We start from the raw sequence: 55,743 nt of genomic DNA, 5'->3' as shown, positions 1-55,743 counted from the left end.
ACACACCGCCCGTCACACCATGGGAGTGGGTTGCTCCAGAAGTAGTTAGTCTAACCCCTTTTCTTTCGGGATAGGGGAGGACGATTACCACGGAGTGATTCATGACTGGGGTGAAGTCGTAACAAGGTAGCCCTAGGGGAACCTGGGGCTGGATCACCTCCTTAATTGATACTAACCAACCGCCGTCCATAAGCGTTCACACGAATTGTTTGATAATAAAACTGCATTCGCAGTTTTATAAGTCATTGTTCTTTAAAAATGTGGAATCCAAATTAAGCTGAATTGATTTAAAAGACGTGCGTCTTTTAAAGAAAATTCTTGCTGAGACACTCTCAAGTTAATTACCGAAAGGTAATAGCTAATGTGTATGGCGTTCAGTTGTCAGTGGTCAGTTAACAGTGACCAGTTGATGACTGAAGATCGTTAAGGTAGTTATTTACCATTGCTTTTACGGGCCGCAGGTAGCGGGTGGCGGGAAGCGGACCTGAAACAGATTGCTTCGGGTTATATGGTCAAGTGACTAAGCGTGCACGGTGGATGCCTTGGCAGTCAGAGGCGATGAAGGACGTGGTAATCTGCGATAAGTCTTGGGGAGCTGATAAACAAGCTGTGATCCAGGAATTTCCGAATGGGGAAACCCAACGGCATAAGCCGTTATTCCTTAGCTGAATACATAGGCTTTGGAAGGCGAACCCGGGGAACTGAAACATCTAAGTACCCGGAGGAAAAGAAATCAATTGAGATTCCCCCAGTAGCGGCGAGCGAACGGGGACCAGCCCTTAAGCAATTTTTGGTTTAGTGGAAGACTCTGGAAAGTGTCGCCATAGTGGGTGATAGCCCCGTACACGAAAGGCCAATCATTGTGAAATCGAGTAGGACGGGACACGTGAAATCCTGTTTGAACATGGGGGGACCATCCTCCAAGGCTAAATACTCCTGACTGACCGATAGTGAACCAGTACCGTGAGGGAAAGGCGAAAAGAACCCCGTTGAGGGGAGTGAAATAGAACCTGAATCCGTGTACGTACAAGCAGTGGGAGTCGGTGGACAGTTGACAGTGGACAGTAGACAGTTAATGTGCAAAAGCACGGTTGACTGCAAGGCTGAAACACCGTCGCTGGATGATAGAACGTCGGAATGGAACAGGGAGCCAGAAACAGGCACTTCCTGAACCGTTCACCGTCTACTGTCTACTGTCAACTGTCCACTGATGACTGCGTACCTTTTGTATAATGGGTCAGCGACTTACTTTCAGTGGCAAGGTTAACCGCATAGGGGAGCCGTAGGGAAACCGAGTCTTAATAGGGCGTGTTCTTCGGAACAACAGTCGCTGGGAGTAGACCCGAAACCGGGCGATCTATCCATGGGCAGGTTGAAGGTTGAGTAACATCAACTGGAGGACCGAACCGACTATCGTTGAAAAGCTAGCGGATGACCTGTGGATAGGAGTGAAAGGCTAATCAAGCCCGGAGATAGCTGGTTCTCCTCGAAAGCTATTTAGGTAGCGCCTCGTGTCTCACCATCGGGGGTAGAGCACTGTTTGGGCTAGGGGGTCATCCCGACTTACCAACCCCATGCAAACTCCGAATACCGATGAGTGCAATCACGGGAGACACACGGCGGGTGCTAACGTCCGTCGTGGAAAGGGAAACAACCCAGACCGTCAGCTAAGGTCCCAAAGTAACAGTTAAGTGGGAAACGATGTGAGAAGGCCCAGACAGCCAGGCTGTCTCTTGATCACAAATAGCTACCTTGTTCTATCATTTCTCACTGATAAAACAGGTCATGCTTCCACTTTCTCCTAAACCATGGTCAGAACTAACTTTTGGATGTGCTGATTTGGGCGATACTCGACGTACAAAACGACTTGTCAAAGTTGCTGCCGAGCTTTCAGCTCATACCGGTAATTCTTTGTCATCTTCATGCGAAGGTTATACCGCACTGGTAACTGGAGCTTACCGGCTGATTGAGAATGAGGCCGTAAAGCCTGAAGCAATAGCTGAGGCAGGCTTTCAGGCAACTGCCAAAATAGCGAGACAGTCTCGCCTACTTCTGGCTCTCGAAGATACAACAACCCTGGGTTATAAACATGCTGTCAGATCCGAGCTTGGTGATCTTGGAGGTCCTGAAGGCTCTAAAACCAGAGGATTCCACGTCCACTCTGTCTTCTTGGTTGATGCGGATACAGAGCGAAGCATTGGGCTTATTGATCAAGAACGATGGGTTAGAGAGGACGTTCAGCGGGGGAAAAAGAACCAACGTCGTCAGCTACCTTACGAGGGAAAGGAAAGCTTTAAGTGGCAAAGAGCCTCTGAAAACACAGAACAAAGGATGGGGGGTAAAATGCCTGACATCATCAGTGTTTGCGACCGGGAGGCGGATATATACGAATATATGCACTACAAACTGGATAACCGACAGCGGTTTGTTGTAAGAGCTACACAAAACAGAATCCTGGTGGATGGCGAACTCTTATTATTTGATTCCTTAGCTCAGACTGAAGTGTTGGGGAAATATACGATAGTGGTTCCTCAAAAAGGAGGTAGAAAGAAGCGAAAGGCAACGCTGCAGGTCAAAAGAAAGAAGATGACAATACAGGCGCCGCAAAGGCCAGGCGGCAGGCCGGAACCGGTAACTATGAATATTGTGTCGGCTGAAGAGATTGGCAATGACTCCGAAGACCGTTTGCACTGGGTACTATTGACAACTGAAGATATTGAAACATTCGAAGACTGTCGCTCTATCATTCGATTTTACGAGCTCCGATGGCGAATAGAAGAGTTCCATAAGGCTTGGAAATCGGGAGCAGGAGTAGAAAGGCTTCGTCTGCAATCTCCGGATAACATTGAACGACTTGCGGTCATATTAATGTTTGTCGCTGTCAGACTAATGCAAATCCGTGAAGCATTAATGTTACCGAATGACAGGCAGCACAAAGACAGAAAGCTTTGGAGTGAAAAAACACTCGCGAATGAGGTGGTCAGTGATGATGAATGGCAGGTTCTCTGGCTAACCTATGAAAAAAAAGCGTTGCCCGATAAGCCGCCAACAGTCACTTGGCTGCTTCAAACGATTGCTCGGCTTGGTGGTTGGGGTGATTCAAAGCATACAGGGCAGCCCGGCTGGTTAGTGGTATGGGAAGGCTGGGCGAAATTGCAGGATCGGGTAAAAACCTGGCAGATAGCCCGGCAGTTCAGCGCTGGAGAGATGTGATCAAGAGTCAGGACAGCCAGGAGGTTGGCTTAGAAGCAGCCACCCTTTAAAGAAAGCGTAATAGCTCACTGGTCGAGTCGGCTCGCGCGGAAGATTTAACGGGGCTCAAACTGTTCACCGAAGCTACGGGGTTCAGTGGGCAGTTGACAGTGGACAGTACACAGTTTGTTGAGTAAGTCATGCAAGGTTTTGAGCAATTGGAAGTTTTCAAAAAAGCGTATCGGACTTCACTTGAAGTTCATAAGCTAACATTTGACTTTCCAAAGCATGAACAAGTGCGTGGGCTTGCTGATCAAATGCGCAGAGCCAGTAAAGGCATATGCGCAAATGTTGCTGAAGGCTATGGCAAAATGAGTATTTCAAAAGCTGAATTTCGAAGGTTCTTATTAATGGCCATCGGATCAGCCGACGAAATGCGAGTATGGATCAGATACTCACTGGATCTCGGATACATCGAGAAAAATCAGTGGGAACACCTGAAAACTGAATACCAGACAATTGCCAAAATGCTAACGAATTTGCACAAAAGTCACCAATGACTCAAGGCAAAACCGTCCACCGTCTACTGTCAACTGTCTACTGAACCGGTAGAGGAGCGTTCTGTAAGCCGTTGAAGGTGCATCGGGAGGTGTGCTGGAGGTATCAGAAGTGCGAATGCTGACATGAGTAACGACAAGGGGAGTGAGAAGCTCCCCCGCCGGAAGACCAAGGGTTCCTGCGCAACGCTAATCGGCGCAGGGTGAGTCGGCCCCTAAGGTGAGGTCGAAAGACGTAATCGATGGGAAACAGGTCAATATTCCTGTACCCCTTCTGACTGCGACGGAGTGACGGAGAAGGCTAGGTCAGCGCAGCGTTGGTTGTCTGCGTTTAAGATAGTAGGCAAGGGATCCAGGCAAATCCGGATCGCTCTCTTAATTGAGAATGCCGAGAATTGATGACGAGGTTCTACGGAACTGAAGTGATTGATGCCATGCTTCCAGGAAAAACTTCTAAGCATCAGGTCAGAAGGGACCGTACCCCAAACCGACACAGGTGGTCAGGTAGAGAATACCAAGGCGCTTGAGAGAACTCGGGTGAAGGAACTAGGCAAAATGGCACCGTAACTTCGGGAGAAGGTGCGCCGGCTTTGGTGATCGGACTTGCTCCGTAAGCTGAGGCTGGTCGAAGATACCAGGTGGCTGCGACTGTTTATTAAAAACACAGCACTGTGCCAACACGAAAGTGGACGTATACGGTGTGACGCCTGCCCGGTGCCGGAAGGTTAATTGATGGGGTTACCTGACCACTTAATCGCTTTATGTATTATGTATATGTTTTAAAGGCTAAAGATAATGGCGACTATTATGTTGGCTATTCGTCTGATTTGCGCCGTCGTCTGGCGGAACATAAATCAGGACAGAGCCGATTCGGTATACAGCATAAAGATATAGAGTTGGTTTACTACGAGGCTTATCAGAGTGAAGCAATCGCAAGAAAGCGAGAAGCCAAGCTGAAAAGTCATAGGCGAGTGAAGCAACTGCTGATAGAGCGATTAAGTGGTCAGGGAAGCTCTTGATCGAAGCCCCGGTAAACGGCGGCCGTAACTATAACGGTCCTAAGGTAGCGAAATTCCTTGTCGGGTAAGTTCCGACCTGCACGAATGGCGTAACGATGGCCACGCTGTCTCCACCCGAGACTCAGTGAAATTGAAATCGCTGTTAAGATGCAGCGTATCCGCGGCTAGACGGAAAGACCCCGTGAACCTTTACTACAGCTTCACAGTGGATCTTGATGTTGCTTGTGTAGGATAGGTGGGAGGCTTTGAAGCGGTGACGCCAGTCATCGTGGAGCCAACCTTGAAATACCACCCTGGCAATATTGAGGTTCTAACCCAGGTCCTGAAACGGGATCGGGGACATTGTGTGGTGGGTAGTTTGACTGGGGCGGTCTCCTCCCAAAGAGTAACGGAGGAGCACGAAGGTTGGCTAAGTACGGTCGGACATCGTACGGTTAGTGTAATGGCACAAGCCAGCTTGACTGCGAGAGGTACATCTCGAGCAGGTACGAAAGTAGGTCATAGTGATCCGGTGGTTCTGCATGGAAGGACCATCGCTCAACGGATAAAAGGTACTCCGGGGATAACAGGCTGATACCGCCCAAGAGTTCACATCGACGGCGGTGTTTGGCACCTCGATGTCGGCTCATCACATCCTGGGGCTGAAGCCGGTCCCAAGGGTATGGCTGTTCGCCATTTAAAGTGGTACGCGAGCTGGGTTTAGAACGTCGTGAGACAGTTCGGTCCCTATCTGCCGTGGACGTTGGAAGTTTGAGAAGAGCTGCTCCTAGTACGAGAGGACCGGAGTGGACGGACCACTGGTGTTCGGGTTGTGTCGCCAGACGCATTGCCCGGTAGCTATGTTCGGACGGGATAACCGCTGAAAGCATCTAAGCGGGAAGCCCCCTTCAAGATGAGACTTCCCTGGAGACATGATCTCCCTGAAGAGCCGTTAAAGACTATGACGTTGATAGGTTGGGTGTGTAAGTGCTGTGAGGCATTGAGCTAACCAATACTAATGACTCGTGCGGCTTGACCATATAACGCCAAAGCGATCTCCAGTAGACAGTAGACAGTAGACAGTAGACAGTTTACTGTGAACAGTTAGAGCCATACATGTAGAGTGTTATGCAAGAATATAAAGCTTAAATAGTGGATTCCTAGTTAATAGTGATAACTGATAACAGTCAACTGTTCACCGTTCACTGTTCACTGTTAACCGACAACCAGATAAGCCTGGCGACCATAGAAAGTTAGAACCACCTGATCCCATCCCGAACTCAGCAGTGAAATGACTTATCGCCGATGGTAGTGTGGGGTTTCCCCATGTGAGAGTAGGTCATCGCCAGGCACCCAATTTAAAGTGTAGAAAAAACAAAGGCTTCCCTACGGAAGCCTTTTGTGCGTTTGGTCAGGTTCGGAATCAGTTCGGATAGTCGCCGAAATTTTTATCCGACTCAGCCTGTGCCAGGGTTTCATAGGATTGCTGCTGGTCCAGCCACGCTTTCAGGTCTTCGACCCGGTAGCGGATGGAACGTCCGAGTTTGAGAAATGGGGGCGGGGTCTGGCCAAACAGCACGCCCGATACTCTTGATTTATCCAGAGCACTTTTACAGACCCCGATGTACAACGCGGCTTCGCGGGTTGAGTAATTGATGCATTCGATGGGGGATTTCACGTCCATGCCATGGTCTCCTTTCCTGGCGATCGGATAACAGGGTTCTGTTATCCCGTAAGATGCTTCAACTGCCATGAAGCGTGTTCTTCTGCTTCCTGAATCATCTCCGGTTTTAATGGAAAAATTTCAGGATGTCATAACCCAGTACCGGCTGTGCGTTACTGGTGGTCAGTCGCTTGCTCTGTCGGTTATGAAATAGGGTTTCGGTGGGGTCGTACATCAGGCCGTACTGCCAGCCCCTATCGGTGAGCAGGTATTTCCCTTTTTTCCCCTGTCCGGTCCATTTGATGATACGGTGTTTCTCCAGCACCTCGACCACATGCTGACGGCTTCTGCCAATAAATTCCCCCAGTTCCACCAGTGAGAAGTAATCGTCCAACTCGTAGCGGTTCCGTTTGCGCTTTGGTTTTCTTGGCACGGGCTCGCAGTCTTCGTCTGACCCATACAGTGGTGGGTCAGCATCGTGGCTATTCCGATCCATTGGCACCGTTTCGGGGCCGGCATCGGTCCTGGGAACTAAACGATCCAGCACGGTCTGATACCACTTCACCTGCTTTACCGGAGTACCGCTGTGGTGGGACTTCCCGGTGTCGAGGATTTCACAGAACGGCGTTCCAAGGTCGGTCGGTATCCACTGCCGGTCGATCTTGGTTTGCAGTCTTGCTGCTTCCAGCCGTCGGTTTACCTCTCGGGCGTCCTGGGGTGATGTCATCATCTGCCCGAGCTGGGTTGGGGTAAATGTCATTTGCTGAACGGGTGCGATCAGTTGTCTCTGACCCATGGCTTCCAGCGGGGAGAAACCGATCTGGCTTTTCAGCAGCCGGTCAGCGGAGAGCAGTTTCTGGTTGCCGGTAAAGCCCAGTGCTTCGGCAAAGGCGATGGCTTTCAGGGAAGTGGCCATGTTGATTTCGAGCAACACCTGCGGTGTGTCGTTCTCCCGTTGATCCAGCGCTGGCTTTTCGGATGACGGATGTATATTGAGCGCATCCGTGAGTTGCTGTTTCCGCTTTTCATCAATGGCCTCTTGTCTGGCCTGTTTGCCTTCCTGGGTCATGGCGGACAGCAGAACATGGTTCGCGGCATTCACCGAAAAGTGATAAACCCGTCTGGGACGGCCTCCAGAACTTTGCAACATCGATGTTGTAAAGTCCTTTCCTTCGCAAAACTCATGCTTTGCGATCTGTCGTTTAATCGCCTGAGCCACGGTTTTGGATTCCAGGTTAAAGCCACAGACGGTTTGCAGCAGCTCCTCACCTTCTACCTGCTCATGCCCTTCAGGGTTGAGTCGAATGATACCGGCGCGTCGGATTTTCAGTTCAGCCTGATCTAGGCTGGTGATGGTGCTGTTTTTATTAAGCACTGTGTTGTCCATAGTCAACGTCCTCTCGCTTCCTTGCTCTTCAGCGTTGTGTGACTGCTCTGGTGTCTATCAGTGAATGCGTTCCGTTGAATGATGGTTAGGGTACGGGTCATTTTCCTGCAGGCGTTGCAGGATCAGTCCGGTGACCAGCATGGATTGATCCCTCGCTAGAGGGCTGTGAATACCCACGGTAATGGCCACGATCAGGGCGGTCATTTCGATCATCACGGTTTCAGCATCCAGTGGCAGTCCTCCCATTCGATCGCCGATCCGATCTGCAATGCGGATTTTTTCCGAGAGTTCCGCTTCCTCTTTGCGGGTGTTGATGCCCGCTGCGCGTTTATGTTTGATCTCCAGGGCCAGAGCCAGGTCATCGGCCGTTAATCCATCCATGGGCTGCCATTCTCCGTTGGGTTAGAAAGGAATCGAGTCATCGTAGTCGTCATACCCCTCAGCGGGTGGCGATGACGGCGGGTTCGTCTTGGTTGGGTAGCGGGTGTTCTGTGGCTGGTGATGGTTGCCGTGGTGAGCGGCGTGTTGTGGTGGCTGATGCTGTTGTTGTTGCTGGGCAGGCTGCTCATTCAGCTTGTCCAGGATCTGAATCTGTCCGTTGAAGCCGGTGACCACGACTTCCGTGGTGTATCGGTCCTGGCCGTGATTGTCCTGCCACTTGCGGGTCTGGAGTTTGCCTTCGATGTAGAGCTTGCTGCCCTTGCGCACCAGCTGCTGGGCAATGTCTGCCAGCTTGCCGAAGGTGACGATGCGGTGCCACTCGGTTCTTTCCTGTGGCTGTCCGTTCCGGTCCTTCCATTTCTCCGAGGTAGCAAGACTGATGTTGGCCACCGCTTCGCCACCGGGGGTATAGCGCACGACGGGGTCCTGCCCGACATGCCCAACCAGGATGACTTTATTAACGCCTCTGCTCATTAAGGTTCTCCTTTAGTTCAGGGGTTTTACTGTCCAGACCGTGGCCGGTTTGCCTTTGTATTTCTCCAGGTCTTTCATGGGGACTTCCGGCAGCATGGCTTTGAAGGCGTCCTGCCATTTCACGTTGCCTTTGCGGTAGGTGGGGTAGAGCTGGAATTGGCTGCCTTTGGTTTTGGCACCTCCGGTCAGGTCGATCAGGTCCTGTTTGGTCTTCTCTGCCAGGGCTTTGGCGGCATTCAGTGTCTGCAGGGCTAGGTGGTAGCTCTGTTCTGCTTTTTGGAAGGTGTCATCGTGTCGAACGACGGCTTCAGCGTACGGGTTGGGGAGTTTCCCTTTATCGTGCAGTCTCTCCGCTTGCTCCAGATCGGCCTTGAATTGATGCCAGCCTTCGATCAGGGTATGACGTCGATCGTCGTGAGCGTCGTAATAGACCCAGCGAAGGTTTTCACGGGTGCCATCGGAGCAGACAAAGATGACCCGACCCCCTTTCTGGTTACTGACCAGCAGCTGTTGCTCCAGTTGCCAGTAGTAACCGGGTTCAATACCTTCCCCTTCGATCTGGGCGACGACTTTTGGGTTCCAGAGTTTGTGTTCGAAGATCAGTTTTCGATCCAGATCAAGGCCGTCAAAGCTGGCCAGCAGGGGCAGGCCTTCCACGGTCCGGGTGCCAGTCACCGGGAAGAGGGTTTTCATCTCCTGTACTTCAATGATGGGGCGAGCCTCAGCTTCTGCTGCGTGCCCCATATCAAAACGATGTTGCTGCTGGGGCGTAACCGGTGGCGTATAGCCGGTGACTTTCTGATAGATCAGTTGGTCACGGCTGATGAAGGGGCTGTCGCCCATCATGGCGGGTGCTTCACTGGCGGTGAAGTGTGCCCGCCGCAAAGCCAGCCATTCAGGACTGCCCTGTTTGACATTGATCAGTTTCATTTATTGGCCTCCTGGGTGGAGTGTGGTTGGATGGAACGTGGCTGGATAGCCTGGATGTGCTGAACCTGTTGGGGGGAAAGGGGGGCTCTGCTTTCGGCATTGATGATGATGTCTTCCACGGTGTTGCGGCCGGACTCGATACGGGCAGTCCAGTCCGGCAGGTTGCGCTGGAAGTCGTCGTCCGGGTAAACCGATGGCTTTTCCGTCGGTACGTCCGGTGCATGGCCGTCCACATCGTCATCGGTGCAGGCCACGCCAAGGATACCGACCAGTGCGATCCGCTTCAGATAGGTGACCGCAGAGGACATTTGCTGGATCTGGTTTTTGTTGCCGCTGGCGTCCACCGGACCAGAGACGGTATTGTGGATGGCGTGACCGGATACATGCCCCAGGTGGCAGGTGATGGTGATCATGCTAACGGTCACCGGTCGTATTTCTGTGAGGCCTTGTTGTCGTTCAACCTCCTTTTGTACCGCTACCTGTTCCTGAGATTGTTCAAACCAGTAGCTGAGACCCACTGTGTGCAGCACCGGTTGAACTGCCTGCACCACATCATCCATGGAGGCATAACTGTATTTCATGGTGTAGCCTTTGGTGGTGGTGAAGCTGGCAGTCTTGCTCTTTTTGACCGCAGGCAGTTCTTTTTGAAAAGCGGCAAAGGCGTGGTTGAACTGCTGCTCTGCCAGCTTTTCCTGCCGATGTTCGTAGAGTTTCATGACCCGTTCCAGGGTTTCGATATTGGCGCCGTTCTCCAGAACGCGGTTGAGCAGCTGACCCATTTCAGTAACGGGGGTGGTGTCCGGCACCGTAATTGGGTGGGTTTCCTGGGTGATACACTCCTGCACTTTCTTTTTAGCGGGCATGGCGGCGGGCCTCATCGGTGAGAATTCGGTGTCTGACGGCGAGCACCTGGTCGGCAATTTCCATGCGGAAACTTTTTTCCAGTGCTTTGGATAACGTGTCGTGCAGTTCACACCAGGCGCGGAAATCGACGATTACCGCATCACAGGTTTTGGGGTCTTTGCGCCACGCGGCGATTTCGTCCCGGATGACCCGGTAGATCTGAAGGACCGTCATGCTCGGTGAGACCTTTTTGGCAATACGGTCTTTCAGCTGGCAGACCTTGCTGTAGTCATAGGTGTATTGATTGATGTTCAGCCAGTCGCTGATGCCGGTGATTACCGGTTCTGCCAGCCGGTTTTCATGAACCGCATGTTGGTTAGCCACGGCAATAACCTCGCTTGCTCGCATAGTTAATGATGTCCCAGCTGGAAAGGCGGGAGTGTTCGTCACTGCAGTCATGGGCCAGCTGTTTGACAGCCAGCCAGCGAAAGCCCTGCATGGGGTGAAATTCTTCTAAGATGAGAAACTGGATCAGGGAGATGGCCGTGATGAGACCAATACCTCTAACCAGGAAGGTGCCGTTGGTTTCCAGGCTCTGCTGAAAGTCGGTTTCGATTCGTTCCAGTTCGGTCTCGATACACTCTTCCAGGGTTTCTCTGGCATCGAGGGCATGAAGATGCTGGTTGAGATCACGGGTGACAGCATCCATTAATATTCCACAGAGGCTCTATTTTGATTACGAACTGCTCTACAGTGAAAACTGACTGTAGGTCACGAAAAACAAGGATTGAGCAACATTACCGGACAATATGCTGACAACCTTTGTAGATAAAGGGCTTCAGCAATGTTCAACCCAGTAGCAGTCTGAAATCCTACAAGAGCCTCCCACAGATTTATTATTTGATTATCTAATCTACACGCAAGGAATAGTAATTTACAAATAGGGAATAGATAATATTTATCTATAATGAGAATGCCTTTGATAGATGTTGACTAAATAATGTAAATGGTCACTGAATTTAGTGGCTATAGGAGGGCTGAAGGACTGGATGGGGGATTTCGTTAGTTAATTATTGGCTTTTCGTGTGATTGAGCGGTTTATGTTTCGGAAATTTGTTGTTTACATATCGGGATTCGAGACGGGTTAATCACGGTCAAACAGTTTAAAGGAAACCACGGCACTTCTGGCCGTGGAGGTTATCTGGAAACCTGGTGTCATTAACGAAGTGACAGGCTATAGCCTACCGCTGTTCCTTTAAAAATCTCCATGATGTCTCCCTCATGGGTGAAATCCAGGTTGCTGTAGAGCCGGTTGATGACCCTGAGGTAGTGCTCGGTCGCGCTGAGGCGTTTCCACTCCCGCAGAACCATTCGGTTGTTATGCTGAACCAGAAGAATATCGCCGGATTGAGGCATGGTATCGACATCAATTTGTACAGAACTGCCTTCCGGAATATGCTTCTTCTCGGCATTGGTCAGATCAATCATCGTATCGTTGTCCATAATGACCAGAAAGCTGTTCTCGCTGCAGGACTCGATAATGCGGATACCGGAAGTCTCCTGGTATACCTTCCCCTTCTCCTCAATTTCTGCCCAGAATTTTTCGATGTCATCCATGGTGATCACTGGCAGTTTGTGATCTTCCAGGGCTTCTTCGCCAGTATCCAGCCAGTGAACGCTCACGCCCAATACTTCGGCCACGGCCATTTTCTGTTCCAGCTTGGGCTCGCGCTGACCATTCATCCACAGACTGACACTGGACTTACTCCAGCCTGATCGTGATGCAATCTCCAGATCCCGGATGCCGAGTTCGCTTGCCTTCTGTCGGGCTCGTTCTGACCAGTGAATCGTCACATGCATTTCCGTAGTGGTTGTTTATGGATGTAAAAAAATTTAACACGACATAACCGATGAATGTATGGGCAGGCCTCGAGGATAGTGTGACTAATCATTGCTTAAGTCTACATAGGTGAAATTATTTGCGATTAAAGTTTATGTGAGTAAATATAATTCGGGTAATTATATTTAAAAATGGAATTTAACGTGAGTCATAACGATTGAATGGAGGCACACCATGATTGACCCAGAGGAACAGGACATTCCTGAACATCCCGAGCATTGGCAGGACATTATCTGGCCAATGAGTGACCGGCCAAACCAGACCTTATCGGCTGACCACTATGAGAAGCTGTGCTGGGAGTGTCCGGATGTCGATGTTGCCGCGCAGTTGCTGAAAGCCTACCGATACATGCTGGACCAATGGAGTGAGCCCGGCCCGGGGCACCGGGTGGTGAGTTTTATCAATAAGTGGATGCGTACTAACCAGCACAATGTTGATGAGGCTGATCGCTATTTTCCCAGGGAGGGCAGACGATGAAAACCTTTGGCAAGATCGAAAGTCGTTTCTGGATCAGTGATGACATTCAGGCATTGTCAGACAGCGCCAAGCTGATGGCCCTGTATCTGTTGACCACTGGACATGGCAACTTGATCGGGATTTTCAAGTTGTCCAGAGGGTATATGGCAGATGACTTATGCTGGGATCTGGCAATGGTTCATAAAACATTGGCAGAACTGGAATCTAACAATTTTCTAACGCTCTCCGAACGGGGAAGCTACCTGTGTATCCATCGGTTCATGGATCATAACCCAACGGTAAATCAGAAGCAGATTATCGCCCGATTACGTGCATTGACTGAGCTGCCAGAAAGGCTGCCAGATATTCTGCCTGAAGCTGTGCCAGTGATTCAGCGAGTGGTGGATAAACTCAGTGCTGGCAAGGCTTGCAGAGAAGTTAAGCAGCTGGCCGAACAGGTTAGACAGTTGTTAGAAATTCGTTCGGAAGAAGTTAGCCTAGAGAAGTATAGAAATAGAGAAGAAGAGAAGTATAGAAGTCTTGTAACTGTTCAGCACCCCCACATAAATCTGGAATTTTCTGATTTTTATACCATCCTCTTAAGCACCATTTTTCCACAATATTCGCCAGCATGATTCCAGAACTACCCGCAACTATGTCGGCTGAGATTCTCTTGAAAGAGAATGCAGAGCTGCGGATGAGAGTTGCCTGTCTGGAAGAGCGATGTCGAGAATTGGAAGAAAAGGTTGGCAAGAACAGTCAAAACAGCAGCAAGCCGCCATCGTCTGATGGTTATCAAAAACCTTGTAAAAACAGTAATTCTCCAGATCATTCTGACGACCTTTCCGCAGATAAAGGTACCGATCCATCGGATGAAAAACCCAATCCTAAAAGTCTGAGACAGTCTTCTGGTAATAAAGCCGGTGGAAAGAAAGGGCATCAGGGCACTTGTCTTAAACAGGTCGATATCCCTGACTATATTGAGTACCTTCCGGTTAAAGAATGCAATAAATGTCAGGCGTCTCTTCTTGATAGTGAGCCGGTCAAATATATTGAACGACAGGTGTTTGAACCAGGGAGACCGGGTGAATTTGAAGTAACGGCCCATAGAGCTGAAGTAAAAATCTGCACTTGTGGTTGTCGGAATCAGGCTGAATTCCCGGAAGGTGTTACCGCTGCCGCACAATATGGCTCAGCCACACAGGCTATGGCCGTCTATCTTAACCAATACCATTTCCTGCCTTTTAAGCGCGTGTCAGAGTATTTTAATACTCTCTATAAAATGAGTGTAAGTGCAGGCACTGTCGCCAATTTTGTGGCCAGAACCTCTGAAAATCTGGCTTCTACTGAAGAGGTTATTCGTGACGCCTTGCGGGAATCGTCTGTTGCCGGAGCCGATGAAACGGGTATGCGGGCCGAGGGCTCTTTGCACTGGCTACACGTTATGCGGGATGAACAATGGACGCTCTACTACTTGTCTGAAAAGCGAGGTCGTGAGGCCATGGACACGATGGGCATACTGCTAACATTTGCAGGCGTTCTGGTTCATGATCATTGGAAATCCTATTTTGCATATGCGGCAACTCACGTACTTTGCAATGCCCATCACCTGAGGGAGCTTTTGGGTGTTGTTGATAGGGACAGCAATCAACTGGCGTTGCGATTGATGAAGCTACTGAGGCTTTCCTGGCATTACTGCAAGGGCTTTAAGACCATAGGTATGCTACAGATGCCAAGTGTTGTCTGTGAACGAATCGAGAAGATTTATGACCGGTTGCTTCAGCGGGCTCTAATGAAAGAAGTCGTCTATATGGAGAAGCAACGAGAGGAGCTTAAGCGCAAGAAAGTCAAGAATACTAAAGCTTACAATCTCTTCAAACGACTCACTGAGTTCAAGGCTGAGACACTGCGCTTCATGTCAGATTTTACCATTCCCTTCGATAACAATGGCAGTGAGCGGGATGTTCGAATGGCCAAGTTAAAGCAGAAAATCTCAGGCTGCTTCAGGAGTGCAGACGGTGGTTCTATGTTTGCACGGATTCGCAGCTATTTGTCGTCTGCCAGAAAACAGGGAATGGACATATATCAATCACTTCATAGAGCTGTTCGGAATTACTGTAATATGCCTTTGCTCAGTGCTGAATAGTTACGAAGTCTTTACAAGACATATGTCCGATCTGACGATCGCACGACCCCCAGGACGGGGGAAGTGCCACCAAGTGTCGGGAGCACGACTGGTACGACACCCCTCCAAATCCAAATCCAAATCGGACAAGGCAAGATTTTCAGAATCGTTCGAACAGTGGTGGAGCCAGTATCCAAAACGGGAAGGCGACAAGGGCAACAAAACCAAAACCTTTGGTCACTACAAAACACGGCTCGGGGAAGGGAATACCCCTGAAGGCCTGTTGGCCAACCTCCTGAAATACGCCCGGTACTGCGATGAGACCCAGGTGACGGGTACCCAGTACGTGAAAACCACCACGGCCTACCTGAACAACCCCGATAACGTGAGCAATCCATGGAAGGTGAACTATGAAGCGCGGCAGCGACATTCTGGAAAACTCAGCCTGGTTGAACAGGTCGAACAGGCCAACGCCCACATCCTCCACCCCGAAGGATCAGGCCGTTTCGCTGGACAGGCAGCCTTCGACGGCCAGGGAGCCATCTACGACGTTGAGCCGGAAGGATCTGGTGAACCTGTTTTCGACGATGACCGCCCTGTTCGGGCAGAAGTGGACCAGTGCATACGGTCTGGCTGACCGCAATGGCGAGTGGTTGAAAACACTGGATGGCCTGCATCCAACCCAGCTTGAGCTGGGACTGAACAGGGTGCGACTGGCCGGGAAATGGCCTCCCACCGCACCGGAGTTTCGCAAGTTGTGCCAGCCACTACCGGAGGAGCTTGGACTGCCAGCACTGGCAAACGCCTGGCGGGAAGCCAATGAACACGCCAGTCAACCCACGCATCATGGCTGGAGCCACCGGGCAGTGTACCTGGCAGGCCGGTCGGCCGGATGGTATGAGCTGCGCAGTGCCGGTACGGCGGAGGAGTGCCGGGAGGTGAAGCGGAAGTTCGGTGTCGCCTATCAGGCACTGGTCAATCGTGAATGTCAGGGGTTGCCACTGGAAGATCAGCTAGCCATTGAGCACCAGTTTGATCCGGCGATCCACTCGAACCAGTTGCAGCGGGAGACCATGAACGATCAGGGAATCGATCCGCTGGATGGTCAGGGCGCCAGGGCCAAGCTGATGGGGATGTTCTGATGGCTGCTGCTCTGGAACTGGTGCGCAGTTATCAGCCGCAACCGATCCTGTTGCCGGTATCGGCCAACGATGAGGCGTTCATTCTCCAACTGCAACCGGGGCAGGTGATCAGTGCCGAGTTCCGTAAGGCTCGCAATGCCCGGTTCCACCGCAAGTTTATGAAGCTGTGCAGTGTCGCTTATGGCGAGTTTGAGCGGTTGCCGCAGTCACCGGTGCAGATGGCTGGCTCCAACTGCTGGGTGACGCCGTTGCCGGATTTTGACGAGTTTCGCTATTGGGCTCTGGTGCAGGCCGGTTTCTATCAGGTCATTGGCTACCCCGATGGCAAGGTGCGGGTACGGGCGAAGAGTATTGCTTTCAGGAATATGGAGCAGATGGAGTTTGAGAAAGTCTACTCCGCAGTGCTGGATGTGTTTCTCCGGTATGTGTTGAGTCCCAAACGGGGCTGGAGTCGGGAGAGAGTAGACCGGCTGGTTGAACAGCTGGTGAATTTTGATTAGTGGACAGAGGTTCGGAAGAGGAAGTGTGAAGGATGGCGGCACAAGCACGGATTGAAGCAACCCTGATGGAAGAGGACAATTGCCCCTGTCTGAACTGTGGCTGGCGTTCGTATTGCCAACAGCAACGGGCAGCCTGTGGACGGTTTGTCCTCTACGTGAAATCCGGGGAAAACAGCAGCTACCCCAAACTCAGTGAACGACAGATCCGCAGGCGCAAGCCAGGCAAATCACAGCCAGAGGTGGATGAGTTTTACTGGGCGTACCCGACCCGGGCTCTTTACTACAAGGTATTTTCGGCGGAGTTTAAAGACGATGTGCTGGCATTGTGTCGTGAGATGACGCTGACCGAAGCCGCGTTTGTGCTGAAAATCAACCGGCGCCACCTGGCCCGTAAACTCAAGGCATGGCAGACGGCCTGTGACCCGCAGCGAGCGTGACTATCTGCAGATGGTGGCTCAACTGGGCTGCATTGCCTGCCGGATTAATGGTCTGGCGGGTGTCCCGGCGGAAGTGCATCATCAGCGACAGGGGACGGGCATGGGACGCAGGGCCAGCCACTTTGACACCATGCCGTTGTGCCCTGGGCATCACCGGTTTTACGACGATGCCATTCATGTGAACGCCAGCCGCTTTGTCCAGCGATATGGGCAGGAGGAAGAACTGGTGCGACAGACCCGAAGTGATGTGGAATTATACCGGCAGAGTTTTGTCGGTTAGCGGATTAGGGAGTATGAACCATGCAACCACCCAAGGGAGCCAGTGGCTTTTGGATGGGCACCTATTACAAGCTGGGTAAGAACAACCAGCTCTATTACTGGGACGGTGAATGGCGGAGCAGCAGTCTCAAGGCGGACGAGTTTGTGAAGCAGATGTCAGCCAAAAAGTGCCGTTTCAACTTTCAGAACGATTAGTGGGGATGAAAGTGAACGATCACAACGAATCGTCAGGAAGTGAGCCTATCCCCGGTAAGTGAGTCAACAGGAGGACGGATATGTATCGGGCACTGGAGCAGGCACTGCTGCGCATCTTCGGGACGCCGGAGTTGATGATGAGTTCCGTCAGCTGGCATCGGGATATCAATTCTGGTTATCGGAAAACGGTCTCAGGCAGTGAGGCCAGTAGCCGGGATGAACGACTGGGGCATGACGGTCTCTGGCAGAGTCGGTTGCATCAGGGAATGACTCCGGAGTTACACGATGTCCTGATCATCCGTTACAGTGATGATTACCCGAAACGGCTCATGGCCTGGCAGCGAATGCAGTCCCGGTTCCGCAGTGATGAACGTCTGCCAAAACCGATTCGCAGCAATCCGGTGTTGCTGAGGCTCTGGCTGATGGTGGAACTGCAGCATCCTCAATTGAGATCCCGAAAGGGGCGGTTTGATATCACCGGCAAAAGTGAACGGACGGTGTATCGCTGGAAGCAAGCATGCAATCGGGTGTGCAGTGAATGGATTACGCAGGCCGAAGATGAGGCCCAAGCCTTGCTGGAACAGGCGGGCAGTATCCGTTACGAGTAGGCGAATTGGGAGGGTTCTCGAAAGTACCAGATATTGGTATATACTGGTATTAATACGGGCTAAGGAAGAAGGTCATGTCCAGAAACACCAGTATCACCCTGGGGGATCATTTCGACGGCTTTATCGCCAGTCAAATAGAAAGTGGACGGTACGGATCGGCCAGTGAAGTCGTCAGGGCTGCACTTCGGCTGTTGGAGAACCGGGAAAACAAACTGACTATCCTGCGCAACCTGCTAATAGAAGGGGAGCAGAGTGAAGCTGCCGATTACGATTATCAATCCCTGATTGATGAGGTAGATAGCGAACTGCCGGAATGAATACCTTCGAATTAACCTGGAAAGCCGTGAGCGACTTGAAGGATATTGCCCGGTACACAATCAAGCGATGGGGAAGACTGCAGAGGAACCATTATCTGAAGCAGTTGGATGATACTTTCCATCGGTTGGCCGAGAGTCCAATGACCGGCAAACCTTGTGACAACATTCGTCCAGGCTACCGAAAATTTCCCCAGGGAAGTCACATTGTGTTTTATCGCCAGATAGGCCTGACCCATATACAAGTGGTTCGTATCCTGCACAAAAGTATGGATGTTGAACAGCATCTGACCACTGACCTTGACTCAAAATGTCAGTAAACGTACGGTAAAACTCTAGGTTGGGAAAGTTCCCAAAACTTGATTCTCCAACTGCGTAAATCCTTCAAAGAAACCCGGCTCTCATTGCCGGGTTTTCTATGTTTGGCACCTCCAAACTGAACCACTAAAAAAAAGGGACATCATGTTTCACTTTTCCGCTTCGTCAAAGCGACAGTTGTCGACTTGTGATGAGCGGCTTCAGCGTGTCTTCAATAAAGTGATCGAGCACTACGACTGCACGATTATCTGTGGTCATCGAAGTGAAGCTGACCAGATGCTGGCGTTTGAGAGTGGCAAGTCGGAATTACTGTGGCCGGACAGTAAACACAACGAGCTACCCAGTAAGGCAGTGGATGTGATGGCTTATCCCATCAACTGGTTCGACGATCAACGAGCTGCCCACTTTGCCGGTTTTGTTCTGGGTATTGCCCAGGGGATGGGCATCAAACTGCGCTGGGGTGGTGACTGGGATCGGGATGGTGAAATCAAGGATCACCGGTTTAAGGATTACCCTCACTTTGAGCTGATGGACGATGATTAACCTGAACCCGATGGCAGGGATAGCCAAAGAGCTGATGGGTGGACTTGATGCTTTGTTCACATCCGATGAAGAGCGGGCCAAAGCTGAATTGTTGTTGAATCATCAGTTGCAACAACCCCACATCCTGCAGGCGATGGCCACTATCGAAGAGGCCAAACATCCCTCGGTCTTTGTCTCTGGCTGGCGGCCTGCACTGGGTTGGCTCTGTGTATTGATTCTTGCCTGGGCCTGGATTGTTCGTGATGTGGTGATCATCGGTTTGATGCTTGTGGATAAAGCCGAAGTGGTTCAGCAGTTACCCACAGCCGACACCAGTACGGTGATTTCTCTGTTGCTCTGCCTGCTGGGCTTGGGCAGTGCCCGGACGTTGGAAAAGCTGAAAGGCGTGGCGCGGAGATAGCCATGGCAGACGAAGAGCGGTTCAACCGGATCGAGCAGAAGCTGGACGGCATTACCCAGATTCTGCAGACCCTGGCCAAGCACGATGAGCGGATGGTTAATCTGGCGCTGAGGGAAAAGCGCAGTGAAGAACGGTTGGATTCCATTGAGAAAGCCGTGCTGAAGAACTCCACCATCAGTAGCGTGATTCAGTGGATCGCGGCTACCACCACGGCAGGCATCATCGCCTTTGCCATCAAGCAATTTTTCTGACCATGGCCAACCACAGCAAATACAAACCGGACATGTGCGAGCAGGTGAAGGCACTGATGAGCACAGGCTTAAGCCGGAAAGCGACGGCAACGGAGATGGGCATCAGCTACAACACGTTTCTGTCGTACATCGATAAGCATGAAGCGTTTGCCGAAGCCGTAGCGCAGGCGGATGTGCTGGCGGAGGTGTTCTGGGAAGAGAAGTACATGCAGGGCGCGTTGGGTATGAACAAGGATGTCTCCCCGGCCATGCTGATCATGTACATGAAAAACCGTTACCACTGGCGGGATCGGCACGAACAGACTGTGGTAGCGGAAAAGATACCGACGCTGGACGAATGGCTGGAAGAAAAGGAAGCATAACGCCAGCCAGGGAGCGGCTGCTCACCGAGTTTACGTTCTACGCCCGCAAGTGCCTGAAGATCCGCACCAAAAGCGCCAAAGTCATTCCCTTTCGGCTCAACAAGGCTCAGCGGTACCTGGACAGCCGGATCGAAGACCAGAGAAGGCGCACCGGCAAAGTAAGAATTGTGGTGCTTAAGGGCAGACAGCAGGGCTGCTCCACCTATACTGAAGGCCGCTTTTACTGGCTGGTGAGCAATCGCAAGGGGTTGCGGGCTTATATCCTGACCCATGAAGCGGATGCCACCGCCAATCTGTTTGATATGGTGCAGCGGTATCACGACAATCAGCCCCCGTTTACCCAGAGGGATTTGAAGAATAAGAGCTCCAAGCTGTTGGAGTTTTACCACGACTCCGGGTATCGGGTAGGCACCGCTGGCAATAAAGGCGCCGGTCGTTCATCCACGGCACAGCTGTTTCATGGATCGGAAGTGGCGTTCTGGCCCAATGCGGATGAACACCTGGCGGGTGTATTACAGGCAGTACCCAATGAAAATAATACCGAAGTTATTCTGGAAAGCACTGCTAATGGCGTCGGTGGTGTGTTTTATGATTATGTTATGGACGCTGATGCTGGGCGCGGTGATTTTGAACTGGTGTTTATACCTTGGTTCTGGCAGGACGAGTACCGCAGCGAAGTCCCCGCCGACTTCACGGCCGACGCCGACGAACGATACCTGAAGCAGCAGTATGACCTGGATGATCAACAGCTCCAGTGGCGTCGCCAGAAAATCTATGAGCTGAAGTCGGAAGACAAGTTCAAACAGGAATACCCCTGCAATATCCAGGAGGCGTTTCTGTTTTCCGGTCGCCCGGTGTTCGATCCCAAACACACCGAAGCGGCCAAAATCGAGTGTTACACACCAACCCAGTCCATTGAACTGACTCCCAACGGCATCAACCGGCACAAGCCGGGTCTGCTGCAGATCTGGGAGCATCCCAAACCTGCGACCCAGTATGTGGTGGGATCGGATGTGGCGGAAGGGCTGGCACCGGCCAATGAACAGCACAAGCACGGTGATTACTAGACCATCGACGTGTGTGACCGTGAGGGTTACCAGGTGGCGCACTGGCATGGGCATGTGGCACCGGACGATCTGGGCAAAATGCTTAACCACCTGGGGCGTTACTACCACAATGCCCTTGTCGGCGTTGAAAGAAACAACCACGGTCTCACCACCCTGACCAAACTGAAAGACCTGAAGTACCCCAATCTCTACATGGAAACCACCGTGGACCAGCGCACCCAGAAACGTACCAAACGGATCGGCTGGCTTACCACGACCAAATCAAAACCGTTAATGATTGATCACCTGGCGGCATTGCTCAGAGATGGCGATGCGGGGATCTGCAACTTAGAGACGGTAAAGGAGTGCCAGACCTACGTCATCGAAGACAACGGGGCGACCAATGCGCAGGAAGGTTGCTTTGATGATCGGGTGATCAGTTACGCCATCGCCCAGCAGATGGTGCTCAAACTTCCACGACGGAAGATCAATATCAACGAGCTGAGGTATCGCTCGCCAGGAAAGTCAGCCTACTGATGGAACGGACAATCATTCTTTTTACCCAGAAGGTGGTGGGGAACTACCCCGCCATCCTGGCCGGTCATCGCCTGGAATGGATCAGGCGCAGAGGGAAAGCGCACCGATAATGGACAACGGACTGGTCAGGATCGCTACCCCGGATGAGGTGACGCAGGCGGAGCTGGATGCGGCTCTGGACAACGAGCGTCGCGAACAGGCGGTGCGGGATGCCTTTGCTGCCGACCTGTTCAGCCGCTGGCAGGCGTACCGGGAATCACGGCGGGAGGTGGAGGCGGAGTGGTTGGATGCCCTGCGGGCGGTGAAAGGGGAGTACGGCCCTGAACAGATCCGGATCATGGATGAGCAGCAGGCCCTGAGCCGTATTTTTATCAAGATCACCACCACCAAGGTGAACACCGCTTACTCTCGGTTGATCGACCTGCTGTTCCAGAACATCGACAGCTTCTGGGATATCGTGCCCAGCCCCCTGGCGGAGATACCCGCCAGCATCAAACGGCACCTCCGCATGACCGCCATTCAGGAGTTGCTTCCCTATCCCCTTGATCCCCAGACCCGCAACCAGCTTATCCAGGAACGGTACGATGAGATGGAACGGGCGCTGATGTCGGAGGCGCTGGAACGGGCCAATAAAGCGGCCATGGCGATGAAGCGCAAGATCAAGGACTACCTGGTCAATGCTGACGCCCTGACCGAGCTGAAGAAGGTGACCCGTGAGCAGGTGACTCTCGGCACGGGGTGTATCAAAGTGGCCACCCTCAATATCCGCAAGCATGAGAAGTGGGAGGCGGAAGGGGAGGAGTGGCAGCTGAATGAGCAGCAGAGCATCGAGCCTGACGTGGAGTGGGCCAGCATTTTCGATATGTTCCCTGACCCTTACTCCCACGATTGTGGCAAACCCAACGATCTGTTCCGCCGTCATGTGCTGACCAAACATGAACTACGGGAACTGGCTGACAGCCATGGCGTTGAAACCGACACCATACTGGAGATTCTGGCCAACTCGCCAGCGGGTAACCATGTCCCGCTGGATTATGAAAAAGAGCTCAACAACCTCAATGAGTCGGATGACCCGCACATTACCTCCAACCGTTACGACGTGCTGGAGTACTGGGGACCGGTAGACGGTCATCAACTGATGGAGTACGGCGTTACCGACATTGATGAGCACACGGAGTACCAGGGCAATATCTGGATATGCGATGGCCGGATGATCATGGCCCGGCTGAACCCGCTGAAGCCGGAGGCGATTCCCTACAAGTTCGTTCCCTATGAGACGGTTCTCCATCGCTTCTGGGGCATCGGCATCCCCTACATGATGAACGACAGCCAGGATGTGATGAACTCCACTGGCCGGGCGCTGCTGGACAATGCCGCCCTCACTGCCGGTCCCATGTTCCAGATGGATGTCTCCAAACTGCCGGAAGGCACCAGCCTGGAAGATGCCAAAAAGGTCTACCCCTACCGGATGTGGTGGTATGACGGCTCCGATGGTGAGGGGCCGATGATTCAGGCCATCAATATCCAGAGCAACCAGAAAGACCTGTCCGGGATCTTTGAACTGTTCCGGCGCTTTGCGGATGAAGAAACGTCACTGCCCAGCTACACCCACGGCGAACAGACCCAGAGCCTGAACAAGACCGCCAGCGGCATGAGCATGTTGATGACCGCCGCCAATGTGGCCCTGAAAAGCGTGGTGAAAAACATCGACGACTACGCCACGGTGCCCCTGATCGAGAGCCTGTTCAACTTCGCCATGCGCTGGGCGGAGATGGACGACAAGCGGGGCGATCTGGACGTGGTGCCCATGGGCAGTGCCGCCCTGGTGGCGAAGGAGATCCAGAGCGAACGGATGATGAACGCCCTGAACGTGACCATGAACGAGGTACTGGGGCCGATGACCGACCACCGATACCTGCTGAACGAATACCTGAAAGCCCTGGATATTGACCCCGATAAAGCCCTGCGGCCCGAGGAAGAACTCTATGCACAACCCAATGCACCTGACCAGCCAGGAGGCGGAGGCGATCCTGCGGCTGGAAGGCAACCCGGATTACCAGACACTGGTCGAGCACCTGCAACGTCGCCGGGCGGAACTGCTGGAGAAAATGGCCCACGCCCGGGATTCAACCGAATTGCGCATCCTGCAGGGTAAGACTCAGGAACTCAGTGATCTGATGCAACTGTCGCAGCGATCGCGAACCTATTTACGACAATAACTTTCGTCGCTCCCCGCTGTCCGCTCCCCGCTTCCCGTAAAAGCCAAACCAGTATCGTCTTTTACGGGTCGCGGGGAGCGGAAAGTGGGCGGCGAACAATGCCTGAAAGAATATGGACAAGCCCAGAGCCCCACGGACTTTCATAGGCGCAACCAAGTGGACAAGCCAACGAGCCCCACAAGGAGAGTGAAGATGGCCATAGATGCCGAAAAACTGGATCAGGAAACCGATGCCGAACTAGCAGCCCTTATGGGTCTGACTACGGAGGCCCCTGCCGCTTTTGCCCAGCAAGAGGACGAGCAGGACAAGCAAACCGATCAGAACCCAACCCGCTGATGAGCTACCCCCGCCACCCGAACCGGAGTTGGACGCTGATGACGAACCGTCAGAGCCGCCTGCTCCAGCATCCAATGACGATAACGGTGAAGACTGGCAGGACAAGTACACCAAGGCGGAAGAGTCCCGCAAGAATGCCCATGCCCTGATGACTCAGGCCACCCAGAAAGCCGCTGACCTGGAGCGAAGCAATACCGAGCTTCAGCAGCAGATGGCGCTGCTGAAGGCCAAGGTGGATCTGCTCAGTCAGCAGGGCACCGCTCAGCCAAACAGTGAGCCAGAGCCGTCCGACCAGTTTCAGGAACTCCGCAAGGACTACCAGGAGCTGGACCCGGTGTTCAACAAGCTGGATGAGTCGGAACAGCTCAACCGCAAACTGGAACAGCGGCTGGCCGCCATTGAGAAGGCTCGGCAGGAGCAGGAGGCGGAGCGGGCACAACAGGCATTCTGGAACAAGTTGCGCAGTCTACATCCGGATGTAGAGCAGATCTCTGCCAGTGAGGATTTTAAAGGCTGGTTTGCACGACAAACGGCTGATGTTCAGGAGTTGAGTCGTGTCAGCCCACTGGGTGCAGCGCAGGTCATGAGTCTCTATAAAGAGGCCGCAGGTGTAAACAAGCCTGCACCGAAACCGGCACCTGATCCAGTACAGAAAATGCAGCAGGCAAAGCAGCTGAGTGAACCGCCGGTGCGGACCCACTCAGTCCCTAAAACCCGGGGGCACCAACCGAGCCTGACGCTGGAACAGATTGCGGCCATGCCGCAGAAAGAGTTTAACGACAATGAAGAAAAACTCGACAAGATTCTGGCCCAGTGGATCAAGCAGGGAGGCCGCCTCTGAGGGGAGCGTTTAATTATCGTCGTATAACTGCTTCCCGTGATTCAAAGGACTTGAATCATGGCAACGACCACATTTCCAACGGGGGCTATGGCCAATGCCCTGTCCGTTATTTACTCCAAGAAACTCAACGCGAAGTTCTATAAACGAACCGTGTTGGCGGCCATCTGTAACACCAAGTGGGAAGGCGAGATCCAGTCGGAAGGCTCCAAGGTGGTGATCCGTACCCGGCCTGATATTACGGTCGCGGATTATGATCGTGCCGTGGGGGTTGAGTATCAGGATCTGGAACCACCCAAGGTGGAAATGCCCATCGACAAGACCAAGTACTACGCCTTTGCCGTGAAAATCCCTGAACTCAAGGTGCAAGCAACCGCCCTGTAAAGAACAAGGAACTCTCGTATTAATAAAAACTCAGGCTTATTGCTGGGCCTGAGCCAGGTAGCCGTAATCGACCAGTTTGTTCAACCAGCGTGCCGCATTCTTCCTGACCATCAAACCCTCGTAATCAGTGTCAGGATCAATATAACCGTCATTCAGCACTCAATCTGAGAATTTCCCTACACCGGCTAAAATGTAAAAAATTCTCAGAATGAACATGTCCAATGCATCCTCATCAGTTCCACATTCAACGTATCGATCATATGGGTTTGGTTGCCGGTATGTGCAAAGAACTCGGTATCTCTAATCATCTGGATTCCCTGGTTCCTAACCAATCTGAACACCGGAATATTTCCTTTGGCGAAACCGTAGTATCAATGCTGCTTAACGGCCTTGGGTTCACTGCTCGCACGCTTCATATGTTCCCGGAGTTTCATGCTGATAAACCGCTGGATAAACTCATCAGGCCCGGTATTAAACCCGAACACATTAACGACAGTGTACTCGGCAGAGCCCTGGATCAGCTTTTTGAACTGGATGTAAGTGAGGTCTATTTATCGCTGGCTGTCAAGGCAGTGAATGTCTTAAAACTGTCGTGCAAAGCTCTGAACCTTGACTCAACAAGCTTGCATGTGGACGGCGTTTATAACAGCGAATCTGACGTCGACGAAGAAGATATGCACTGTATCAAACTCTGTCGTGGATACAGCAGGGATCATCGACCCGAGCTCAACCAGGCAATACTGCTGATGATGACGGAAAATCAGGCCGGTATTCCCGTTTTTATGAAAGCGTCCAGTGGCAACGTAAACGACAATAAAAACTTTAAAAAAGTCATCAGCAGCCATTTGAAATCCTACCGGGAAGCCCTGAATAATCGCTACCTGATTGGTGATGCAGCACTTTATACAACAGATAACGTACAGATACTTCATCAGCAGGGCCAGCAATTTATCACCCGGGTTCCGTCAAAAATCAAAGAAGCCAGAGAACTGATTGACAGTGTCGCTTCTTGTGAAATGACACCAGTGGAGGGTGCTGAGGGCTATGAGAGTCATGAAATGCTGTCAGATCATGCGGGTGTCTCCCAGCGCTGGATTCTGGTCCGCAGCGAGCAGGCTCGAAAGAGCGAACAAAAAACACTGCTGAAAAAAATGCTAAAGAAGTCTGAGAAAGAAGCAGAAGCGCTGACCAGTAAACTGGCCAAAAAAGCCTTCAAGTGTGAAACCGACGCATTGCGTGCGTTCGATGAATGGCAGTCAAAAACTATTTATTGTCAGGCGGAACCTGTCATTACTGAGAAACCCTGCTATACCAAGGTAGGTCGTCCGGAGAAAGGCTCTAAACCGGACAGTATTGAATATTATGTGAGCGGATATCCTTGGGTATCCGTTGACTGTCGCAAAGATGCAGAGTGTTCTCTGGGTTGCTTTGTGCTGGCGACGAATGATCTGGACGACAGTCGGCTGAGTACAGCAGAAGTGCTAAGTACTTACAAATCACAACAGTCAGTAGAGCGTGGCTTTCGGTTTTTGAAGAGCCCGGAGTTTCTGGTTTCTTCGCTGTTTTTAAAGAAACCGGAACGAATAGAAGCCTTGCTGATGGTGATGACGCTGTGTCTGTTAGTGTATGCGGCGATTCAGCATCGAATTAGGCATGAGCTAAAACGACAGAGTCGGTTTTTCCCGGACATGAAGCGGAAACCCTGCCAAAACCCGACAGCGCGTTGGGTGTTTTTCTGCTTTCAGGGTATCAACGTGCTATTGGTCGATGGACATGAAAAGCATGTGGTTGGATTACAAGAAAGGCAGTTGACTATTATTTCAATTCTTGGGCGACCGTATCAGGAAATTTATTCCTGATACGGGTGCTGAATGACGGATATAAGGCTGGCGTAGCTTTAGTAAGGTATAAATTACACGAATGAGCTTGTGAGCTATGGCAACCAGGCTTCGCTTATGGCCCCTGCGAATGACCAGGCTTTGGTACTTGCCCTTGAACTGGCTCTTGGTCTTGATGGCCGCATTAGCCACCTCGCACAAGATCGTTTTGATCATCTTGTTCCCTTTTCGGGTTCGACCACTTTTGCATTTGCCAGCACTCTCGTTGTTGCCCGGACACAGCCCAGCCCACGAGGCAATTTCCTTCATGCCTCCAAACTTGCCCATGTCATCACCGATTTCTGCGATCAGTGTGGCTGCACTCATTTCGCTGACTCCGGGCAGCGTCTGTAGTATCTGCCAGGCTTCTTTCCAGGGTTCAATGCCTTGGAGAATCTGTTCTTCCAGCTTATCTTGCTGCTTGCTCAGAAAATCAATGTGATCCCGAATGTCTGTCAATACGATTCGATGAGAAGGGGAAAGCTCTTCATCCATACTGGCCATCAGCTGTTTTCTGTCGGCCTTCAGTCGACTATCAGCCTTCTTGATAATGTCCTGAAGGGATTCACCATCAATCAGAGCGTTTACCATGCGCTGGCCAGACTTGCCGTTGATATCACTGATCAGGCCACCCAGCCGGATACCGCTGTCGTCCAGAATTTTATGCAGACGATTCTTTTCATTGGCCATTTGCTTGACCAGTGTGTCTCGCCGGCGAGTCAGTAAACGTAATTGTTCCTGATCTGGATGAGGTACAAAGCTCGGGCGAACCAGGCCGCAATGGGCAAGGTGGGCGAGCCACTGGCTGTCCAATGTATCCGTCTTGCGGCCGGGCACATTCTTGACGTGCCGGGCATTCACTACCCAAGGGTTCAGGTTGCAACTAATGATAGATGCGTAAATGCTTTTCCAGTAGACACCGGTACTTTCCATGACCACCAGGTCAACCTGATGTTGTTGCAGGAACTGGCACATCAGCTCCCGGTCTTTCCGGAAGGTGCCGAATTCACGGGTTAATGTTTGAATATTGCCTTCGGGCATTTCTTTGCGAATGGCAACCATGACCATCATTTTATGGACATCAATGCCTGCGCAATTTTTCACAATGGTTTGCATCGTCTATGCTCCAAACGTTCACGGAGGAACGGCAGAGCCTGGCGGACTGGATCGGATCGCCATGATCTCACTTGGAGAACAGGACTGTTTGCCGTGCATTCAATGTTTCAGAAATGGAACCTTGATGGTGCCAGTTCAGAACCATGAGATAAGCGAGGGTGCGAACGATCCAGTCCGGGTCAATTTGTGTTCAGGGTCTACAAGCCACTGCAAAGATAACGACCACTGTCAGGCTCTGCACCATGATGATTGTGGCAGAGCCTAATTTTCATTGTGCGGGGTGACCGAAATGTCGGTCATGAGCATTTGTGAAGTAGCTGTTTCGGCAACCGCTATTTTACCGAAAGTCAGTTAGGACAGGCATTTCCTGCGAGGCTCTTTTCGGGTTACAGACTGCTCTGCAATGAAAATTGGCCAAAGGCCTTGATATACAATGCCTTCAGGAAACTGCTGGCTAAATATTGCCAAGCCCTGCCACAGGAGGATTCCAGCCTGATTTATGAAATCAGCAGTCTGCAATACGAAAAGAGCCTCCTGCGATCTCTGTTTTTTTAACCGGATAGCAGTGTTCCGAATTATTAAAAATGGTTCGATAATTGAGTATGAGATCAACGTTAGTCGCATCCAATGGAATTTCACCTAAAGTTATCCCCGAATAGGCGTAGATACTGGCGGATCGATGCGTTTTACCAGTCTCAGGACACTCATAATCAAGGTCAGCGTGAATGGAATAGTTGCCGTGGTTATTAACTTTAAGGCTCTTGTAGGATTTCAGACTGCTACTGGGTTGAACATTGCTGAAGCCCTTTATCTACAAAGGTTGTCAGCATATTGTCCGGTAATGTTGCTCAATCCTTGTTTTTCGTGACCTACAGTCAGTTTTCACTGTAGAGCAGTTCGTAATCAAAATAGAGCCAACTTTAATTTCAAAAAATGAGATGGGCTTGAGCCAATTCGGGATGACTCTCTCTCCATCAATGGATGAAAAGGTGAAGGCGATGGGAACAGCCTCAACCACATCGGTCAGATCCGAAGGCCATATAAAACTGACAACTTGCCCGCTCACATGCGTTTGATAATAACCAGCAGACACACTACCCTGACCTGTTAATCCTTTGAGTAGTTCAGCACTGCCGCTGATTTGAAATTCAGAGTTATTCAATTCTGAGCCCAGTGACAGTCCGGCGTCGGCCATGATAACACTGGTAATCACACCAAACCCCTGAATAATTACGTTATCAACCAGCATGTTGTTGTTATGAGCCACCGATTTCAGTGTGTTCATTTCTCGATGCAGGGTATCAACAGGGTTTCTCATCACCTGTTGAGCTTGAAGTGCCCACTGGGCAACCATTGATCCGCGTTTGGCAAATGCCCAGGTCATCTGAGCGTTACCAGAAGCCTCAACAGCGTCAAGCTCAGCCCCCAGATTCAAGCCTGATTGCTGCACGTGACCTTTGGTCAGCACCAACGATTTATTCAGTGGGATCGACTCTATCTCAAGGTCATCTATGTCGACACCGGAATACCTGAATGTGCCCGTTGTGGCATCAATAATGCCGATGGCACCCACCTTTATGCTGGAGCTTAAATTCCAGTTCCCCCACCAGTGTGGGTAGGTGGTTCGGATTAACTGGTTAAATTGCTTGGTACGCCCGGCATGGGCATGAACTGATGGGGTGAAAGTCCCCTGTGGGAGAACCTACATCTGACTGGCGGTAAAGACGCCTGCTGATGACAACCACTAGCTTAAGGCAAGTGCAGTCCCGCGAGGGGCTGTGCGGAGGCAGTCTGAGTGCAAAGGTGCGAGCCGACGTACAGAAATCGCATATAAGGCTGAGTCTCTGGGCGAGTGAGCCAAGGATCACAAAGCCCTATGGTTCGTGAGACACGGTAAATGCGGCGGTTGTGCACTGAAAGTTCATGTCCTTATCCGGGGAGATCTGTTCAACATGCGATTGGTAATTCCCAGTTCTCAGCCACTGGTTACAACAGGCTCGGCGAACAGGTCTCATCATCCTGTTCGAGCAAACCCGATGGCAACCAATAGCGCCAGCAGAGGTAACTCCGCGTGGTGATTGGACAGAAGTCAGCAGAGGCCATAGTAGCTGTACGACAGAAGCCATTAACGGATGGGAAGTCGTTAGCGAAGGGCCGAACATCGACGACAAAGAGGAGACTGATTCCCTCAAGGCGATGCAGCCGTCCGGCGACTCACCGTACTTGGCGACAGAATCTTTAACCAGCTTTGAACCATGATCTACTAAATTGCGTACTTGAACCGGCTAATCTGGCAAGTGCATGGAAACAGGTCAAAAGCAACAAGGGTGCTCCGGGTATTGATGGAGTCACTATTGAAGCTTATCCAGACTTTGCCAAACAGCATTGGCCTTCAGTGCGTCAAGCCTTATTGGACGGAACCTACCAGCCATCACCCGTGCGCCGACATGTTATAGAAAAGCCGGACGGCGGTGAGCGTTTGCTGGGAATCCCTACCGTGATGGATAGGGTCATACAGCAGGCCATTGTGCAGGTGCTGACCCCTGTCTTTGATCCGGGTTTCTCTCCAAACAGCTTCGGCTACCGACCGGGACGGTCAGCACACGACGGAGTCCGTCAGGTTAAGCAGTTGATCAACCGGGGGCTTCATTACGCTGTTGACGTTGATCTGAGTAAATTCTTTGATACGGTTAATCACGACGTTTTGATGTCGAGGGTCTCCCGTAAGGTCCGCGACAAACGCCTTCTGAAACTGATTGGTAGCTACCTGCGCTCCGGTGTCATGATTGAGGGCAATGTCTACCCGACCAGGGTTGGCATGCCACAGGGTGGGCCTTTATCACCCTTGCTGTCTAATGTGGTCCTCGACGAACTCGACAAGGAGCTTGAATATCGGGGTCATTGCTTTGCAAGATACTGTGATGATTTTGTGATTCTCGTCAAAAGTCAGCGTGCAGGGGATCGGGTGATGCACAGCATTACCCAATTCATTGAACGCAAATTGAAACTGAAGATTAACTCCCGGAAAAGTAAAGTTGTGAAAGCAACAGAAAGCGAATTCCTGAGTTTCACCTTCACAGGGAAGAAAGTTCGCTGGGCCCAGAAGTGTCTGGACCGATTCAAATACCGGATACTCAAGTTGACCAGTCGTCGCTGGGGTGTCTCAATGCAACATCGGTTACGCAAATTGGCACAATATATCCGGGGTTGGATGGGGTATTTCCGGTTATCGGAATATCACCGACCAATTCCCCTGCTGGATCAATGGATACGTCGGCGAATCCGTTGCTGCTTTCTGAAGCAATGGCGCAAGCCGAAAACCCGTTTTAAGAATCTGGTCAGGTTAGGCGTTGATAAAATTAACGCCGCCAAGATCGCAGCCGGCAGCAAAGGGTATTACCGTCTGAGTAAAACCTATGCGGTACAACAGGCACTGAATAACAGTTACCTCGCGAAAATTGGGCTTGTTTCATTGAAAGACTTATGGATCAGGTTTCACCATCATCGTTGAACCGCCCGGTGCGGACCCGCATGCCGGGTGCTGTGGGGAGGGCTGGAGAAAGACCGGCCCTTACCCGATTTAAAGTAGCCTGGTGTCAAAGGTGAAGCGGCATGAGCCATCTCGGCCAAGCCACATACAAAGCTTAAAAGCCAATACCAGCCAACACATCGCCAAGTCTTACCTAGTCGAGGAACTTGCATAGCGGGAGAAAATTGGATAGACATAAAAAAGGGGCGTACAACACGACCCGCCCCGAGCATCTGGAGTTTTTTGCCAATTCGCCTTGGTGGAAAAAAAACCGGTGCGGACTGCAGACCAACACCGGAATCCCTTATGAACCTACATTGACCCCTAATCTGTCTTACCCGTCATTACTCAAATCGTCTCAATTGCGTCGCCAGCTGCTCGGCCGTTTGCAGTTGCGCCGTCATGACTTGCGCTGTGACCGGGTCGTCTGCCTGCTGGGCCAGCTTGATGGTATGCCGGGCGGTCTGAGCGAACGTTTCACAGGCTTTCGCTATCGCTTCAGCGTTCTGATACGTCTCCTGGGTTTGAGGGTCTTCAATACGGGAGTACTCAAACAATTCGTTGTAGTCCGACGGCACACGACGCCCGAACACGCTGATACGCTCAGCAATCTGATACGATGGTGGGAAGGGTTGTACCGTCTGGTTTTGTCGAGCCTGGTATTGGGAGGGCTGGCAGGCCGCTTCCGGAGCCGCAGCCGCCAGCAGCTGCGCAAACTCAGCAGCACGAGCTCCCTGATTGTTCCACCGGGCCGCCTTGATCTGGTTCACAATAGCCTGCTGCTCACTGTAGGCAGCCACCAGTTTCTGGGCCAGTTCGTTTTTTTCGGCAGGTTTGATGCCGGTTGCCGCTTCTTTCAATGTTGAGGCCGTCATGTCGATACTCTCAAATGGCTAGCGTTAGGTACCGGAATCCGATGGACAGGTCATTATTTCTGATCTCACCGATGGTCTCGCTGGCCCTCGCCAAGTGGGTCATCGCCGATAAATCGCAGGTTGACCACCGGAAGTATCAAAATAACACCACGATTCCATCGTAATTCCAGTGAATTTAACTATAGCAATGTCGTTTATTATTTTTTTTTTTTTTGAGATTATTGCTTTACTAAAACATGGCCTGTCATAACCGGAAGTATTAAGTCAGTTTTCTGCGCATCATGCCCGGTGTTCGTCGACGGACTAGACAAAACGACACTGCTCATTTGATCATCAAAACAGAGTGGCCAGCAGTTCGGTTGGGAAGCCCCGGCTGTGCAAAAATTCTCTTTGCTCATTGATCTCCCGGGAGGATACCGGGTGTTTGTGACCAAACTTCTGTTCACGAGCCCATTTTGCCAGGTCCTGCCAGTTAATTCCGGACGCTTTCAGGGCATCGACAATCATCTCCGGCTCAATGCCTTTTTTTTCCAGATCCTGGGCAATGCGGGAAGGGCCTTGCCCTTTGGCCGATCTGTGCTGAATGAAGCCTTCCACGTAGCGCTCATTACTCAACAGCCGCTCTTTTTCCAGCCGGTCAAGCACATCAAGGATGAGTTCATCGTTATCAGAGAGATAAGACAGTTTTTGCGCCAGCTCGTCGTGAGTGTAATTTTTCTGCACCATCAGATTCATGGCGGCATGTCTCAGCATGTTGGCGGTAACTTCAGGCATCGCTACGCTCCTGTGAACTGGTCTGCCCGGTGCCGACTCCGGTCAATCTCGGAAGTTGCACGGTGTATGAGAACCGGGGTTGCGATTATTGGTCGATGAACTATGATTCTACCGTCGTTCATCGACATACCTTTGCGTTGGAGCACCAAGTCCCGGTGTAACCTGCACCGGGCACCCCCCCCACTATGACGCATCCTGCCTGTGAGCTCTAGCGGTTGATCCGCTTCTTTGACGTCACCTTAACCTGTTCTTTGCTGCCGGTGTTTTTCGTAATAAAGGTGTACTGGACGATGTTATCCTGGTCTACCGAGTCCAGTTTGACATCAAACCCCCACAGGCGGTGCAGATGTTTCAGCAGTTCATGGGTACTGTCCCTGTCCAGCGGACGATTCTGGTGCAGGTAATGGCGCAGGGTCAATGAGCGGTCACCCCGGACATCCACGTCGTACACCTGTATGTTGGGCTCCCGGTTGCCCAGGTTGTACAAGGCGGCCAGGTTTTCCCGCAACTGCCGATAGCCCTGCTCGTCATGGATGGCATCCACTTCCAGATAGGGGTTGATGTCGTTGTCATCGATGCTGAATAGGCGCATGTCCCGCATAACCCGGGGGGAGAGGTATTGAAGAATGAATCCCTCGTCCTTGAAGTTCTTCATGGCAAAGTGCACGGCGTCCAGCCAGTCACTGCCCGCCAGATCGGGGAACCATTCACGGTCCTCTTCCGTGGGCTGTTCGCAGATCCTGCGGATGTCCCGAAAGATATTGAACCCCAGAGCATAGGGGTTTATCCCGCTGTACCGCGGATCATCAAAGGCCGGCTGGAACACGACACTGGAGTGTGAATGCAGAAATTCCAGGATAAAGCCTTCGGTGATCAACCCTTCATCGTACATTTCATGCATCAGGTGGTAGTGCCAGAACGTTGCCCAGCCCTCGTTCATGACCTGGGTTTGCCGTTGCGGGTAGAAATACTGCGCCACTTTACGCACGATGCGGATGATCTCCCGCTGCCAGGTCTCCAGCAACGGCGCGTTTTTTTCGATGAAATAGAGCAGGTTCTCTTCCGGGTCTTTCGGAAACCGTTCATCCTGGTGCGACTGTGATTGCTCGCTGACCGGGATGGTGCGCCAGAGATCGTTCAGGTTGCGCTGGATGTACGCTTCGCGCTCTCGCAAGCGTGCCTGTTCCTGTTCTGCAGAGACCGGGGCGGGGCGAACATAGCGGTTGACCCCCTGGTTCATCAGCGCATGGCAGGCGTCCAGCATCTCCTCTACCGCTGAAACGCCATGTTTCTCCTCGCACTGGGCGATGTAGTGCTTGGCAAACAGCAGGTAATCAATGATGGCGCTGGCGTCCGTCCACTGCCTGAACAGGTAGTTGCCTTTAAAAAAGGAGTTGTGGCCGTAGCAGGCGTGGGCGACCACCAGGGCCTGCATGGGCATGGTGTTCTCTTCCATCAGGTAGGCAATGCAGGGGTTGGAGTTGATCACGATTTCGTAAGCCAGCCCCATCCGCCCCCGCTGATAGTTCTGCTGGTTATTGAGAAAGGTTTTCCCATAACTCCAGTGATTGTACATCAGGGGCATCCCCACCGACGAGTAGGCATCCAGCATCTGTTCAGAGCTGATCACTTCAATCTGGTTGGGGTAGGTGTCCAGCCGGAATTTATCCGCCAACCGGGCAAACTCGCGGTCGTATAGGTCCAGCAGTTCGAACGTCCATTCTGACCCGGTGGACAGCGGTTGTTTTCGCCGGATGGTGTGCTTTTCTGGTGCTTCAGCGACCAACATGAGAGCCCTCCTTTTTTTCAAACAGACGCCGGAAGGTCGGGTAGATATCTGAATAGCTGTGGATGTGCTGCATGGCGAAGTGATCCGGGTAAGATTCGGCTATGGTAGCGTACTCGTACCAGAGGTTCTGGTGGTGCTGGTCGGTTATCTCTACGTAGGCGAAGTACTGGCATACCGGCAGCAGCTTATCCAGGATGACGTCATAACATTTTGTCGAGTCTTCGCCCCAGTTATCCCCATCCGAGGCCTGGGCGATGTAGATGTTCCACTGGCTGGGCGGGTACCGCCGTTCAATGATGTCATGGGTGAGCAGCAGGGCTTTTGAGACAATGGTGCCCCCGGTTTCCCGGGCGTAGAAGAAGTCGTGCTCATCACACTCCCTCGCCTCACTGTGGTGCCGGATAAAGACCACTTCCACGGCTTCGTAGTTGCGTTCCAGGAACAGGTAGAGCAGCAGGAAAAAGCGCTTAGCCATGTCCTTGATCTCCTGCGTCATGGACCCGGAAACATCCATGACACAAAACATCACCGCCTTGCTGGAGGGCCGGGGTACCTTGGTCATGTTGTTAAAGCGCAGGTCAAAATCGTCAATAAACGGCAGTCGTTTGAGCTTCTTGTTGAGCGACTTGATCTCTTCCCGAAGAGCGGTGGCCTGCTGCTGATCGGCAGGGTCCGGACTCACTTCCATGGCCCTGAGTTGTCGCTTCAGGGTTCGGATCACTTTCCGGTCTTTACCGGACAGGGCGATGCGACGGGCATGGGCAGCCCGCAGTGAGCGCACAATATTCAGCCGGTCCGGGGAACCAGCGGTGGTAAACCCGGCCCGTTTGAGTTGATAGTCGGTGCTGTCTTTCAGTTCTTTTCTCAGCAGGTTGGGCAGCTCCAGGTCATCAAACAGATATTCCAGGAACTCGTCCCGGTTGATCTGGAAGACGAACTCATCTGCCCCTTCGCCACCATCACTGGCCTGCCCCGCACCACTGCCCTGTCCATCGCCACCCGGTGGCCGCTGAATGCGGTCTCCACGGTGGAACTCGTGGTTGCCAGGATGCACGTGGCCGCAGTGTCCCCCCTGTGCGTGGTGAAAAAACGGCTCACTGAGGTCTTTCCTGGGAATAGTGACGTCACTGCCACTGTCAACGTCGGTGATGGAACGCTGGTCAATGGCATCCTGGACGGCGGCTTTGACATGATGCCGGTAGCGCTTCAAAAACCGCTGCCGGTTCACGGTGCTCTTCTTTTTTCCATTGAGGCGCCGGTCGATGATGAGGCTCATGATGAACGCTCTCCCGATAGCTGCAGTGCTCGGTGGATCAGCCCCGCTGAAGGGGCTGGCGATGGGTCCGCGACAGGGCGGGTCAGTCAGTGCGGAATCATTGAGACTTCCGGACCCGGATGTACCATTCTGACAGCAGCCGTACCTGTTTCTCGGTATAACCGTGGACCACCATACGGGAAACGAAGTCCGCGTGTTTTCGCTGGTCTTCCTGCGACCCTTTGGCATTGAAAGAGATGACCGGCAACAGGTCTTCGGTATTGGAAAACATTTTCTTCTCAATGACGGTACGCATCTTCTCGTAGCTTAACCAGCTGGGGTTTTTGCCGTCGTGGTTGGCCCGGGCCCGCAGTACAAAGTTGACCACTTCGTTGCGGAAATCCTTGGGATTGGCGATGCCCGCCGGTTTTTCGATTTTTTCCAGCTCTTCGCTCAAGGCGCCCCGATCCAGAATATGTCCGGTATCCGGGTCCCGGAATTCCTGATCCTGAATCCAGAAGTCAGCGTAGGTAATGTAGCGGTCAAAGATGTTCTGACCGTATTCGGAGTATGACTCAAGGTACGCGGTCTGGATCTCCTTGCCAAGAAACTCAATGTATTTGGGGGTCAGATACTCTTTGAGAAAGGCGAGGTAACGGTCCTGGATTTCTTCCGGAAACTGGTGCTGCTCAATCTGCTGTTCCAGCACATAAAGCAGGTGTACCGGGTTGGCCGCCACTTCAGTCGGATCGAAGTTGAATACTTTGGACAGGATCTTGAAAGCAAACCGGGTAGAGAGCCCGTTCATGCCTTCATCCACCCCGGCCATATCCCGGTATTCCTGCAATGGCTTGGCATTGGGGTCGGTGTCCTTCAGGTTATCACCGTCGTACACTTTCATCTTGGAGTAGATGGAAGAGTTCTCCGGCTCCTTGATCCGTGACAGCACGGTAAACTGGGCCAGCATCTTGAGGGTATCCGGGGCACAGGGCGCGGCCTTCAGCGAGCTGTGTTCCAGCAACTTCTGGTAAATGTGCACCTCTTCACTGACCCGGACACAGTACGGCACCTTCACGATGTTGACCCGGTCGATGAAGGCTTCATTGGTCTTGTTGTTCCGGAAGGACTGCCATTCGGACTCATTGGAGTGCGCCAGCAGAATCCCCTCGTAGGGAATCGCCCCCAACCCTTCGGTGCTGTTGTAGTTGCCTTCCTGGGTGGCGGTCAGCAGCGGGTGCAGCACTTTGATGGGCGCCTTGAACATCTCCACGAATTCCATGATGCCCTGGTTGGCCCGGCACAACGCCCCCGAAAAACTGTAGGCGTCGGGATCGTCCTGGGAATACTCTTCCAGCTGGCGAATATCCACCTTGCCCACCAGGCTGGAAATATCCTGGTTGTTTTCATCACCGGGTTCGGTTTTGGCAATAGCGATTTGATTCAGCCGGCTTGGGTAGAGCTTAACCACCCGGAACTGGGTGAGGTCGCCCCCCAAATTCGTTCAGGCGTTTGACCGCCCAGGGAGACATGATGTAATTGAGGTAGCGACCGGGAATGCCGTATTCCTCCTTGAGAATAACCCCATCCTCATCAGGATTGAACAGCCCCAGCGGGGATTCAAACACCGGCGAGCCTTTGATGGCGTAAAACGGCACCCGTTCCATTAACTGCTTCAATTTTTCGGCCAGAGAAGACTTGCCGCCTCCCACCGGGCCAAGCAGGTAAAGTATCTGTTTTTTCTCTTCCAGCCCCTGAGCCGCGTGTTTGAAATAAGAGACCATCTGCTCAATGGCCTCTTCCATACCGTAAAACTCTTTGAACGCCGGGTAGCGTTTGATTAACTTGTTGGAGAAGATGCGGCTCAGTCGCGGATCACGGGCGGTATCAATTACTTCTGGCTCACCAATGGCTTTCAGCATGCGCTCGGCCGCATTGGCATAGACCGACGGGTCCTCTTTACAGAGTTTGAGATAATCCAGCAGACTCAGCTCTTCCTGTTGAACCGCTTCATACCGTTGCTGGTATTGCGCAAAAATGGACATAGTAGACATCCCACCGTTATGGATAGAGAGGAAGAAAGAAGACATCGGATCGGATCAGACAGCAGAGCAACACAGCTGCCTCCCTGGTCCCATGAATACAAATGCACGCCTCCCATGAGGCCTGTAGCCTGACAGGCAATCAACGAGTCTCACCGTGAAATGATCAACGAATCAAACCTGGGTATCACTTGAAGTAAAAAAGACCGGTACAGCGCGCATACCGTGACTGAATGAGGCGCGGGATATGTTGATCAAGTTACCGGCTCTTTCGGTAACAGTCCCTGATGCCGACCTCTTTCAGGGGGTAACTGTCAATCAAATGATGATAAATCTGACTGCTCTGCTGTTCACAGGCAAGGGCGATCTGTCGTTCAATGTCGGAAAGGTTCGCTTGCGCTGCCACCGCTCGTTGAATCACGGCATGGACATCCACATGCAGCGCTCTGGCTTTGCTGAGCAAATCGGCAGAGAGGTCGGTTTCAAATGCAACAGGGCTTTCATAAGTAGTTTTCATAGCCATAATTACTCTCTTTACTCATTATCTGTCGCTTAATTGTAGCAAATAGAGTTAAATCATTGTAACTGTTCAGCACCCCCACATAAATCTGGAATTTTCTGATTTTTATACCATCCTCTTAAGCACCATTTTTCCACAATATTCGCCAGCATGATTCCAGAACTACCCGCAACTATGTCGGCTGAGATTCTCTTGAAAGAGAATGCAGAGCTGCGGATGAGAGTTGCCTGTCTGGAAGAGCGATGTCGAGAATTGGAAGAAAAGGTTGGCAAGAACAGTCAAAACAGCAGCAAGCCGCCATCGTCTGATGGTTATCAAAAACCTTGTAAAAACAGTAATTCTCCAGATCATTCTGACGACCTTTCCGCAGATAAAGGTACCGATCCATCGGATGAAAAACCCAATCCTAAAAGTCTGAGACAGTCTTCTGGTAATAAAGCCGGTGGAAAGAAAGGGCATCAGGGCACTTGTCTTAAACAGGTCGATATCCCTGACTATATTGAGTACCTTCCGGTTAAAGAATGCAATAAATGTCAGGCGTCTCTTCTTGATAGTGAGCCGGTCAAATATATTGAACGACAGGTGTTTGAACCAGGGAGACCGGGTGAATTTGAAGTAACGGCCCATAGAGCTGAAGTAAAAATCTGCACTTGTGGTTGTCGGAATCAGGCTGAATTCCCGGAAGGTGTTACCGCTGCCGCACAATATGGCTCAGCCACACAGGCTATGGCCGTCTATCTTAACCAATACCATTTCCTGCCTTTTAAGCGCGTGTCAGAGTATTTTAATACTCTCTATAAAATGAGTGTAAGTGCAGGCACTGTCGCCAATTTTGTGGCCAGAACCTATGAAAATCTGGCTTCTACTGAAGAGGTTATTCGTGACGCCTTGCGGGAATCGTCTGTTGCCGGAGCCGATGAAACGGGTATGCGGGCCGAGGGCTCTTTGCACTGGCTACACGTTATGCGGGATGAACAATGGACGCTCTACTACTTGTCTGAAAAGCGAGGTCGTGAGGCCATGGACACGATGGGCATACTGCTAACATTTGCAGGCGTTCTGGTTCATGATCATTGGAAATCCTATTTTGCATATGCGGCAACTCACGTACTTTGCAATGCCCATCACCTGAGGGAGCTTTTGGGTGTTGTTGATAGGGACAGCAATCAACTGGCGTTGCGATTGATGAAGCTACTGAGGCTTTCCTGGCATTACTGCAAGGGCTTTAAGACCATAGGTATGCTACAGATGCCAAGTGTTGTCTGTGAACGAATCGAGAAGATTTATGACCGGTTGCTTCAGCGGGCTCTAATGAAAGAAGTCGTCTATATGGAGAAGCAACGAGAGGAGCTTAAGCGCAAGAAAGTCAAGAATACTAAAGCTTACAATCTCTTCAAACGACTCACTGAGTTCAAGGCTGAGACACTGCGCTTCATGTCAGATTTTACCATTCCCTTCGATAACAATGGCAGTGAGCGGGATGTTCGAATGGCCAAGTTAAAGCAGAAAATCTCAGGCTGCTTCAGGAGTGCAGACGGTGGTTCTATGTTTGCACGGATTCGCAGCTATTTGTCGTCTGCCAGAAAACAGGGAATGGACATATATCAATCACTTCATAGAGCTGTTCGGAATTACTGTAATATGCCTTTGCTCAGTGCTGAATAGTTACAAATCATTTTTGGAACCGGCATCAGGAATAAAGTTAGGGAGTTCTCGTCCAAAAACGCATCAGGCAATCATAATTAGATTGTACGTGCGTTTTGATATTTCCTGAAATTCCAGAGAGCCGCAAAAACTCTTCCCTTTTTTTCTCTAATCTGGGACGGATATTGGAGAAAAACGCGAAAAGCAGGCAGAAAACATCCTCCCACCATGCTGGAAAGGTACTTTCATGTAGCGTGGAGGTGGCTATCAGGATGGTGCCGGGTGTCTGGCCAGAATCACCAGGTTGTAACAGACCACCGATAACCAGCAATGAGAATCAAAACGCTCAGAACCCTTGCAGTGGCAACGTGATAGCCCAAAACATCTCTTTAGCCACGAAATTCCCGCTTCAATACCTGCCCGGAAGCGAAAGAGCGTTTTATACACATACTGACTTTTAGTCATCTCTTCGACTTCAAGTCCGCGCTTCTTATTAAAAGCTACATCGCTGATTCCCATGGCCTTGGCTTTTTCCAAATTAGCGCGACACGCGTATCCGCCGTCACCGCTTGTCTGGCGAGGTACACGACCATAAATTTCTTTTTGTCTTTCCATCATCGGAATGAATTGGTCCGAATCCGCTGGGTTACCTTCCTCAATAACCAGGTCCAGGATCAATCGACTTTTTCCCTGAACCAGGTTCAGTTTATGGCCATACTGTACTTGCCGCCTGTCTTTTACGATGATATCCGTATGGGGTTCATACAGGCTAACCACTTTTTCCTGGGCTGGCACCTTTTCACCCTTAAAGACCCTGCGCTCTGTCTGGGAGACTATTGCATCCACCAGGGGTAACAGGTGATCCACATCGGCCTGCCACTTGTCGGCATCATCAGCCAGGAGACACTGCCCCTGCTGACGGGCGTTTGCTAGCGTGACAGTAGCTTCGATAAGTACCTTCCGGGATTTTCGGGTCAACTGCAGCAGTTTTTTATAATGCTGATGCCGCTCTTCTTTGCCAGCGTAGATGCATTTTCTGGCCGCATCTTTTACGGCTCGGTTGTGATGGGTATATTCATAAAGCGGTGTCGCTGTCAGTGTTTGTCCCCGTTCCAGCAGCCGACAAATTTCTTTAACGGAACTGGCTAAAAGATCACTGTCGCAAGGAGGTTTGATATCCGATTCGGTGACTGTGCTGTCAATAGCCACAGTGCGCCCTTTTTCAATACCCTGATCTTTAGCGGTCATTAGCTGACAGTTATTAATCCGTTCCCATGTAGATGCAGTAAGAAGGCTGATGAGCCCATGCAAACTGGAGCGACTGGGGCGCTGGTTTGGTTCGAGGCGACAAAAGTCTCGAAAGAGCATGGAGTCCATCAAAACAAACGACAAGTAGTCATAATCACAATTCAAATACTGTTTCAGGAGTGCCGCACGAAGAACGGATTCTGCTGATAGTCCGTTCCGCCCAGTGTTCTGTTTATCACAAGAACTTAAGTCCTCATAAATCCAGTCATTGAACTGTGGATGGGCGTCAAGCCATTGCGAGATACCGGAAAGCTGGGAGCAGATTTCATGAGGTACGTAATGGAGTTCCATACTACACTGCGGGTTGCGTTTTTTGCGCATTTGGAGTCCTCTGTTTTTGGCAATCCCTTATGTTTCTTGCTCTTGGGAAGTTTAGTCGCCAGATAGCAGTAGGGCTCCACTTAATTTTTCAGGATAAAATCTACAGTTTTCAATTGGTTGTGTTTTTGGACGAGAACTAGGGAAAATGCGAATAAGTCTCGGGTCATGAGATAATATTTCTACCGCTTCCAGCTTGGGTTTCTATCAATGAGTCAGCTCAGTTTTTCAGATAGTGAGTTTTTGCAAAAACGCAGAACAACCCGAAAAGAGCGTTTTTTTGCCAAAATGGAAAAGCTTGTGCCATGGCAAAGAATTATCAGTGTCATTGAGCCTTATTACCCAAAGCCTGGTAATGGTCGTCGCCCTTACCTACTGGAGGTGATGGTTCGTATTCATTACCTCCAGCAGTGGTACAGTCTCAGCAACGAGGGCATGGAAGATTCATTGTACGAAATTTCATCTATGCGTCTGTTTGCCGGATTATCGCTGGACAAAGCCATCCCTGATCGCACAACCATCATGAACTTCCGGCACTTGCTCGAAAAACACCAGCTGGGGCGAGCGATTTTTACTGAGATTAATAACTGGCTTACGGACTCTGGTGTCATCCTGAAAGAAGGCACCCTGGTGGATGCCACCATTATCAAAGCACCGACGTCGACCAAAAATAAAGATAAGCAGCGTGATCCTGATATGCACCAGACTAAAAAGGTTAATCAGTAGCACTTCGGTATGAAGGCTCACATTGGCGTTGATGCCTGTACCGTGCTGACTCATAGTCTTACAACCACTTCTGCCAATGAGCATGATCTCAATCAGACAGGAGAACTGCTCCATGGGTTGAGCAGTTTATATTCAGTGATTCCGGTTACCATGGAGCAGAACAACGCCCCGAGTTGCAGGATGTGTCTGCTGAGTGGTTTATCGCTGAAATTCCATCCCGGCTCAAAGAGCTGAAAAAGCACCCTCGAAAGAATAATGATGCATTGAAATTGGAATACAACAAGGCCAGTATCAGGGCATTTTTGGAGCATCCCTTCAGAATCATCAAATGCCAGTTTGGTTTTGTGAAAGCCATCTAAAAAGGGCTTGAGAAAAACGACAACAAGCTGGCAATACTGTTTGGGCTGGCGAATATCGTCAGGTTTGGTCAAATGATTCGGGCACAGGGTTTACCCGCCCGAAAACTGTAAGATATTTCCATTTGTGTGTGAATATTAGAGACTTTTCCATCAAAACCTGAGAAGCAGGCCAGTTTGAAAAGGATTAACCCATCAACTTATGAAATGGACTGGGTTGTTCGAACTTTATTTATACGACTACCGACTTCTGTTTTATAGACTCAATCTCTCGATATTTTCAGAAAATTCCAGATGCTACTTTTTTAAAGAAATTGTAAGTATATATGAAAGTATATCAAATAGAACCTAAACGATTAAAGACGTCTATAATTTTAGTACGAATTTTTTACTGGTTAATGCTTGTACACTGGACTGACAGAATATGTACAACCAACTGAAATTGTATATGTGAGCCAGCCTTACTCAATTAGAAAATATGATTTTACTTGGTTAACTCCCTAGAGAGGGGATAGGCGAAAACACGCTTAAACCGATTTATTGCAAACTTGCTTATAGCATTTGGTTTTATCTATAAATACTTGATATTTATTATCGTGATTTGGAGGCGATACAATTGAGCAAAATAGCGATCGTGACAGGTGGTACTCGAGGAATTGGTGAAACAATCAGTACTCACCTCAAAGACCTAGGTTACACCGTTATTGCAAATTACGTAAGCAATGATCAAGCAGCACAAGCATTTATGGATCGTACCGGTATCCCTGTTATTAAGTTTGATGTAAGTAACTTTGCAGCCACCCAAAAGGGTATCTCGCAGATCGAAGTAGACTTCGGCCCTACTGATATCCTTATCAACAACGCAGGCATTACACGCGATAAAACCATGCACCGAATGGACGTCGAACAGTGGGACGCCGTCATTCAAACCAACCTTGCCTCTTGCTTCAATACCTGTAAGGCCGTGATCGAAAATATGCGTTCCAGGAATTTTGGTCGTATTGTCAATATTGGTTCAGTCAATGGGCAGTCAGGCCAATACGGCCAAGTCAATTACGCCGCTGCAAAATCCGGTATACAGGGCTTCACCAAAGCACTGGCGCTTGAAAGTGCGGCCAAAGGCATCACCGTCAACGCCATCACCCCGGTGTTATGTTGACACCGATATGGTTCGCGCGTTACCTGAAGCCATCTTGGAAAAAATCACCGATAGTATTCCCGTTGGTCGACTGGGTACACCTAAAGATATTGCCCGAGCAGCGGCCTTCTTAGTCAGCGATGACGCTGGTTTTATCACCGGTTCTACACTCTCTGTTAACGGCGGCCAAACACATGTACTAATCGACAGTCGATACTTATTGATTCGCTGACACCTAAGTACCTCATACTTTGGGGGGCATTAATTGGGAGGAGGTAAGGTTGGTAAACCAGAGTGATCACTTCGAGCAGCTATTCAGCAGCCCCTAGTGAAAGAAGTAGCTGAAGGGTTCTTAAACCTTCTGGATAATAGTCTCTCCCATGCCATGCGAAACCGGCACGACCGGTTAACCCCCAAGGCTATCCTCGAAAATCTGATTAAACAGTGGCGAGAGCAACCCGTACAAATGGACGCAGCTCAACTGATTAAGCTTCAGATGGATTTTATGGAAAATCAGCGGCAGCTTTGGCAACAAGTTGGCCAGGCTTTTTTTAAAAAACAGACCCTGTCTCAATTTACTGACGAGGGCGAGCGCGACCCTCGTTTTCAGGATAGTGACTGGAACACAGAGCCTGTGTTTTACTTCTTAAAACAAGCCTATCTGTTAAACGCAAAAATGCTGGAAGATCTCGTCGAGCAGTTTGAATTTAAAGATCCCCAATTCAAGCAACAAACGAAGTTCTTCACCCGTCAGTTTGTCAGTGCTCTTTCACCTGCGAACTTCGCATACAGTAACCCGGAAGTTTGCCGCGAAATCCTTAAAAGCAAGGGCTCCAACTTACTAAAAGGCATGGAAAATCTAGTTCGTGACCTCAAACAAAGCCCAGCCGATGCTTTGAATATTTTGCAAACGGATCTTGAGGCTTTTGAACTCGGTACAAATCTTGCCGCCACACCAGGTGAAGTGATCTACCAAAACGACCTGATGCAGTTAATTCAATACACTCCGGATACCAAAAAATGCTTACAGCGACCACTGTTGTTTGTGCCACCGTTTATCAACAAGTACTACATTCTTGACCTCGATCATAAAAAATCGATGGTGCACTGGCTCGTTAAACAGGGTTTCACCGTCTTTATGATTTCCTGGGTCAATCCATCGGCGCAAATGGCTGATAAGCAGTTTGACGATTACATGCTTCAAGGTCCGGTGGCAGCTCTTGATGCAGTGGAAGCTATCACGGGAGAGAATAAGATCAACACCGCTGGTTATTGCGTTGGTGGTATGCTGCTGGCCACTACGCAATCATACCTGCAAAATATTGGCGACGAACGTATCAACAGCATGACATTTTTCACGACCCTTCTCGACTACGATGAGCCAGGAGAAATAGGTAATTTTATCTCCGAACAAATATTATCCCATTTAGAAAAAGAGACTGGCACTCATGGTGTGCTGGATGGTCGTATTCTGGGTATGAGCTTTAGTCTTTTGCGAGAAAATAACCTCTACTGGCCATTTTATATTAACAACTATCTCAAAGGGGAAACACCCTCCGCATTTGACATCTTATACTGGAACAGCGATGCAACCAACCTGCCCGCCAATACCTTTAACTTCTATATTCGCAACGCCTATCTCAACAACTGCTTTGTTGAGGCCGGTAGCGTGATCCTCAATGAGGTACCCATCAATCTGTCTACGATAAATCTACCCACTTACTTTGTAGCCCCTAAAGCTGATCACATTGTTCTTTGGGAAAGCGCCTACCAAAGTGCTCGCCGTCTTGGCGACGGAATCAGCCGACAGGCAGCCATGAAGCGCTTTATCTTAGCTGGCTCCGGCCATATTGCTGGCATTATCAACCCCGCTGAATCGGGTAAATACCCTTACTGGGCCTGCGACAGCAGTGTCGGCAATGAAAGTTTACCGGAAGATCCCCACGCTTGGCTGAACGAGGCCACCAAGGTGGAGGGCTCCTGGTGGTGCGACTGGTATCGTTGGCTGGCAGGCCTTTCAGGTGACAAAGTCGATGCTCAGAAAGTTGGGATACATCCAGATTTTCCAGCGCTGGAACCCGCTCCTGGTAGCTATGTAAAAGTGCGGATTTAAAACAATATCAAGATTGATATCGCCTGTAATTTGTAGTGGTTAAATGATCCCGGACACCATTTTAGGTGGTAAAGTTGCCACCTTAGAAGAGGTGTTTAATGACAAGACAGCGTCGTTCATATACAGCAGAATTTAAGCTGGAAGCTGCCCGCCTGGTTCTTGATCAGGGCTACTCAGTCCCTGAAGCTGGCAAGTCTATCGGTGTTACTGAAAACGTCCTGCGCCGCTGGGTAAAACAGTTGGAAAAGGAGCGAGGGGGTGATACTCCTAACAACCCGGCATTGACACCTGAGCAGTGGAAAATTCAGGAACTTGAAGCTCGGGTTAATCGCCTGGAAAGAGAAAAGGCGATATTAAAAAAGGCTACGGCTCTCTTGATGTCAGACGAATTCGAACGTATGCACTGATAGACCAGTTAAGGGAGTGCGAAGCTGTTTCCATGGTCTGTTCAGTATTTGATGTACCAGCCTCTTGTTTTTACGAGTATCTGAAAAGCAAAAAACGAATCAACTCTGAGCGTTTGAAACTGCGCAGTGAAGTTAATCATTTGTTCAATCAAAGTCGGACATCAGCAGGCAGTAGAACACTGCTCGGCATGATGCGGGATCGAGGTTATACGATTGGTCGGTACAAAGTTCGCCAGCTGATGAAAGAAGCCGGGTTGACCTGTAAACAGCCAGGCTCTCACTCATATAAGGTGGCAACGATTGAAAGACCAGATATTCCCAATATTCTGAACAGGCAGTTCGACAGAGCGACTCCAAATGAAGCCTGGTGCGGAGATATCACTTATATCTGGGCTGGGGGGCGCTGGCGTTATCTTGCTGTAGTGATTGACCTTTATGCTCGCCGGGTCATCGGTTGGAGCTTGTCAGACAACCCTGATGCAGATTTGGTGGTCAAGGCTTTGGATATGGCTTACCAGCTAAGGGGAAAGCCTTGCAAAGTGCTGTTCCACTCGGATCAAGGGAGTCAGTATACAAGTCGTAAGTTCAGACAGCGTCTGTGGCGCTATCGTATGACTCAAAGCATGAGTCGACGAGGGAATTGCTGGGACAATTCCCCAATGGAACGTTTGTTTAGAATCTTGAAAACTGAATGGGTACCGTCGACTGGCTACATGTCGCTGGCTGAGGCCAGAAAAGATATTGGTCATTACCTGATGGAATACTACAACTATCAACGGCCACATCAATATAACGATGGTGTTCCTCCAGCCTTGGCAGAGGAACAAACTAAGTTACTGTCCGGAATTGGTTGACCACTACAATTATTGACCAATCAGTATTCTCATTAATGCCACGATCCATCATAATCGTGGTTTTTTATGCTGTGAATTTATCCTCCAACGGGATATTGAGGGAACCGCTACTTTGAAGTTACCTGCTCCCTTAATGTTTTCTTCAACCTTCACCATGTAGGAGCTGGCTTTGATCACAATCAAAAAGTATCCCAACCGACGATTGTACGACACATCTCAGAGTCAGTACGTTAATCTTGACTATGTAAAATTATTAACTCTGGAGCATATTGACTTTGCAGTAGTTGATTCTAAAACTGGCGATGACATCACCAAGAGCATTCTCCTGCAGATCATCAGTGAACAGGAGAGTAGTAACGAGCAATCATTGCTTACAGATACGTTGCTGAAACAACTGATTCGTTTTTACGGCGATGATATGCAAGTTTTTTTACGTCAATACCTGGAGCAGAGTCTGAACCACTTCCTCAAGCAACAGGATACGATGCAAGGCTTGCTTAAAAATATGATTGATGCTGGTCCTATCGGCATGATCAGTAAAATCATGGAACAAAACCTCGACACTTGGCAAAAATTCACCCACCAAGACTCAGATAATGAGGAAAAATAAGCCGATGAATTAGCGGGCGGTCCAGGCTCCATCCAACACTATTGTCTGCCCCGTCATATTTCGGCTCACTGGGTTCAACAAAAACAAAACGCTACCAGTAACCTCTTCCAACGAAATAAAACTTTGCTTCGGCATCGGGGCCAGCATAATCTTACTGATCACTTCATCTTCGCTGATACCGTAGTACTTAGCCTGGTCAGCAATCTGCTTTTCCACTAGCGGCGTTTTTACATAGGCTGGACAAATAGTGTTAATGGTGATGTCGTACTCGGCCACTTCTAACGCAATGGTTTTACTAAAACCGAGCAGACCGTGCTTCGCTGCGATATAGGCGCTCTTTGCATATTCTGGTAACTCTTGAACACTCATTCTGGTAACACTTGAACACCCATTCTGGTAACACTTGAACACCTATTCTGGTTTCTTTTGAACACTTTTTGATGATTTCCAGAATCACCGTTCAAGCTTCCAGAAACGCTGTTCAACAGACCATAAACCGGTCTAATACAGCTAACAAATATCTTCTTATGCATTGATTTTCCATAACTTTGGCCGTTCTTATCTGTACCAAGAGAGGGAACCGGCCATGACAGAAAACAGGATTACCATGCGTAAGCTACTAGGAGGCTGTCCGAGAATAGCCTGATTAAGTATAATCAGGCATCTTCTGCCCACTTTATTGTTGCCGAAACGGATGTCATCAATCAAATTCAAAGATAACCCTGCTGATTTTGACCAGCACCTGATGTTCCCATCGAACATCTTCGACCTGCTGCCACCAGATCATGATTGCTTCGTTTTTGAAGATATCTTCAAGCATATCGACACCTCTGAAGTGGAAAAGCAGTATCACCATCTTGGCCAGAATGCCTACCACCCACGACTGATTATATCGATCCTGATCTATGCCTATAGCCATGGTGTGTTCAGCTCCAGGGAGATTGAACGGCGCTGCAATCAGGACTTGGCTTTCATGTATATCGCCAAACAGCACTGCCCAAATTTCCGGGTGCTCAGTGACTTTCGTAAAAACCAGGCCACCTTTTTTAAAAGCAGTTTCAAACAGAGCGTGCTGCTCGCCCGGGAACTACAGATGGCCTCGCTGGGCCACATCGCTCTTGATGGTTCCAAATTCAAAGCCGACTCATCAAAGCATAAGGCCATGAGCTACGCACGACTTAAGGCCAAAGAAGCTGAATTAATGGCTGAAGTTGAGGCCCTGATTAAAAAAGCCGAAACCAGTGACAGTGAAGAGGACGATGCTTATCAGCAGGAGACTGGCTACAGCATTCCTGAAGACTTGCAATTCAAGCAGGAACGGTTAGAGAAAATCCAGGAGGCCAAAAAAGCGCTTGAAGAACGGGAACAGGCCCTGAATCCCGATAAGCCGATAGACGACAAAAAGCAAATCAGCTTTGCTGATCATGATGCCAGGATCATGGGTAAAAAAGGCAGTGGCTATCAGTACAGTTATAACGCCCAGATCAGCGTCGACAGCGATAATGGTATCATTGTTGGCCAGCACATCAGCCAGCATGCCAATGACAAGCAGGAAGTAAAGCCTGCACTTGAAGCCATTGCAGAAGCAACAGATAACGCGTCCATTGGCAAAATGAGTGAGGATAATGGCTATTACTCAGGGCCCAACCTGCAAGCGTTTGATGATGCGAACATTGACGCTTACATGGCTACGGATCGACAGGAGAAGCCTGCAACAGAGGGACTGGAAGACTCTGACAGAAAGTTTGTCAAAGCGGATTTTATTTACCATGAAGCAGACGACAGCTTTACCTGCCCTGCCGGTGAGAAGCTGATTTATAACACGGCTAGCAAAGCAAAACACAAAAGCTACCGCGTCAGTAAAGATATCTGCCGGGATTGCCCGTTACGTAAAAGGTGCAGTGGTGACAACAAAGACCCGGGGAAAGTGATTCGCACAGACCGCCACGAAGCCATACGCCAGGCGATGAACCGCAAAATGGAAACCAAAGAGGCCAAAGCGGTTTATGAGCGTCGCAAGGTATTGCGGAACCGCCTTTTGGCCAAATCAAGAACTCAGGATTCAGAGGGTTCAGTGTCCGGGGTAAGGAAAAAGTGGCTGGAGAATTTTCACTGGTCTGCAGTGCTTATAATTTCAAAAAAATTGTCAAATTGGTTTCAAACGGGATCAATCCGTCTTGAAGAAGCAAAAAGGCTTAAAATGGCAGCATAAAGGCAAGCAAAAGGGTAAAAAACGCAATTTTTACCCTAAAACAGGCTAAATTTAGGTCAATATTTGATCAGCCAAGAAAATGCTGAAGCTTTCGTTTTTTCAATAGCTAGTTCTCGGACAGCCTCCTAGAAATACTCCGGATGCGGTTTGGCAGCCAACTCAGCTTCCGACAAATTTCCCGCAGTGTACGGGTCAGTGTGGGGACGGTATCCAACTACGTTAAGGCCTTTCAGGAATCGGAATTAAGCTGGCCCCTGGCAGAGGATATATCTGAGCCTGAGCTTATTCAGGCGCTGTTTCCCGATGCCTCGATAGCCAATCGAAAAGGGTTGATTGATCCTGACTGGGCTGAGGTGCATCAGGAACTGAAGCGCAAGGAAGTGACCAAACAACGACTCTGGGAAGAATACTGTCAGGCCCACCCCCTCAATGCCTACAGCTATGCCCAGTACTGTCACCGTTACAATCAGTGGCGTGGTTGTCAAAAGCGATCTATGCGACAGCTGCACAATGCAGGTGAAAAGTTAGGCTCTTTTCCAATTCCAGACTGCTATGTAACCAGCAAGTTGACTAAGGGCTGAAGAAGACTTTTGCCTCTTCGGCCAATATTATGCAAAAACTCAAAAAAGCCAAGGTAAAGGGGTAAAGCCTCTTGGGATATTCCCCTGTGAGGCCTTAGCCACGAGCGTAGAAGTGACCAAAACCCCTCCATAGTATTAACATGCACCTCGTAAATACCGTCTTTGTCATCATCACGAGCATACTCACCTTTGCCGTGACAGACCGTTTTATGTCTGAAGCCCCAGCTTTCAAGGTCATCATAGATGTTGTATTCATCGGTATAAATCTGGCTCTGTGGGGCTACGTGTTTCTTGATAAATGGTTCGATTGTCGCCTTCTTAACGTTCGACAGCATGTTGATAATGACCTGACCTCCCCTTTGAATCATTCCCAATACCGGCGGTTTGTCTTTTTCAAGAGTCCCACGGCCCGGAGCGCCTTTAAGCCTTCTTTTTCTCGGTGGACGATCCAGATTTTTTTAATGCTTCAGGGTGTCCCTTGTGACCAGCTACAATGTAGACCTCGTCGAATTCAACTTCGCCATCAAGAATCACTTCAGGCTTTCGGTCAACAACACCATTTCGTAAGACTGTGGTCATATGGTGTGCATCACTGACACACAGATCAAGTTCCTGAGCTATCTGGCTGTTGGAGACGTTCAGCCCCATTAAATAGAGACAGGCAATCCAGACTTTGAGTGGTCGGTGGTGTCCTGCGAAAACCGTATTTGTCAGGTCATCGAAGTAGCGCTTACAGGACTTACAGTAATAGTGCTGGCACTCTACCTGCACATTGTCGTGTCCATTCTTTTTGACATTCTCAGAATCACAGTGCGGACAGAGAACAGTGCCATCTGGCCAGCGGTTCTCACGGATCATCTCAAAGCAGGTGTCATTACTGATGAGATCTGAGATTCGGCCTATATTCATGGTCAATGCTGGCGATGGCTAATTATATCCACCAAGGATAGTTCAGCAGTTCGGAATTCGAAAAGAGCCTTTTCAAATATAGGTAATCAAGGTCATTGTAACCGCATGCTTTATAGATGATCCGTTTGATAACCCCATTGAAGGCTTCGATTTTCGCGCTGGTTATACGATGCTGGCAGTATGACAGTAACCCTTCTCTAGCTCTGTCTAACCCCTTGGCGAACTTCTTTAACTCGGATATCCCTGTTTCTTTGGCAAGTGCTATCCAGTTGTCCAGGCACTTTCTGGCACAGGCTTTATATTTGTACGTCCATAGCTGTTTTAGCATATCTTTCAGGATATATGCCTGATTGAGATCCTCATTCATGGCTAACAACTCCTTCAGATTACTTTGCCCTTTTGGTGTTAAATTCTCAGGATTTCTGAACAGGTTAAAGCGTTGCCCTTTGATAAACGGCTTGTCCTCTTCTTCTGCCTGTCGCCACTCCCTGCGCCTGATTTGGTCAATCACATCGTTGTAATTGGCAATAATATGAAACTTGTCGTATACAATATCGGCGTTTGGCAGATGCTCTCTCACTGAAGCCTGATAGCTTCCACCACGGTCAATACCAACGCATTCAATGCTTGCTTTTTGTTCTTCTGTCAGACTGGAAAGGAACCGATCCAGAACTTCTTTCTTTTTTCCTTCACCAAGGAACAGCGTTTCACCGGTATCAGCATTCAGAGCAACGGTTAAAAAATGATGCCCCTTACCAATGGATTTTTCATCGATAAGAAGAGCGCGAATACCATCCCGCTTGGGTGCAGGCAGCATCTTCATGAGCATCTCTTTATCCCAGCGACGAGCGGTGCCGCCAGAGATAGCAATGAATTCAGGAACCTTGTCACATGGCATATAGCGGCATAGATGGCTGACATGCCTTTTAAGTCGCTCTGTTGCTTGAGCTTTAGGTGCAAGCCCCGGAGGCGTGACTGTTTCTATATTACCGCAACGAGAGCAACGCCCTTGAAATGCAGTGAAGAGAAGATTTACCTGAAGAGTCCCCAGTGGCAGATCCTGAACGCTTCGATCGTTTGTCTTCATCTGCCCCATAGGTGTTTCGCACTTACTACATCTGACGTGTTGTATACGGCCATCCCGACGGAGATGGACAAAGGCATGTTTGATATTCCAGTCAATATCAATTCGCTCGATTACCCAGCCAGGAAATGCGAACATAGGACGAAGTGATGGGGTTGCAGACATGTCTGATCCTTCAGAAGTTTTGATCCTTACAAATCAATCTTCCTCTGAAGGCTATTTCTGTTGCAACCCCTCACTTTTCATCCGCCAACCTGTAAAAGCCCCTTTTTTATTACGTCGTCGTTCATTAGCTGGATCACTGACTGAACAATATGCTCTGGTTGAATCATAAAATGGGGCTCCAGGCGACAGTAAGGGGTGATAACATCGAAACCTGCCTTGCGTATTGGCGGGGTTTTCAGGTGTGGAAAAGCCAGTGTGCTGATCTGTGCCGCAATTTCAGCCCCCACTCCACCAGTTCGCACGGCTTCGTGAATAATCAGACAGCGACCAGTTTTACGGACGGATTGGGCAATGGTATCTATATCAAGGGGTTTTATTGTGGCCACATCAATGACGTCGCAGTGAATGCCCTGTTGCTGCAATTGCGCTTCTGCGGTCAGAGTTTCCTGAATTAATGCCCCCCAGCTGATCAGTGTTACATCTCTTCCGTAACGCAGGATAAAACAGCGATCCAGCGGATAATGGGTATTGGTTGGGGGGAGAGGTTCACGAATAGTTCGGTAGACTCTTTTGGGCTCCAGGAAAATCACCGGGTCAGGGTCTGCAATGGACGACAACAGCAAACTATAAGCTTTTGCTGGCGACGATGGTATAACAACCCGAAGCCCCGGCAGATGAGCGAACAGCGCCTCAGGGCTTTCGCAATGGTGCTCAGGCCCATGAATGCCGCCGCCATATGGCGCTCGAAAAACTACCGGGCAGCTCAGTCTGCCCCGGGTCCGGCTGCGCAGACGGGCAGCATGGCAGGCAATTTGTTCCAAAGCTGCCAGGATAAATCCGGAAAACTGGAACTCCACAACGGGTTTTATGCCCTGGCTGGCCAGCCCAACACTGATACCGGCCAACATAACTTCAGCCAGTGGCGTATCAATAACCCGCTCTGGCCCAAAGTCTGCCAGCAAGCCACGGGTAACACCAAATACACCTCCCTTGGCAGCTATATCCTCGCCCAGAAGGACGATATCCTGGTCATGGGTCATGGCATCACATAGAGCACGATTAATGGCATTGACCATGGTTTCAGGCGTTTGATTGATCATCGTCGTTCAACTCTGCTACCTGTGCAACCAGTACCTCTGGCCAGGAGGCATAATTGTAGCGAAAAATGCTTTCTGGCGTGTCTGCAGAAACGCTCAGGTAACGGGTGACTGCTTTTTCAATGAATATACGGCATGTCCTGAGCCACTGGTTTTCCAGACAGTCATTCCACTGCCGCTGTGACCGAAGAAAACGGGATAATCTACGCACAGGATCAAGTGTCAGGGCTCGTTTGGCAACCCGTTGTTGTTCATCGTTGCGATAATACTCAGGAGAATCTGCGGTGGAATGTTCATGCACCCGATAGGTTAATGCCTCAATCAGAGTGGGACCACCGTTATTTCTGGCTTTATCAAGCGCTTCGCGGATGGCGTAATATATGGCCATGCAATCATTGCCATCGACTTGCTCACAGCTCACCTCAGCAGCCAGGGCTTTTTGAGCCAACGTTCGGGCAGCGGTCTGCTGTTCCAGAGGAACTGAGATTGCCCATTGATTATTGTTGATAACAAACACCAGAGGCAGTTGCCACACACCGGCAAGATTCAGTGCTTCATAAAAATCTCCCCGGGATGTGGCGCCATCACCACAAGAGGCGATGACCGCACGTTGCTGCCGACGCAGTTGAAATGCCTTGGCGACGCCAGCCGCGTGCAGACACTGACTGGCCACCATAATGGCGATGGGAAAGTCATCACTGTCATTGTGAAATAGTGATCCCCGCTCATCTCCACCCCAATACAGTAACAACTCATCCATTGTGACCCCCCT

Annotated in this window: 56 protein-coding genes, 3 rRNA genes and 3 pseudogenes (2 of these 62 only partly in view); 37 read left to right on the top strand and 25 right to left on the bottom strand. The window is 50.3% G+C overall.

Annotated elements, in window-relative coordinates; genetic code table 11:
• The 3 genes from MJO57_RS28930 to rrf all read left to right on the top strand — a co-directional run.
• Positions 1-164: ribosomal RNA gene (locus MJO57_RS28930) — 16S ribosomal RNA — on the top strand (it extends 1,404 nt beyond the left edge of the window).
• A 346-nt stretch (positions 165-510) separates the two neighbouring features.
• Positions 511-5,787, top strand: a 23S ribosomal RNA gene (locus MJO57_RS28925).
• Between the two features lie 195 nt (positions 5,788-5,982).
• Positions 5,983-6,098, top strand: a 5S ribosomal RNA gene (gene rrf / locus MJO57_RS28920).
• Together the 16S, 23S and 5S rRNA genes form the textbook arrangement of a ribosomal RNA operon.
• 72 nt (positions 6,099-6,170) lie before the next feature.
• Here rrf and MJO57_RS28915 read toward each other — a convergent pair.
• From MJO57_RS28915 to MJO57_RS28875, 9 genes are all read right to left on the bottom strand, one after another.
• Complete coding sequence (locus MJO57_RS28915; protein WP_066017891.1) at positions 6,171-6,431, bottom strand: helix-turn-helix domain-containing protein; 261 nt, start codon at positions 6,429-6,431, stop codon at positions 6,171-6,173.
• 106 nt (positions 6,432-6,537) lie between these two features.
• Positions 6,538-7,785 (bottom strand): hypothetical protein, encoded by a 1,248-nt coding sequence (locus MJO57_RS28910; RefSeq protein WP_252020720.1) that lies wholly within the window; start codon positions 7,783-7,785, stop codon positions 6,538-6,540.
• A 69-nt stretch (positions 7,786-7,854) separates the two neighbouring features.
• Complete coding sequence (locus MJO57_RS28905; RefSeq protein ID WP_066017883.1) at positions 7,855-8,178, bottom strand: hypothetical protein; 324 nt, start codon at positions 8,176-8,178, stop codon at positions 7,855-7,857.
• 21 nt (positions 8,179-8,199) lie between these two features.
• Positions 8,200-8,712, bottom strand: coding sequence for a single-stranded DNA-binding protein (gene ssb / locus MJO57_RS28900; protein ID WP_252020718.1), 513 nt, complete (start codon positions 8,710-8,712; stop codon positions 8,200-8,202).
• 12 nt (positions 8,713-8,724) lie between these two features.
• Positions 8,725-9,642 (bottom strand): YqaJ viral recombinase family protein, encoded by a 918-nt coding sequence (locus MJO57_RS28895; RefSeq protein ID WP_252020716.1) that lies wholly within the window; start codon positions 9,640-9,642, stop codon positions 8,725-8,727.
• Positions 9,639-10,505 carry an ERF family protein gene (locus MJO57_RS28890; protein ID WP_252020714.1) on the bottom strand — a complete coding sequence of 289 codons (867 nt, stop codon included), beginning with the start codon at positions 10,503-10,505 and terminating at the stop codon, positions 9,639-9,641. Before MJO57_RS28890 ends, MJO57_RS28895 begins: the two co-directional genes overlap by 4 nt.
• Positions 10,495-10,869 carry a hypothetical protein gene (locus MJO57_RS28885; protein WP_252020713.1) on the bottom strand — a complete coding sequence of 125 codons (375 nt, stop codon included), beginning with the start codon at positions 10,867-10,869 and terminating at the stop codon, positions 10,495-10,497. Before MJO57_RS28885 ends, MJO57_RS28890 begins: the two co-directional genes overlap by 11 nt.
• Positions 10,862-11,194, bottom strand: coding sequence for a hypothetical protein (locus MJO57_RS28880; protein WP_252020711.1), 333 nt, complete (start codon positions 11,192-11,194; stop codon positions 10,862-10,864). Before MJO57_RS28880 ends, MJO57_RS28885 begins: the two co-directional genes overlap by 8 nt.
• A 509-nt stretch (positions 11,195-11,703) precedes the next feature.
• Entirely contained in the window at positions 11,704-12,345 is a 642-nt protein-coding gene (locus tag MJO57_RS28875; protein ID WP_252020709.1) for a helix-turn-helix domain-containing protein, read from the bottom strand.
• A 214-nt stretch (positions 12,346-12,559) separates the two neighbouring features.
• On the opposite strand from MJO57_RS28875, the gene MJO57_RS28870 reads away from it, so the two are divergent.
• The 22 genes from MJO57_RS28870 to MJO57_RS28765 all read left to right on the top strand — a co-directional run bounded on the left by MJO57_RS28870 (position 12,560) and on the right by MJO57_RS28765 (position 25,675).
• Complete coding sequence (locus MJO57_RS28870; protein ID WP_252020707.1) at positions 12,560-12,862, top strand: hypothetical protein; 303 nt, start codon at positions 12,560-12,562, stop codon at positions 12,860-12,862.
• Positions 12,859-13,476, top strand: a complete 618-nt coding sequence (locus tag MJO57_RS28865; RefSeq protein ID WP_252020705.1) for a hypothetical protein — start codon at positions 12,859-12,861, stop codon at positions 13,474-13,476. The genes MJO57_RS28870 and MJO57_RS28865 overlap by 4 nt, the downstream gene beginning before the upstream one ends.
• A complete protein-coding gene (locus MJO57_RS28860) occupies positions 13,473-14,987 on the top strand; it encodes an IS66 family transposase (protein ID WP_252020703.1) in 1,515 nt (504 codons plus the stop codon). The genes MJO57_RS28865 and MJO57_RS28860 overlap by 4 nt, the downstream gene beginning before the upstream one ends.
• Before the next feature lie 73 nt (positions 14,988-15,060).
• Positions 15,061-15,603: a hypothetical protein gene (locus MJO57_RS28855; RefSeq protein ID WP_252020702.1), complete on the top strand. Its 543-nt coding sequence runs from the start codon at positions 15,061-15,063 to the stop codon at positions 15,601-15,603.
• Positions 15,536-16,108 (top strand): hypothetical protein, encoded by a 573-nt coding sequence (locus MJO57_RS28850; protein ID WP_252020700.1) that lies wholly within the window; start codon positions 15,536-15,538, stop codon positions 16,106-16,108. The genes MJO57_RS28855 and MJO57_RS28850 overlap by 68 nt, the downstream gene beginning before the upstream one ends.
• On the top strand, positions 16,108-16,608 hold the full coding sequence (locus tag MJO57_RS28845) for a DUF1367 family protein (protein WP_252020698.1): 501 nt from the start codon (positions 16,108-16,110) through the stop codon (positions 16,606-16,608). The genes MJO57_RS28850 and MJO57_RS28845 overlap by 1 nt, the downstream gene beginning before the upstream one ends.
• 32 nt (positions 16,609-16,640) lie before the next feature.
• Complete coding sequence (locus MJO57_RS28840; protein ID WP_252020696.1) at positions 16,641-17,045, top strand: hypothetical protein; 405 nt, start codon at positions 16,641-16,643, stop codon at positions 17,043-17,045.
• Positions 17,046-17,055: 10 nt separating this feature from the next.
• Positions 17,056-17,325: a Ref family recombination enhancement nuclease gene (locus tag MJO57_RS28835; protein WP_252020694.1), complete on the top strand. Its 270-nt coding sequence runs from the start codon at positions 17,056-17,058 to the stop codon at positions 17,323-17,325.
• Between the two features lie 20 nt (positions 17,326-17,345).
• On the top strand, positions 17,346-17,519 hold the full coding sequence (locus MJO57_RS28830; RefSeq protein ID WP_252020691.1) for a hypothetical protein: 174 nt from the start codon (positions 17,346-17,348) through the stop codon (positions 17,517-17,519).
• 80 nt (positions 17,520-17,599) lie between these two features.
• Positions 17,600-18,127 (top strand): hypothetical protein, encoded by a 528-nt coding sequence (locus tag MJO57_RS28825; RefSeq protein ID WP_252020689.1) that lies wholly within the window; start codon positions 17,600-17,602, stop codon positions 18,125-18,127.
• Positions 18,128-18,201: 74 nt separating this feature from the next.
• Positions 18,202-18,444, top strand: a complete 243-nt coding sequence (locus MJO57_RS28820) for a type II toxin-antitoxin system ParD family antitoxin (protein WP_252020687.1) — start codon at positions 18,202-18,204, stop codon at positions 18,442-18,444.
• Positions 18,441-18,761, top strand: coding sequence for a type II toxin-antitoxin system RelE/ParE family toxin (locus MJO57_RS28815; RefSeq protein WP_252020685.1), 321 nt, complete (start codon positions 18,441-18,443; stop codon positions 18,759-18,761). Before MJO57_RS28820 ends, MJO57_RS28815 begins: the two co-directional genes overlap by 4 nt.
• Before the next feature lie 142 nt (positions 18,762-18,903).
• The gene (locus MJO57_RS28810) at positions 18,904-19,302 is read left to right on the top strand and encodes a M15 family metallopeptidase (protein ID WP_252020683.1); all 399 of its coding nucleotides are present in this window, start codon (positions 18,904-18,906) and stop codon (positions 19,300-19,302) included.
• Positions 19,295-19,702 carry a 3TM-type holin gene (locus MJO57_RS28805; RefSeq protein WP_252020681.1) on the top strand — a complete coding sequence of 136 codons (408 nt, stop codon included), beginning with the start codon at positions 19,295-19,297 and terminating at the stop codon, positions 19,700-19,702. The genes MJO57_RS28810 and MJO57_RS28805 overlap by 8 nt, the downstream gene beginning before the upstream one ends.
• Positions 19,703-19,704: 2 nt before the next feature.
• Entirely contained in the window at positions 19,705-19,953 is a 249-nt protein-coding gene (locus MJO57_RS28800) for a hypothetical protein (protein WP_066017877.1), read from the top strand.
• Entirely contained in the window at positions 19,893-20,315 is a 423-nt protein-coding gene (locus tag MJO57_RS28795; RefSeq protein ID WP_252020679.1) for a hypothetical protein, read from the top strand. The genes MJO57_RS28800 and MJO57_RS28795 overlap by 61 nt, the downstream gene beginning before the upstream one ends.
• Positions 20,291-21,382 carry a hypothetical protein gene (locus MJO57_RS28790; protein ID WP_252020677.1) on the top strand — a complete coding sequence of 364 codons (1,092 nt, stop codon included), beginning with the start codon at positions 20,291-20,293 and terminating at the stop codon, positions 21,380-21,382. Before MJO57_RS28795 ends, MJO57_RS28790 begins: the two co-directional genes overlap by 25 nt.
• 33 nt (positions 21,383-21,415) lie before the next feature.
• On the top strand, positions 21,416-21,898 hold the full coding sequence (locus MJO57_RS28785; RefSeq protein ID WP_252020675.1) for a hypothetical protein: 483 nt from the start codon (positions 21,416-21,418) through the stop codon (positions 21,896-21,898).
• 109 nt (positions 21,899-22,007) lie between these two features.
• On the top strand, positions 22,008-24,053 hold the full coding sequence (locus tag MJO57_RS28780) for a hypothetical protein (RefSeq protein WP_252020673.1): 2,046 nt from the start codon (positions 22,008-22,010) through the stop codon (positions 24,051-24,053).
• Between the two features lie 256 nt (positions 24,054-24,309).
• The gene (locus MJO57_RS28775; RefSeq protein WP_252020671.1) at positions 24,310-24,453 is read left to right on the top strand and encodes a hypothetical protein; all 144 of its coding nucleotides are present in this window, start codon (positions 24,310-24,312) and stop codon (positions 24,451-24,453) included.
• A 28-nt stretch (positions 24,454-24,481) separates the two neighbouring features.
• Positions 24,482-25,294: a hypothetical protein gene (locus MJO57_RS28770; RefSeq protein ID WP_252020669.1), complete on the top strand. Its 813-nt coding sequence runs from the start codon at positions 24,482-24,484 to the stop codon at positions 25,292-25,294.
• A 57-nt stretch (positions 25,295-25,351) separates the two neighbouring features.
• Positions 25,352-25,675, top strand: a complete 324-nt coding sequence (locus MJO57_RS28765; RefSeq protein WP_252020668.1) for a hypothetical protein — start codon at positions 25,352-25,354, stop codon at positions 25,673-25,675.
• A gap of 36 nt (positions 25,676-25,711) precedes the next feature.
• On the opposite strand, the gene MJO57_RS32945 is transcribed toward MJO57_RS28765, so the two are convergent.
• A complete protein-coding gene (locus tag MJO57_RS32945) occupies positions 25,712-25,834 on the bottom strand; it encodes a hypothetical protein (RefSeq protein WP_256492691.1) in 123 nt (40 codons plus the stop codon).
• 62 nt (positions 25,835-25,896) lie between these two features.
• Here MJO57_RS32945 and MJO57_RS28760 point away from each other — a divergent pair, with 62 nt between their 5' ends.
• Positions 25,897-27,534 carry an IS1634 family transposase gene (locus MJO57_RS28760; protein WP_252020666.1) on the top strand — a complete coding sequence of 546 codons (1,638 nt, stop codon included), beginning with the start codon at positions 25,897-25,899 and terminating at the stop codon, positions 27,532-27,534.
• On the opposite strand, the gene MJO57_RS28755 is transcribed toward MJO57_RS28760, so the two are convergent.
• The gene (locus tag MJO57_RS28755) at positions 27,496-28,668 is read right to left on the bottom strand and encodes an IS110 family transposase (RefSeq protein WP_252020664.1); all 1,173 of its coding nucleotides are present in this window, start codon (positions 28,666-28,668) and stop codon (positions 27,496-27,498) included. The genes MJO57_RS28760 and MJO57_RS28755 overlap by 39 nt on opposite strands.
• Before the next feature lie 823 nt (positions 28,669-29,491).
• Positions 29,492-30,241 (bottom strand): hypothetical protein, encoded by a 750-nt coding sequence (locus tag MJO57_RS28750; protein ID WP_252020662.1) that lies wholly within the window; start codon positions 30,239-30,241, stop codon positions 29,492-29,494.
• A 675-nt stretch (positions 30,242-30,916) separates the two neighbouring features.
• Between MJO57_RS28750 and ltrA the strand changes: the two genes are divergently transcribed.
• Positions 30,917-32,179: a group II intron reverse transcriptase/maturase gene (ltrA, locus tag MJO57_RS28745; RefSeq protein WP_252020660.1), complete on the top strand. Its 1,263-nt coding sequence runs from the start codon at positions 30,917-30,919 to the stop codon at positions 32,177-32,179.
• Between the two features lie 362 nt (positions 32,180-32,541).
• On the opposite strand, the gene MJO57_RS28740 is transcribed toward ltrA, so the two are convergent.
• From MJO57_RS28740 to MJO57_RS28715, 6 genes and pseudogenes are all read right to left on the bottom strand, one after another.
• The gene (locus MJO57_RS28740; RefSeq protein WP_066017860.1) at positions 32,542-33,072 is read right to left on the bottom strand and encodes a hypothetical protein; all 531 of its coding nucleotides are present in this window, start codon (positions 33,070-33,072) and stop codon (positions 32,542-32,544) included.
• 333 nt (positions 33,073-33,405) lie between these two features.
• On the bottom strand, positions 33,406-33,846 hold the full coding sequence (locus MJO57_RS28735) for a regulatory protein RecX (protein WP_252020658.1): 441 nt from the start codon (positions 33,844-33,846) through the stop codon (positions 33,406-33,408).
• 208 nt (positions 33,847-34,054) lie between these two features.
• A complete protein-coding gene (locus MJO57_RS28730) occupies positions 34,055-35,635 on the bottom strand; it encodes a SpoVR family protein (RefSeq protein WP_252020656.1) in 1,581 nt (526 codons plus the stop codon).
• A complete protein-coding gene (locus MJO57_RS28725; RefSeq protein WP_252020654.1) occupies positions 35,622-36,911 on the bottom strand; it encodes a YeaH/YhbH family protein in 1,290 nt (429 codons plus the stop codon). The genes MJO57_RS28730 and MJO57_RS28725 overlap by 14 nt, the downstream gene beginning before the upstream one ends.
• Positions 36,912-37,008: 97 nt before the next feature.
• Positions 37,009-38,932, bottom strand: a pseudogene (locus tag MJO57_RS28720) (PrkA family serine protein kinase).
• 256 nt (positions 38,933-39,188) lie between these two features.
• Positions 39,189-39,446, bottom strand: a complete 258-nt coding sequence (locus MJO57_RS28715) for a hypothetical protein (RefSeq protein ID WP_252020653.1) — start codon at positions 39,444-39,446, stop codon at positions 39,189-39,191.
• A 153-nt stretch (positions 39,447-39,599) separates the two neighbouring features.
• Between MJO57_RS28715 and MJO57_RS28710 the strand changes: the two genes are divergently transcribed.
• Positions 39,600-41,114, top strand: coding sequence for an IS66 family transposase (locus tag MJO57_RS28710; protein ID WP_252017330.1), 1,515 nt, complete (start codon positions 39,600-39,602; stop codon positions 41,112-41,114).
• Between the two features lie 246 nt (positions 41,115-41,360).
• Here MJO57_RS28710 and MJO57_RS28705 read toward each other — a convergent pair whose 3' ends face one another.
• Positions 41,361-42,722: an ISNCY family transposase gene (locus tag MJO57_RS28705; RefSeq protein WP_252018151.1), complete on the bottom strand. Its 1,362-nt coding sequence runs from the start codon at positions 42,720-42,722 to the stop codon at positions 41,361-41,363.
• Between the two features lie 207 nt (positions 42,723-42,929).
• On the opposite strand from MJO57_RS28705, the pseudogene MJO57_RS28700 reads away from it, so the two are divergent.
• The 6 genes and pseudogenes from MJO57_RS28700 (at position 42,930) to phaR (ending at position 48,923) form a co-directional block, all read left to right on the top strand.
• Positions 42,930-43,915 (top strand): annotated as a pseudogene (locus MJO57_RS28700) (IS5 family transposase).
• Between the two features lie 502 nt (positions 43,916-44,417).
• Positions 44,418-44,960 carry an SDR family NAD(P)-dependent oxidoreductase gene (locus MJO57_RS28695; protein ID WP_252020651.1) on the top strand — a complete coding sequence of 181 codons (543 nt, stop codon included), beginning with the start codon at positions 44,418-44,420 and terminating at the stop codon, positions 44,958-44,960.
• A 34-nt stretch (positions 44,961-44,994) separates the two neighbouring features.
• Complete coding sequence (locus MJO57_RS28690; protein WP_252020649.1) at positions 44,995-45,171, top strand: SDR family oxidoreductase; 177 nt, start codon at positions 44,995-44,997, stop codon at positions 45,169-45,171.
• A 96-nt stretch (positions 45,172-45,267) separates the two neighbouring features.
• Entirely contained in the window at positions 45,268-47,052 is a 1,785-nt protein-coding gene (gene phaC / locus MJO57_RS28685) for a class I poly(R)-hydroxyalkanoic acid synthase (protein ID WP_252020647.1), read from the top strand.
• Between the two features lie 98 nt (positions 47,053-47,150).
• Positions 47,151-48,313 (top strand): IS3 family transposase gene (locus MJO57_RS28680; protein WP_252020645.1). Its coding sequence is split into 2 segments (ribosomal slippage): positions 47,151-47,406 and positions 47,406-48,313, totalling 1,164 coding nucleotides; the frame shifts between segments, so codons are not numbered across the junction.
• Positions 48,314-48,482: 169 nt separating this feature from the next.
• The gene (gene phaR, locus MJO57_RS28675; RefSeq protein WP_066016645.1) at positions 48,483-48,923 is read left to right on the top strand and encodes a polyhydroxyalkanoate synthesis repressor PhaR; all 441 of its coding nucleotides are present in this window, start codon (positions 48,483-48,485) and stop codon (positions 48,921-48,923) included.
• 9 nt (positions 48,924-48,932) lie between these two features.
• Here the strand turns inward: phaR and MJO57_RS28670 are convergent, their stop codons facing one another.
• Positions 48,933-49,292 (bottom strand): SDR family oxidoreductase, encoded by a 360-nt coding sequence (locus MJO57_RS28670; protein ID WP_252020643.1) that lies wholly within the window; start codon positions 49,290-49,292, stop codon positions 48,933-48,935.
• 325 nt (positions 49,293-49,617) lie between these two features.
• On the opposite strand from MJO57_RS28670, the pseudogene MJO57_RS28665 reads away from it, so the two are divergent.
• From MJO57_RS28665 to MJO57_RS28660, 3 genes and pseudogenes are all read left to right on the top strand, one after another.
• Positions 49,618-50,934: pseudogene (locus MJO57_RS28665) on the top strand (IS1182 family transposase); the annotation flags it as partial.
• Between the two features lie 11 nt (positions 50,935-50,945).
• Complete coding sequence (locus tag MJO57_RS33520) at positions 50,946-51,104, top strand: transposase (protein WP_371924926.1); 159 nt, start codon at positions 50,946-50,948, stop codon at positions 51,102-51,104.
• A gap of 171 nt (positions 51,105-51,275) precedes the next feature.
• Entirely contained in the window at positions 51,276-51,716 is a 441-nt protein-coding gene (locus tag MJO57_RS28660) for a hypothetical protein (RefSeq protein ID WP_252020640.1), read from the top strand.
• On the opposite strand, the gene MJO57_RS28655 is transcribed toward MJO57_RS28660, so the two are convergent.
• The 5 genes from MJO57_RS28655 to MJO57_RS28635 all read right to left on the bottom strand — a co-directional run.
• Positions 51,686-52,168 carry an IS1595 family transposase gene (locus MJO57_RS28655; protein ID WP_252026893.1) on the bottom strand — a complete coding sequence of 161 codons (483 nt, stop codon included), beginning with the start codon at positions 52,166-52,168 and terminating at the stop codon, positions 51,686-51,688. The genes MJO57_RS28660 and MJO57_RS28655 overlap by 31 nt on opposite strands.
• Positions 52,137-52,625 carry a transposase gene (locus tag MJO57_RS28650; protein WP_252018121.1) on the bottom strand — a complete coding sequence of 163 codons (489 nt, stop codon included), beginning with the start codon at positions 52,623-52,625 and terminating at the stop codon, positions 52,137-52,139. Before MJO57_RS28650 ends, MJO57_RS28655 begins: the two co-directional genes overlap by 32 nt.
• A 22-nt stretch (positions 52,626-52,647) precedes the next feature.
• A complete protein-coding gene (locus MJO57_RS28645) occupies positions 52,648-53,874 on the bottom strand; it encodes an ISL3 family transposase (protein ID WP_252020638.1) in 1,227 nt (408 codons plus the stop codon).
• 77 nt (positions 53,875-53,951) lie between these two features.
• Positions 53,952-54,974, bottom strand: a complete 1,023-nt coding sequence (locus MJO57_RS28640; protein WP_252020636.1) for an alpha-ketoacid dehydrogenase subunit beta — start codon at positions 54,972-54,974, stop codon at positions 53,952-53,954.
• Positions 54,955-55,743: the 3' portion of a thiamine pyrophosphate-dependent enzyme gene (locus tag MJO57_RS28635; protein WP_252020634.1), read on the bottom strand. It continues 312 nt past the right edge of the window; only the last 789 of its 1,101 coding nucleotides appear in the window; its start codon lies off the right edge, out of view — the gene reads right to left on this strand; the stop codon is at positions 54,955-54,957. Before MJO57_RS28635 ends, MJO57_RS28640 begins: the two co-directional genes overlap by 20 nt.

The organism is Endozoicomonas sp. SCSIO W0465, assembly GCF_023716865.1.
Lineage (GTDB): Bacteria > Pseudomonadota > Gammaproteobacteria > Pseudomonadales > Endozoicomonadaceae > Endozoicomonas.
This window is presented reverse-complemented; position numbering and strand designations above follow the sequence as displayed.

Coding starts and splice junctions, on each gene's coding strand:
- MJO57_RS28915 (WP_066017891.1), bottom strand. CDS start 6,431: ATGGACGTGAAATCCCCCATCGAATGCATCAATTACTCAACCCGCGAA.
- MJO57_RS28905 (WP_066017883.1), bottom strand. CDS start 8,178: ATGGATGGATTAACGGCCGATGACCTGGCTCTGGCCCTGGAGATCAAA.
- ssb (WP_252020718.1), bottom strand. CDS start 8,712: ATGAGCAGAGGCGTTAATAAAGTCATCCTGGTTGGGCATGTCGGGCAG.
- MJO57_RS28895 (WP_252020716.1), bottom strand. CDS start 9,642: ATGAAACTGATCAATGTCAAACAGGGCAGTCCTGAATGGCTGGCTTTG.
- MJO57_RS28890 (WP_252020714.1), bottom strand. CDS start 10,505: ATGCCCGCTAAAAAGAAAGTGCAGGAGTGTATCACCCAGGAAACCCAC.
- MJO57_RS28880 (WP_252020711.1), bottom strand. CDS start 11,194: ATGGATGCTGTCACCCGTGATCTCAACCAGCATCTTCATGCCCTCGAT.
- MJO57_RS28875 (WP_252020709.1), bottom strand. CDS start 12,345: ATGCATGTGACGATTCACTGGTCAGAACGAGCCCGACAGAAGGCAAGC.
- MJO57_RS28870 (WP_252020707.1), top strand. CDS start 12,560: ATGATTGACCCAGAGGAACAGGACATTCCTGAACATCCCGAGCATTGG.
- MJO57_RS28865 (WP_252020705.1), top strand. CDS start 12,859: ATGAAAACCTTTGGCAAGATCGAAAGTCGTTTCTGGATCAGTGATGAC.
- MJO57_RS28860 (WP_252020703.1), top strand. CDS start 13,473: ATGATTCCAGAACTACCCGCAACTATGTCGGCTGAGATTCTCTTGAAA.
- MJO57_RS28845 (WP_252020698.1), top strand. CDS start 16,108: ATGGCTGCTGCTCTGGAACTGGTGCGCAGTTATCAGCCGCAACCGATC.
- MJO57_RS28840 (WP_252020696.1), top strand. CDS start 16,641: ATGGCGGCACAAGCACGGATTGAAGCAACCCTGATGGAAGAGGACAAT.
- MJO57_RS28835 (WP_252020694.1), top strand. CDS start 17,056: ATGGTGGCTCAACTGGGCTGCATTGCCTGCCGGATTAATGGTCTGGCG.
- MJO57_RS28830 (WP_252020691.1), top strand. CDS start 17,346: ATGCAACCACCCAAGGGAGCCAGTGGCTTTTGGATGGGCACCTATTAC.
- MJO57_RS28825 (WP_252020689.1), top strand. CDS start 17,600: ATGTATCGGGCACTGGAGCAGGCACTGCTGCGCATCTTCGGGACGCCG.
- MJO57_RS28820 (WP_252020687.1), top strand. CDS start 18,202: ATGTCCAGAAACACCAGTATCACCCTGGGGGATCATTTCGACGGCTTT.
- MJO57_RS28815 (WP_252020685.1), top strand. CDS start 18,441: ATGAATACCTTCGAATTAACCTGGAAAGCCGTGAGCGACTTGAAGGAT.
- MJO57_RS28810 (WP_252020683.1), top strand. CDS start 18,904: ATGTTTCACTTTTCCGCTTCGTCAAAGCGACAGTTGTCGACTTGTGAT.
- MJO57_RS28805 (WP_252020681.1), top strand. CDS start 19,295: ATGATTAACCTGAACCCGATGGCAGGGATAGCCAAAGAGCTGATGGGT.
- MJO57_RS28800 (WP_066017877.1), top strand. CDS start 19,705: ATGGCAGACGAAGAGCGGTTCAACCGGATCGAGCAGAAGCTGGACGGC.
- MJO57_RS28790 (WP_252020677.1), top strand. CDS start 20,291: ATGGCTGGAAGAAAAGGAAGCATAACGCCAGCCAGGGAGCGGCTGCTC.
- MJO57_RS28780 (WP_252020673.1), top strand. CDS start 22,008: ATGGACAACGGACTGGTCAGGATCGCTACCCCGGATGAGGTGACGCAG.
- MJO57_RS28775 (WP_252020671.1), top strand. CDS start 24,310: ATGGCCATAGATGCCGAAAAACTGGATCAGGAAACCGATGCCGAACTA.
- MJO57_RS28765 (WP_252020668.1), top strand. CDS start 25,352: ATGGCAACGACCACATTTCCAACGGGGGCTATGGCCAATGCCCTGTCC.
- MJO57_RS28760 (WP_252020666.1), top strand. CDS start 25,897: ATGCATCCTCATCAGTTCCACATTCAACGTATCGATCATATGGGTTTG.
- MJO57_RS28755 (WP_252020664.1), bottom strand. CDS start 28,668: ATGCAAACCATTGTGAAAAATTGCGCAGGCATTGATGTCCATAAAATG.
- MJO57_RS28740 (WP_066017860.1), bottom strand. CDS start 33,072: ATGACGGCCTCAACATTGAAAGAAGCGGCAACCGGCATCAAACCTGCC.
- MJO57_RS28735 (WP_252020658.1), bottom strand. CDS start 33,846: ATGCCTGAAGTTACCGCCAACATGCTGAGACATGCCGCCATGAATCTG.
- MJO57_RS28730 (WP_252020656.1), bottom strand. CDS start 35,635: ATGTTGGTCGCTGAAGCACCAGAAAAGCACACCATCCGGCGAAAACAA.
- MJO57_RS28725 (WP_252020654.1), bottom strand. CDS start 36,911: ATGAGCCTCATCATCGACCGGCGCCTCAATGGAAAAAAGAAGAGCACC.
- MJO57_RS28715 (WP_252020653.1), bottom strand. CDS start 39,446: ATGAAAACTACTTATGAAAGCCCTGTTGCATTTGAAACCGACCTCTCT.
- MJO57_RS28710 (WP_252017330.1), top strand. CDS start 39,600: ATGATTCCAGAACTACCCGCAACTATGTCGGCTGAGATTCTCTTGAAA.
- MJO57_RS28705 (WP_252018151.1), bottom strand. CDS start 42,722: ATGCGCAAAAAACGCAACCCGCAGTGTAGTATGGAACTCCATTACGTA.
- MJO57_RS28670 (WP_252020643.1), bottom strand. CDS start 49,292: ATGAGTGTTCAAGAGTTACCAGAATATGCAAAGAGCGCCTATATCGCA.
- MJO57_RS28660 (WP_252020640.1), top strand. CDS start 51,276: ATGCGGTTTGGCAGCCAACTCAGCTTCCGACAAATTTCCCGCAGTGTA.
- MJO57_RS28650 (WP_252018121.1), bottom strand. CDS start 52,625: ATGAATATAGGCCGAATCTCAGATCTCATCAGTAATGACACCTGCTTT.
- MJO57_RS28645 (WP_252020638.1), bottom strand. CDS start 53,874: ATGTCTGCAACCCCATCACTTCGTCCTATGTTCGCATTTCCTGGCTGG.
- MJO57_RS28640 (WP_252020636.1), bottom strand. CDS start 54,974: ATGATCAATCAAACGCCTGAAACCATGGTCAATGCCATTAATCGTGCT.